The following is a 56,117-nucleotide window of genomic DNA, read 5'->3' as shown; positions in this document are numbered from 1 at the left end:
GAAGAAAGACCAACTGCACGCCGATTACGATCAGTTCTGGCTGTCGATGGGCGCCAAACCGCTCGACAGCGGCTATTTCCTGCTGCCCGAGCGCATCGCTCGCAAGCCGATCGAAGAGATTGCCAGCAAGAAACGCGCCGAGTATCGCCGCCGCTATCAGTTGCTGGACGAACTGGAACAGGGATTGGCGGCGCATTTCTGCGCCCGATAACGCCCGGCGGGCCGTCAGTCCGCCCGGCCGCGCGCCAGCCAGATCACCCGTGAGAACATTTTCTTCAGCAGCGGCGGCACCGAGTCCGTGCCCCATTCGCCGGCCTGCATCGCGACCTCGATCGCCAGATCCGGCTTGGACGAGTGGTGGACCGCTTTCAGGATCACCTTGCGCACCGGCATCTGCGCGTTGAGCGGCACCGACGCCATCCGGTGATAGACCGGGCCAAACCCTTCGCGGAACATGAAGTGCTCCATGTCCGGCGCCGGCAGCGCGGTCAGCCGATCGCGCTCGTTGTCTTCATGATTGTCCAGCAGGCTGCGCACGGTATTGGCGTACTTTTTGCCCGCCTCGTCGCCGTCCACCAGCGCATGCCACTCGATGCCCATGCGGCGGGCGAAGCGCAGCAGCGGCTTCAGGCCGCACTGGGCGAATTCGATGACCCGCACCCCTTCCGCCTCGAAATGGTAGCCGCACTGGCGCGCCAGCTCGTTCAGCAGCCACACTTCGGTCTCGCCTTCCACCAGCAGCCAGCAGCGGGCGAACAGCGACGACGGCCGGTTAAAACGGATGTGAAACGCAATGCGCCGCCCATCTTCGGCGCTCAGCCCGCGCGGCCCGAGACGGTAGGTCGCGACCCGCCCCGACTCGCGCACCAGCCGGCAGACGTGCTCCACCGGCACCAGCGACACCAGTTCGCTGGAGTTAGTGGTGGTGATGCGCTGCAGCGGCAGCTGATTGAGCAGCCCCCAGGCCACCGACAGCATGATCGGGTGCAGGCGAGTTTCCGGGTCCTCCACCAGCAGCAGCGGCCGGGCATGCGGATCCAGCTTGACGTCGCCCTTGGCCTGCAGCAGGGTGGAAAACATCCCCAGCAGGATCAGGCGCATGCTGCGGCTGTTCGGTTCAGCCACTATGCGGTTGATGCCGTCCAGCGCGCGCCAGGCATCCTGCTCCGGTTCCCCGCCGCGGCGGCGCGGCCGCGCCACCTGCGAACTCTGCTCGGCGAAGTAGTGCTCCAGCAACTGCTGCATGGCCGCCAGGCCCTGACGCAGTTCGCCGTTGGTCAGCTTCTGCGGATTGCGCACCAGCTCGCGCGTCAGCTGATCCAGCTGCTGCGCCAGCGCCTGGGTATCGGGTTTGCGTTCATCGCCGAGGCTGCTGGGGCGCAGGCGGCGAATAAAGCGCGCGTCGCGAAGGCGCAATACCGGGTGGATGCGGATGATGGCGTGGGCCAGCTGTTCGATATGGTGCAGTTGAAAGGCGTTGCCGTCAGCATCGAGAAAACCGCGCCAGGTGCACACCGTGCCGTCGTCGGCCAACTCGCCTTCACAGCGGTAATGAATGCGGCTCAGGCCATCCTCGCCCTTGACCCACAGCGGCGTCAGGTGGCGATAGCGCGGCAGATGCGCATGGCCGATGTCTTTTTCGCAGAAGGTGAACACCACCTGCAGGTGGCGCTCTTTGGCCGACTCTTCACCGGGGGGGAAATGAAAGTCGTGCGCTTCAAACCGATACAGCTTCTGCTCCGGCGCCAACAGCAGCGTCAGCGCATCCAGCAGGCTGGATTTACCCCAGGCGTTTTCGCCGAGCAACAGCGTGTTGTCGTCCAGCATCAGGGACAGCCGGTTAATGCCGCGAAAACCTACAATTTCGATACGCTCCAAGAACATCCGCCGCCTCCCGTGCGCGCCGTCGCCTCTTCAATGAGGAGACCTTCACAGAGCATGGTCAAAAAACCCCTTGCAGGTCAAGCGGCCAACGTCAAATCTGCCGCTTTACTCCGGCCGGGCTTTTGGTTAGCGTGTGCTCCTCGCCGCCGTTCGGCACGCTTCAAAACTCAAGGACACAAGCTGCACCATGTACTCAGGACTGTTGATTATTCTGTTACCGCTGATTGTCGGTTACCTCATTCCCTTACGCCATCGCCCGCTGCTGGTGCTGATCAACCGGCTGCTGAGCTGGATGGTGTACGTGATCCTGTTTTTCATGGGTATCAGCCTGGCGTTCATGGAAGATCTCAGCAGCAACCTGGTGTTGATCTTCCAGTACAGCGCGGTGTTCTTCTTCTGCATTCTCTGCGCCAATCTGCTGTTGCTGGCGCTGCTGGAGCGGCGCATGCCGTGGCGCAGCAGCCATAAACAGGAAAAGCTGCCTTCGCGCGTGCACATGGCGCTGGAGTCGCTCAAGCTGTGCGGCGTGGTGCTCGGCGGCTTCCTGCTCGGCCTGACGCAGTGGCAATGGCTGCAGTTCGCCCATAAAGGCAGCGAATATGCGCTGATCTTCCTGCTGTTGCTGGTCGGTATTCAGCTGCGCAACAGCGGCATGACGCTGCGCCAGATTGTGCTCAACCGCCGCGGCACGCTGGTGGCGTTGGTGGTGACCGTCGCGTCGCTGGCCGGCGGCGCGCTGGCGGCGCAATTGCTGGGGCTGCCGGTCAAGGCCGGGCTGGCGATGGCCTCCGGCTTCGGCTGGTATTCGCTGTCGGGCATTCTGATCACCGACGCCTACGGCCCGGTAATGGGCAGCGCCGCGTTCTTCAACGATCTGGCGCGCGAGCTGGTGGCGATTATGCTGATCCCGACGCTGGTGCGCCGCAGCCGCTCCACCGCCCTCGGCCTGTGCGGCGCCACCTCGATGGATTTCACCCTGCCGGTGCTGCAGCGCAGCGGCGGGCTGGACATGGTGCCCCCCGCCATCGTGCATGGCTTCCTGCTGAGCCTGCTGGCACCGGTGCTGATCGCCCTGTTCTCCTGAGCCTTTCCCCCTGGGGGCCAGTCGGCCCCCAAAGCGTAATAATTCCCATCCGCATGGCAAAATTGCGCTAAATCAAACTTGCCCGCAGTAGTCGCACAAAAGCCTTTTGCAACCCCGATCGCCGATCTATGCTTTTAAACAAGCATTACAAATGCAACTTTAAAAATAAAAGGAAGCGACTATGTTCTGTGTGCAATGTGAACAAACCATCCGTACCCCGGCAGGCAACGGCTGCTCGTATGCTCAGGGCATGTGCGGCAAGACGGCGGAAACCTCCGATCTGCAGGATCTGCTGGTGGCGGCGCTGCAGGGCCTCTCCGCCTGGGCGCTGCAGGCGCGTTCGCTGGGCATCGTCGACCACGAGATCGACAGCTTCGCCCCGCGCGCCTTCTTCTCCACCTTGACCAACGTCAACTTCGACTCCCAGCGCATCATCGGTTACGCGCGCGAAACCCTGCTGCTGCGCGATTCGTTGGCTGCCCGTTGCCGGCTGCTGGACGCCGGCGTGCGCGTCGATCACCCGATGGCGGCGCTGCAGCTGGCCGGTGACGATATGCCTGCGTTGCTGCAACAGGCGGCGCAGTTTGCCCTCAACAGCGACAAGGCCGAGGTAGGCGACGACGTACACGGGTTGCGCATGCTGTGCCTGTACGGCCTGAAAGGCGCGGCGGCCTATATGGAACACGCGCACGTGCTCGGCCAGTTCGACGAGCAGCTCTATGCCGACTACCACGCCTTCATGGCCTGGCTCGGCACCCGGCCGCGCGACGTCGACACCCTGCTGAACAACGCCATGGGCATCGGCAAGATGAACTTCAACGTGATGGCGATCCTCGATCGCGGCGAAACCCAGGCCTACGGCGATCCGCAGCCCAGCGCGGTCAACGTGCGCCCGGTGGCCGGGAAAGCCATTCTGATCTCCGGCCACGATCTGAAAGATCTGCGCATGCTGCTCGAACAAACCGAAGGGCAAAACGTCAACGTCTACACCCACGGCGAAATGCTGCCGGCGCACGGCTATCCGGAACTGAAAAAATTCAAGCATCTGGTGGGCAACTACGGCAGCGGCTGGCAGAACCAGCAGACGGAATTCGCCAAATTCCCCGGCCCGATCGTGATGACCTCCAACTGCATCATCGATCCTAACGTCGGCCACTACGGCGATCGCATCTGGACCCGCAGCATCGTCGGCTGGCCGGGCGTCAACCATCTGGAAGGCGACGACTTCGGCGCCGTGATCCGCCAGGCGCAGGGCATGAACGGCTTCCCTTATACCGAGATCGAGCATCTGATCACCGTCGGCTTCGGCCGCCAGACGCTGCTGAACGCCGCCGACACGGTGATCGATCTGGTGTCGCAGAAAAAACTGCGCCACGTCTTCCTGGTCGGCGGCTGCGACGGCAGCCGCGACGAGCGCAGCTACTTCACCGACTTCGCCCGCAGCGTGCCGCAAGACTGCCTGATCATGACGCTGGCCTGCGGCAAGTACCGTTTCAACAAGCTGGACTTCGGCACCCTGGAAGGGCTGCCGCGCCTGCTGGACGTCGGCCAGTGCAACGACGCCTACTCCGCCATCATGCTGGCGGTCAAGCTGGCCGACACGCTCGGCTGCAGCGTCAACGAGCTGCCGCTCAGCCTGGTGCTGTCGTGGTTTGAACAGAAGGCGATCGTCATTCTACTGACGCTGCTGTCGCTGGGGGTGAAAAACATCGTCACCGGCCCGACCGCGCCGGGCTTCCTGACCGACAACCTGATGGCGATCCTCAACGAGAAATTCGGCCTGCGTCCGATCACCACCGTCGAGCAGGATATCAACGCGCTGCTCGCCTGATGCCGTTACGTTATGGGGCCGCCTGCGCCGGCCCCTTTGCTTTTTGAGGTGCCCCGATGACTCAACCCACTCCGCTTTGCCCGAACCGCATGCAGGTGCATTCCATCCGACGTGAAACCGCCGACGTCTGGACGCTGAACCTGATCTGCGACGTTTTCTACCCTTATCAGGCGGGCCAGTTTGCGCTGGTCAGCATCCGCAACAGCGACGAGACGCTTCGCGCCTATACGCTCTCCTCCTCGCCCGGCCAGAGCCGCTTTCTCAGCATCAGCGTGCGCTGCCTGCCAGACGGCGTCGGATCGCGCTGGCTGACGCAAGAGATCAAGCCCGGCAACACGCTGTGGTTGTCCGACGCGCAGGGCGAGTTCAGCTGCGAGCGCCACCCGGCCGATCGTTATCTGATGCTGGCCGCCGGCTGCGGCGTGACGCCGATCGTCTCGATGTGCCGCTGGCTGACCGCCAATCGTCCGACCTGCGATATCGCCGTAATCTTTAACGTACGCACCCCCGCCGACACGATTTTCGCCGATCAATGGCGCACGCTGTGCACCGCCCATCCGCAGCTGCGCCTGACGCTGATGGCCGAGCAGGATCTGCAACCCGGCTACCTCAGCGGCCGCATCGATGAACAGACGCTGCAGCAGGCGGCGCCGGATATCGTCGAACGCACGGTGATGACCTGCGGCCCTGCGCCCTACATGGACCACGTGGAGCAGCTGTGCCGCCGGCTCGGCGTGCCGGCCGAGCGTTTCCATAAAGAGCAGTTCCACACGCCGGCGGCGCAGGCCGAGGCCACTGAAGGGCTGACGCTGCGCGCCGCCCGCCCGCTGCGCGAATTCCGCGTGCCGGTCGGCAGCACGCTGCTGGCGGCGATGGAGGCCAATGCCCTGCCGGTCAACGCTGCCTGCCGCGCCGGGGTGTGCGGTTCATGCAAAACCCGTATCCTCGAGGGCGACTACACCACCACCAGCACCATGACGCTGAGCGCGGAAGAGGTGGCGCAAGGCTACGTGCTGGCCTGCAGTTGCCAGCTGCAGGGCGACGTCACGCTGGCGTGATCCCCTGGCCCCATCGCCGCGATGGGGCATTTATCGGCAAGTTCCCTCATCCCCGCCCGGTTACACTTTCCTCCGTCCTACGCTCTTTACCCTTCCTGACCGCATCTCGTCCACAGCCGGTAAGCTATGCTTGCAGTTGTTCTGCTGCCACTCACCGGATCGAGTACACATCGTTTTTCAAACCATGTTTGGGGGAACCATGAAGCAAACCGTAGCCACACTGATCGCCAAAACGCTGGATCAAGCCGGCGTAAAACGCATTTGGGGCGTGACCGGCGATTCGCTCAACGGCCTGAGCGACAGCCTGCACCGCATGGGCACCATCGAATGGCTGGGTACCCGCCATGAAGAGGTGGCCGCCTTCGCCGCCGGCGCCGAAGCCCAGCTCACCGGCCAGTTGGCGGTGTGCGCCGGTTCCTGCGGCCCCGGCAACCTGCACCTGATCAATGGCCTGTTCGACTGCCACCGCAACCATGTGCCGGTGCTGGCGATCGCCGCGCACATCCCTTCCAGCGAAATCGGCAGCGGCTACTTCCAGGAAACGCATCCGCAGGAGCTGTTTCGCGAATGCAGCCACTATTGCGAGCTGGTTTCCAACCCGGAACAGCTGCCGCGCGTGCTGGAGATCGCCATGCGCAAGGCGATCCTCAATCGCGGCGTCTCGGTGGTGGTCTTGCCAGGCGACGTGGCGCTGCGCATGGCGCCGGAAGACGCGACCCTGACCTGGCATACCCCAGCGCTGCCGCTGGTGCAGCCGCCGATGAGCGAGCTGAACAAGCTGGCGGAAACGCTGAATCAGGCGAAAAACATCACCCTGATGTGCGGCAGCGGCTGCGCCGGCGCGCACGATGAGGTGGTCAAGCTGGCCGAGCTGCTGCAGGCGCCGGTGGTGCACGCGCTGCGCGGCAAGGAGCATATCGAATGGGATAACCCTTACAGCGTCGGCATGACCGGGCTGATCGGCTTCTCCTCCGGCTACCATGCGATGATGAACGCCGACACGCTGGTGCTGCTCGGCACCCAGTTCCCCTACCGCGCGTTCTACCCCACCAACGCCAACATCATTCAGATCGACATCAACCCCGGCAGCATCGGCGCGCACTGCCCGGTCAACATGGCGCTGGTGGGCGATATCCACACCACCCTCGCCGCCTTGCTGCCGCAGCTGGAGCCAAAGCGCGATCGGGCGTTCCTCGACAAGGCGCTGGAGCATTACCGCAACGCGCGCAAGGATCTCGACGGGCTGGCGACCGCCAACGACGACCAGCCGATCCACCCGCAGTATCTGGCGCAACAGCTCAGCCAGTACGCCAGCGACGACGCCATCTTCACCTGCGACGTCGGCACACCGACGGTGTGGGCCGCCCGCTACGTGAAAATGAACGGCAAGCGTCGCCTGCTCGGTTCGTTCAACCACGGTTCGATGGCCAACGCCATGCCGCAGGCGATCGGCGCCCAGGCCACCGCGCCGGATAAACAGGTGATCGCCATGTGCGGCGACGGCGGCTTCACCATGCTGATGGGGGATTTTCTGTCGCTGGCACAGCTCAAGCTGCCGGTGAAAATCGTGGTGTTCAACAACAGCGTGCTGGGGTTCGTGGCGATGGAGATGAAGGCCGGCGGCTACCTGACCGACGGCACCGATCTGCATAACCCGGACTTCGCGGCGATCGCCAACGCCGCCGGCATCAAGGGCATCCGCGTAGAAAAAGCCTCGGATCTGGATGGCGCGCTGCAGGAAATGTTGGCGCACCCCGGCCCGGCGCTGCTGGACGTGGTCACCGCCAAGCAAGAGCTGGCGATGCCGCCACAGATCAAGTTCGAACAGGCCAAAGGCTTCAGTCTGTATATGCTGCGCGCCATCATCAACGGCCGCGGTGACGAAGTGGTCGAACTGGCGAAAACCAACTGGCTGCGCTAAGCAAGCTGCCCCCGGTGAACTAAGGGTATATGATGCCATGTACCCTTTTCCTCTCCCTTATATTCCAGGAACCCTATGCTTATCGATCTACGCAGCGACACCGTCACCCGCCCCAGCGCCGCCATGCGCCAGGCGATGGCTCAGGCAGAGGTCGGCGACGACGTCTACGGCGATGACCCGACGGTCAACGCGCTGGAGGCCGAGGCGGTGCGCCTGTCGGGCAAAGAAGCGGCGCTGTTTTTGCCCAGCGGCACCCAGGCCAACCTGGTGGCGCTGCTGAGCCACTGCCAGCGCGGCGACGAGTATCTGGTCGGCCAACAGGCGCACAACTACAAATACGAAGCCGGCGGCGCGGCGGTGCTGGGCAGCATCCAGCCGCAGCCGATCGAGGCCGACGCGGACGGCACACTGCCGCTGGACAAGCTCGCCGCCGCCATCAAACCCGACGATATCCACTTCGCCCGCACCCGGCTGCTGAGTCTGGAAAACACCATCAGCGGCCGAGTTCTGCCGCAGGCCTACCTGCAGCAGGCGTGGCAGTTTACCCGCGAGCGGCAGCTGGCGCTGCATATCGACGGCGCGCGCATCTTCAACGCCGCCGTGGCGTTGAACCTGCCGCTGAAAGAGATCGTGCAATACTGCGACACCTTCACCATTTGCCTGTCGAAAGGACTTGGCGCGCCGGTCGGATCGCTGCTGTGCGGCAGCGAGGCCTTCATTCAGCGCGCGCTGCGTTGGCGCAAGATGACCGGCGGCGGGCTGCGTCAGGCCGGCATCCTGGCGGCGGCCGGCCTCTACGCGTTGGAGCATAACGTCGCGCGGCTGCGCGAAGACCATGACAACGCAGTCTGGCTGGAGCAACAGCTGCGGCAGATCGGCGTAGAGATCGCAGAACCCGGCGCACAGACCAACGTGCTGTACCTGCGCCAATCACCGGCGCTGGCGGCCAAATTCGGCCCTTGGATGCGCGAACGCGGCGTGCTGATCAGCAGCGGTCCGCTGACGCGCATTCTGACCCACCTCGACGTCAGCCGTCAGGATCTGCAGCGGGTGGTCGAGCTGTGGCGGGAGTTCCTCCAGCAGCACGCCTGATCCCTCCTCCCCGGCGCGCCGGGGAGCCCGTCACCGCCCGCCGATGGCCTCGACAAAACGGCGGGTGATCTGCTGCGGGCGCGTAATGGCGCCGCCCACCACGACCGCATGCGCCCCCAACGTCAGGCAGCGTGCGGCCATCGCCGGCGTTTCGACATTGCCCTCGGCGATGACCGGCACCGGCACCGCCGCCAGCACCGCACGCAGAAAGCCGAAATCGTCTTCCGCCAGTCGGGCGCCCCGGCTTTCGGCGGTATAGCCGTGCAGCGTGGTGCCCACGCAGTCAAACCCCAATCTGGCAGCCTCTTGCGCTTCTTCCACGGTGGCAATGTCCGCCATCAGCAGCAGCCGGGGATACCTGGCGCGGATCGCGGCAACCAGCGCCGCCAGCTGCAGCTCCCCTGGCCGAGGGTGGACGGTCGCGTCCAGCGCAATCATCTGCGGCGCCGCGGCCATCAGCTCATCGATTTCACGCAGGGTCGGCGTGATATAGACATCGCTTCCGGCATAATCGCGCTTGATAATGCCGATCACCGGCAACGCCACCGTGCGCATGATGGCTTTAACGTCTTCGACGCCGTTGGCGCGGATCGCCGCCGCACCGCCTTGCTCGGCCGCCAGCGCCATGCGCGCCATGATAAAATCGCTGTGCAGCGGCTCGTCGTCCAGCGCCTGGCAAGACACCACCAGCCGTCCCTGAATCTGCTGCAAAATGGAAAGCGTCATAAATCCAACAACTCCTCGACTTCGTTTTTAATAATGGTCACGTGCGGGCCATAGATCACCTGAACGCCGTTGCCGCGAACGATCACCGCCCGCGCGCCGCTGGCCTTCAGCCCGCTTTCGTCCAGCAACCTGCTCTGTTTTACCGTCACGCGCAGCCGCGTGGCGCAACAATCCAGTTCGACGATATTCTCTTTGCCGCCCAGCGCCGCCAGCACCTGCTGCGAGCGTTCGGTGCCGGTCATCACCGCTTCCGACATGGTTTCCACCTCGCGCCCTGGCGTTTTGAAATTGAAGCGCAAGATCAGGAAACGGAACGTGAAGTAGTACAGGAAGAACCAGGGCACCCCGACCAGCGGCACGTACATCCAGTGGGTTTTCGCTTCGCCCTGCAGCACGCCGAACAGCATGAAATCGATAAAACCGCCGGAGAACGTCTGGCCGATGGTGATATGCAGGATGTGCGCGATCGTGAACGCCAGGCCGTCGAACAGCGCGTGCACCACGTACAGCGCCGGCGCGATGAACAGGAACGAGAATTCGATAGGCTCGGTGATGCCGGTCAGGAAAGAGGTCAGCGCCGCCGACAGCAGCAGCCCGCCGACGCGCTTGCGATTCTCCGGGCGCGCGCTTTGGTACATCGCCAGGCAGGCGCCGATCAGGCCGAACATCATGGTGATAAAGCGGCCGGACATGAAACGCGCCGTGCCGATGTAGAACTGCTGCGTATTCGGGTCGGCCAACTGAGCGAAGAAAATACGCTGTGTGCCTTCCACCAGCTGTCCGTTGATCACTTCGCTGCCGCCGAGTGCGGTAGTCCAGAACGGCAGGTAGAAGATGTGATGCAGGCCGAACGGTCCGAGCATGCGCAGCACGAAGCCGTAGATAAAGGTACCGAGATAGCCGCTGGCATCCACCAGGCCGCCCATGCCGAAGATCAACCGTTGGCAATGCGGCCACAGCACGGTCATCAGGGCGCCGACCGCCATCGCCGCCAGCGAGCTGACGATCGGTACAAAGCGCGAACCGCCGAAAAAACCCAGGAACGGCGGCAGCGCTATCTTGTTGTAGCGGCCGTGCAGATACCAGGTCACCAAACCGATGACCACCCCGCCGAACACCCCGGTCTCCAGCGTCTGGATCCCGAGAATCGTTCCCTGCCCCACCGCGCCGGCGTTCTGCGTGGCCAACGTGCCGTTGATTTTCAACAGCGCATTGATGGTGGCGTTCATGACCAGATAGGCGATCAGCGAGGCCAGCCCCGCCGTGCCCTTGTCGCTTTTGGCCAGCCCCACCGCCACGCCGACCGCGAATAAGACCGCCAGGTTGGCGAACACGACGGCGCCGGCACTGGCCATCACGGTAAATATGCCTTGCAGCCAGCCGACGTCGAGGAAGGGATACGCCTCGACGGTATTGGGATTGGACAGCGCACCACCGATCCCCAACAGCAGACCGGCCGCCGGCAGCACGGCGATCGGCAACATGAACGATTTGCCGAACAGCTGGGCTTTTTCGAACCAGCCGCCGGAGCGCGACAATTCTGGTGTTGACATAAATTTTCCCCCGCTATCATTTTTATAATGAAAATTTTTACCATATTAAAATTAATTTAATGAAAATTTTATTCATAACGATGATCGGCTTCACAATCCGTCGATTTCGCTGGCGAGCGGCGGCGTCTTTCCGCCACAATAGAAACGGGAATACTCAGAAAGGTAACGTGATGAATACAGGCAACTTGTTATTGCGGCTGCGGCAGGATTTGGCGGGGTACAGCCCCACGCTGCAAAAGCTCGGGCACTATCTTCTTGCGGAGCCCTCCCGCGCCGTTTACCTGACCATCACCGAACTGGCACGTGAAAGCGCCACCAGCGAAGCCAGCGTCACGCGGCTGTGCCGCCATCTGGGCTGTAAAGGCTATACCGAATTTAAAATGGCGCTGGCCCTCAGCCTGCAACAAAACCAGCCGGAGGCGACGACGCGGCAAAGCGCGGCGGAAAATTTGGTGGAGGAGAGCGTGCAGGCGCTGCGGGATACCGGCGCGCTGTTGGATCCGCAGGCGCTGCAACAGGCGGCGGACAATCTGCAGCGCTGCGCTTCGGTGCAGATTTACGGCGTCGCCGCCAGCGCCATCATCGGTGATTTCCTGCACTACAAACTGTTGCGCCTCGGCAAACCGGCGCAACTGTTCAGCGACATGCACCGGGCGGCGATGAACGCCGCCTCGCTGAGTGAGCAGGATCTGCTGATCGTCATCTCCAGCTCCGGCTCCACCAAAGACGTGCTGCATGCGGTGGCGTTGGCCAAAGGGCGCGGTGCACGCGTGATCGCAATCAGCAACACCCAACGCAGCCCGCTGGCTAAAATGGCGGATACGCTGCTGGTGGCGGCCAAACCGGAAGGGCCGCTGACCGCCGGCGCCCTGCCGGCCAAGGTCGGCGCCATGCTACTGGTGGAGTTGATGATCGCCGAACTGGCTCAGCGCGATCCCGCCTACGCTCAGGCGATGCAGGCCACCGCCAGCGCTACCCTGCCGCTGTTGTTGTAATCAGAAGATCCAGCGGCCATAAACCCAGTACCACAACCCCAGCACCGCCACCAGGTTGAGCGCCACGCTGAGGATGAACCAGGTTTTAAACGGCTGCTTCTGGGTTTTGTGGCGAAACAGCTGCTGTGCCGCCAGTGCGCCCAACCACCCGCCCAGCGCGCCGAACAGCAACAGCGTCGCCTCCGGCACCCGCCGCCACCCCTTGCGCGCCGCCAGCTTATCGCCGCCGTAGATCAGAAACGTCAGCAGGTTGGCCAACAGCAACCACATCCACACCGGATGCAGCGAGAACAGGCTGGCGATCAGCACCAGGCCCAGCAGGGCGTAACAAATCACATTGAGCTTCATGACATCCGGTTTTTCGTTCGGTAAGGGGGCGCGTAGTGTGAACTCGCGCCGCGACGTATGCAACCGGCTTATACCCATACAAAAAGTGCATTTAAACCCGGGATTTGGCATCCTGTCGTTCAGCCAATCCTCTACCGCACAAGGCGGCCCGATGACACCCCAACGCGTACTGGTTCTTGGAGCCAGCGGCTATATAGGCCAGAACCTGATCCCGCACCTGATCGAACAGGGGCACCAGATTACCGCCGCCGCGCGGCGCATCGAGTGGCTGCAGGAGCGGAACTGGCCGCAGGTCAACTGCCTGTATGCCGATCTGTATCGCCCGGAAACCCTGAGCGCGGCGCTGTGGGAGATAGATACGCTTTACTATCTGGTGCATGCGATGGGCGACGGCGACGACTTTATCGAGAAGGAGCGCCAGGCGGCGGAAAACCTGCGCGACGCGCTGCGCAATGCCAGCGTCAAACAGGTGATCTTCCTCGGCGCGCTGCAGCCGAACGACGACAGCTCACCGCACCTGGCGGCCCGCCGCCTGACCGGCGAGATCTTGCGCCAGAGCGGCGTGCCGGTGACCGAGTTGCGCGCCGGCATCATCGTCGGCCCCGGCTCGGCGGCGTTCGAAGTGATGCGCGACATGGTCTATAACCTGCCGGTGCTGACGCCGCCGCGCTGGGTGCGCTCGAAGTCGTCGCCGGTGGCGCTGGAGAACCTGCTGGTTTATCTGGCCGATCTGCTGGCGCACCCGGCACAGGAACACCGCATCTTCGACGTTGCCGGGCCGGAATACCTCAGCTATCAGGATATGTTCAAACGCTTTATCGCCCTCAGCGGCAAGCGGCGCTGGCTGATCCCGATCCCTTTGCCGACGCGGCTGATTTCGGTGTGGTTCATCAGCCTGATCACCTCGGTGCCGACGCCGATCGCCCGCGCGCTGATCCAGGGGCTGAAGCACGATCTGCCCGCCGACGGCCAGCCGTTGCAGGCCCTGATCCCGCAGCGGCTGCACACCTTTGATCAAGCGGTCGCCACCACGCTGCAGCGCGAACAGGAGGTGGTCGATTCCGCCGACTGGGGCTACGATCCGGCGGCGCGGGCTCGCTGGCGCCCCGGCTACGGTTACTATCCGAAACAGGCCGGTTGTTCGCTGGACACCGCCGCCACCCGCGAGGCCCTGTGGCAAACGGTGCAGCAGCTGGGGGGCGAAGAAGGCTATTTCTACGCCAATATTCTGTGGCGGATCCGCGCCCGCATGGACGACATGATCGGCAACGGCGTGGTCTATGGCCGCCCGGCACGCGCGACCCTGGCGCTGGGCGACGAGATCGACGGCTGGAAAGTCATCACGCTGAAGCCGCTGCGGCAACTGGCGCTGCTGTTCGGCATGAAGGCGCCGGGACTGGGGCGGCTGAGCTTCACCATTACCGATCACGGCGATCGCCGCACGCTGGACGTGCGCGCCTGGTGGCATCCGGCCGGCTTCAGCGGGCTGCTGTATTGGTTCGCCATGATGCCCGCACACCTGTTCATTTTTCGCGGCATGGCGAAGCGCATCGCCGAGCTTGCCGAGAGCCTGGACCGCCAACAGCGCTGAACGGCGTTCATTTGTCGATCAACCGCACAGTTTGCCGCTGTGCTTCGGGGCTTTCCGATTGCATAGCGCACGAAATCACGGAAGAATGGCATCTTATTTGCTGGAGGCGCCGCAAGCGCCCGCCGGTATTCCGATTTTGGGTGAGAATAGAGTCCGTTATGAAGGTATTGGTCACCGGTGCCACCAGTGGGTTAGGCCGTAACGCCGTTGAATATCTGCGCCGCCAGGGCATCAAAGTGCGCGCCACCGGCCGCAACCAGGCGATGGGCGGCCTGCTGGAAAAAATGGGCGCTGAGTTCATTCATGCCGATCTCACCAATCTGATCTCTTCGCAGGCCAAGGCGATGCTGGCCGACGTCGACGTGCTGTGGCACTGCTCCAGCTTTACCTCGCCCTGGGGCACCGAAGAGGCCTTCGAGCTGGCCAACGTCCGCGCCACCCGCCGCCTCGGCGAATGGGCGGCGGCCTACGGCGTGGCGCAGTTCATCCACATCTCTTCTCCGGCGATCTATTTCGATTACCACCATCACCGCAACGTGACCGAAGATTTCCGCCCGCAGCGCTACGCCAACGAATTCGCGCGCAGCAAGGCCGCCGGCGAGCAGGTGATCCAGCAGTTGGCGCTGTCCAATCCGCAGACCCATTTCACCATTCTGCGCCCGCAGGGATTGTTCGGGCCACACGACAAGGTGATGCTGCCAAGGCTGCTACAGATGATCAAACGCTACGGCAACCTGCTGCTGCCGCGCGGCGGCGCGGCGATGGTGGACATGACCTACCTGGAGAATGCGGTGCACGCCATGTGGCTGGCGACGCTAAAAGAAGATACGCCGTCCGGCCGCGCCTACAACATCACCAACCAGCAGCCGCGCCCGCTTCGCACCGTGGTGCAGCAGCTGATCGACGATTTGGGCATGAAATGCCGCATCCGCTCCGTCCCCTATCCGATGCTCGACATGATGGCGCGCGGCATGGAACGCCTCGGCAGCAAAAGCGAGAAGGAGCCGGTGCTGACCCACTACGGCGTCGCCAAACTCAACTTCGACCTCACGCTCGATACCACCCGCGCGCAGCAAGAGCTGGGCTATCAGCCGATCGTCTCGCTGGAAGAAGGCATCGCGCGCACCGCCCGCTGGCTGAAAGATCACGGTAAGCTGCACGGCCTGTAATCAACGCGCCGCGCCGTACTTCACCAGCAGCGCATCGACAATCGCCTCACTCTCTGCATCCGGCTCGCCGCGCACATCGTCGGGCCGGAAGTGCATCTGAAACGCCGCCAGCACATTGCGCTGCTGCCGCGCATCCCATGACGGATCGATCGCATAGCCGTAACGCGCCAGCTTTTCGAGCAGTGCCGCCATCGGCACCGGCGCATGACGATCGCGCCCCGCCAGCAAGCGCTGCACGTCTCGTTCGTCCGGCCAGGCGCCAATGCCGGCCTGCGCCAGCTGCCGCCAAGGGAACAGCGGGCCGGGATCCTGTTTGCGCTGCGGCGCGATGTCGCTGTGTCCCACCACGTCCTGCGGCTGGATGCCGTAGCGTTGGATGATGTCGCGGCTCAGCGGGATCAGCACAGCGATCTGCTCCGCCGTATAGGGCTGCCAGTGGGTGAACAGCATGCTGCGGGTGAAACCCTTGTTGACGATTTCGATGCCGATCGAGGTGTCGTTGAGGTTGCTGCGCCCGCGCCAGCCGCTGGCACCGGCATGCCAGGCACGCATCGCCTCCGGCACCAGCCGGTACACCGTCGGTTTACCGTGCTCGCGCTGCGGGTGCGCCGGCAACAGGTAGTGTGCGCTGACGTGTTCATCGGTCAGCGTTTTCAGCGATGAATGGAAGTCTTCCGCCGTGTAGTGCATCACCAAAAACCGGATGCGCTGATCGGCACCCTGCGCCTGATGCAGGGTTTCGAGCTGGTAAGCGCCGCGATCGACGAGCGTGTCCTGCTGCGGATTTTGGCATCCCGCCAACAGCGCGGCGGCGATGATCCCTGGCCAAATTTTCACTTATCCTCCTGATTGACGTCCGTGAAAGCGGTAACGCCGCGCGATTAATCTGTGTCCAATCATCACGCTCATCGAGAAATGATGACAGACAACGCCGATGTGCAAGCGGGTGTTTCTCCCGACTGGCGGCCTCTCACGCCCATGATAGTCTCAAAGTATCATCTGCGCTGAAAGAGCGGAGTCGAACATGTTCACCCCACGCTATCTGTCCTGGTTGCTCTGCGCCGCCATACTGCCGCTCAGCGGCTGCGATCGGCAAAAAGTCGCCGACGCGATGGGCGCAAGCGCCCCGCCCCCGACCGCTCCCGCCGCCAATGTGAGTGCGCCGGCCTATACGCCGCTGACCGCCGATCAGCTGTACCAGCTGGTCAGCCCGGTGGCGCTGTTCCCCGACAAGCTGCTGGCGCAGGTGTTGGCCGGCGCAGGTTATCCCGACCAAATCAGCGCCGCAGATGCCTGGCTGGTGCAAAACCGCGGCCTGCAGCCGGCGGCACTCAGCTCGGCAGCCGACGCTCAACCCTGGGATCCCAGCGTGCGCGGCCTGGTGCAATTCCCCGACGTACTCGATCAGATGGCGAAAAACATCCCCTGGACCACGGCTCTGGGCAGCGCCTACCTCAATGATCCCACCGACGTGATGAACGCCATTCAGGTGATGCGCCAGCGGGCGGCCAGACAGGGCACGCTGAAAAACAGCCCGCAGCAGCGCATCGTCGTAGCGCCGACGACGCGTTATGTCGAACAGCAGCCCTATCGTCAGAGCGTGGTGGCGGCGCCGGGCGAAACCATCGTCATCGAACCCAGCCAGCCGGATACGGTTTACGTCCCGCATTACGACCCTTGGGTGGCCTACGGCACGCCGATCCCCGCCTATCCGAGCTATCGGTATCAACCTTCAGGCTACAGCGGCGGCGACATGTTGGCAGCCGGCGCGATCAGCTTCGGCGTCGGCATCGCGGTCGCCTCATTGTTCAATCAGCACAACAGCGGCTGGCATAGCTGGGATATGCGCTGGGACGATCGACGCCAACCGGTGGTCTACCGCAATGCGCCCTACGTGTCGCATTCCACCACCGTGGTAAATCGCGTCACCAACATCAATCAATATAACAACGTCAACAATGTGAATCGCAGCACCCACACGGTGAATAACTACAGCAATACGACCGCCGCGCCGACGCCGCATTTCAGCCAGCCGACGCCTGGCGCGCAGCCGCGCGTCGCGCCTGCAGCCCATGCGCCGATGACCCTGCCGAACTTTGCGCATACTCAGCCGGTAGCGGCCGCACCGCACGTGCAACAGCCGATAAACGCGCCCCATGTGCGGCAACCGATGAGCATGCCGACGTTCACGCATACCGCGCCTGCGGCGCCCCACGCGCAGCAGCCGATGGCCGTGCATTCAGCACCGGTACAGACACATCCGATGCCGGCCGTCGCGCCGGTGCATCCATCTGCCGTGCGCCCTCTGGTTCAGGAAGCGCCGCACGTCGTTCAGCCGATGGTGCGTGAACCGGCCGCAACGCAGCATCCGGCGTTAGTCCGCCCGGCACCAGTGCCGCAAGCACGCGTCATGCCGCATCCTGCCCCGGCGCCGCAGATCCACCAGCCGTCCGCTCAGCCGATATCGCATCGCCAGACGCCGGCGCCGGTGAAACCGCAGGAACACCGCCCGATCGTCGAGCAGCACAAGGTGGGATGAACCAACAGGATGTCGCCCCGGCAGAACGGCCGGGGCGCGGAGAATGGCGTTAGCGGCTGACTTTCACCGCGGTGCCACTGACGGTCACCATCAGCATGCTGCCGTCTTTGCCAACGGTTTCATAATCGATATCGATGCCGACCACCGCGTTGGCGCCCAGCTCTTTCGCCTGATCTTCCAGTTCTTCGAACGCAATCAAGCGCGCCTTGCGCAACTCTTTCTCATAAGCGCCCGAGCGGCCGCCGACGATATCGCGCACGCCGGCGAAGAAATCACGAAAAATGTTGGCACCGAGGATCGCTTCGCCGGTGACGACGCCACAGTATTCGGTGATGGTGAACCCTTCCAGGGTCGGGGTAGTTGAAAGCTGCATCAGAATTCCTTGTTTGATTAATTCAACGTATCTATGACCAGAAGATTGGCGTTATGTTCGCTTAATCAATGGCACGCAGTACGAATGCAAGGCCAAAAAACGCATTTATACTGTAAGCTATCGGTCTTCATGGTAGAGACTTTCACATAAGGTAATAAGATGAAAACAAAAACGATTGCGGCTGTTTTACCCTTAGCGCTGTTGCTGAGTGCCTGTACCACGGTGGAACCGGCATACAAGGATATCGGCACCCGCAGCGGCAGCTGTGTGGAAGGCGGCCCGGATACGGTCGCGCAAAAATTCTATGACCTGCGCATCCAGCAGGGTGCCGGCTTGCCGGACAGCAACCGCCTGGCGCAGCTGCAGCCCTATCTGAGCAAAGTGCTGTATCAGGATCTGGTCAGCGCCGGTCAGAACCCGGGCAAGCACCGGATAACCGGCGATCTGTTCTCCGGCAATGCGCAGGGGCCAAGCAGCGCCTCCGTCGCCAGCGCCTCGACCATTCCTAACACCGATGCGAAAAACATCCCGCTGCGCGTTGACTTGAGCTACCAAAAAGACGCCAACAGCACCGTGAACTGGCAGGACGAAGTGCTGATGGTGCGCGAAGGGACCTGCTGGGTGGTTGATGATATTCGCTACCTGAATGTTCCAGCGCACGCCACCAACGGCAGCGTGCGCCAGGTGCTGGAAAACCAGTAACCCGCAATACCCCGGCCGACGCGGGCTTGCCGCGTCGGTCATCCCCGCCGTCCGTCCACCGCTCGAATTTCGTCCAATAGAAAAAATTTCGCTACCGATCTCACAGCCTGCGCCACAAATCCCCTCCCTCGGCTTGAGTCGCGGTATCTTGTGCTAATCTTTTACTGTCCCGCCGCACACTCATAAATTTTAACGCACAAAGATTGCATAAGTATTCTGTGGAAGTTAACATTTGCGGCATCAATGTCTATTCAATTCTGGCGCATGAGTATTCAACTTAACGGTATCAATTGCTATTACGGCGCTCACCAGGCGCTGTTTGACATCACGCTGGATTGTCCAGCCGGGGAAACCCTGGTGCTGCTTGGCCCAAGCGGCGCCGGGAAAAGTTCATTGCTGCGGGTGCTGAACCTGCTGGAAATGCCGCGTTCGGGCCAACTGCAGATCGCCGGCAACCAATTCGACTTCAAGCAGGCGCCGGGCGAGAAAGCCATTCGCGAACTGCGCCAAAATGTCGGCATGGTCTTCCAGCAATACAACCTGTGGCCTCACCTCACCGTGGTTCAGAATCTGATCGAAGCGCCTTGCCGCGTGCTGGGTCTGACCAAGGCTCAGGCGATGGAGCGTGCCGACAAGCTGCTCAAGCGTCTGCGCCTGACCGACTTCGCCGATCGCTTCCCGCTTCACCTTTCCGGCGGCCAGCAGCAGCGCGTGGCGATCGCCCGTGCCCTGATGATGGAACCGCAGGTGCTGCTGTTCGATGAACCGACCGCGGCGCTGGATCCGGAAATCACCGCGCAGATCGTCAGCATCATTCGCGAACTGGCCGGCACCGGCATCACGCAGGTGATCGTCACTCACGAAGTGGAAGTGGCGCGCAAGACCGCCAGCCGCGTGGTGTACATGGAAAACGGCCACGTGGTAGAGCAAGGCGACAGCAGCCACTTCACGCAGCCGCGGACCACCGAGTTTGCCAACTACTTATCACACTAACAATTAACTTGCTGTAATTTGGGGAGTTTGCGATGAAAAAACTAATAATCGCCGCCGTTCTGGCCGGCATCAGCGTTTCCGCCTCCGCAGCCGAAACGATCCGTTTCGCTACCGAAGCCTCCTATCCTCCATTTGAATTTATTGACGCCAGCAACAAGATTCAGGGTTTTGATGTCGATCTGGCGAACGCCCTGTGCAAAGAGATGCAGGCCGAGTGCACCTTCACCAACCAGGCGTTCGACAGCCTGATCCCGAGCCTGAAGTTCAAGCGTTTCGATGCGGTGATGGCCGGTATGGACATCACGCCGGAGCGTGAAAAGCAGGTGCTGTTCACCAAGCCGTACTACGATAACTCGGCGCTGTTCATCGCGCAGAAAGGCAAAATCGCCGACGTGGCGGCGCTGAAAGGCAAGAAAGTGGGCGTGCAAAACGGCACCACCCACCAGAAATACCTGACCGACAAGCACCCGGAAATCACCACCGTGCCTTACGACAGCTACCAGAACGCCATTTTGGATCTGAAGAACGGCCGCGTTGATGCGGTGTTCGGCGATACCGCGGTGGTCAACGAATGGCTGAAGCAGAATGACGCGCTGGCGGCAGTGGGCGCCAAAGTGACGGATAAAGACTACTTCGGCACCGGCCTCGGCATCGCGGTACGCCAGAAGAACACCGATCTGCAGAGCAAGTTCAACGCCGCTCTGGACAAGATCAAGCAGGATGGGACCTATGAAACCATCTACAAAAAATGGTTCCAGCAGTAATACGCCCCGATGAATGAATTACAACCTTTAGCAAGCGCCGCCGGCATGACCGTCGGCCTTGCCGTTTGCGCCCTGATCCTCGGGCTGATTCTGGCGATGCTGTTCGCCGTATGGGAATCGTCCCGCTGGAAAGCGGTCAGTTGGCTCGGCACCGCCTGGGTGACCGTGCTGCGCGGCCTGCCGGAAATCCTGGTGGTGCTGTTTATCTATTTCGGCTCGTCGCAGCTGCTGCTGATGCTCTCCGACGGCTTTACCCTCAACCTCGGTCTGTTCCAGCTGCCGATTCAGCTGGCGATCGACAATTTCGAAGTCAGCCCGTTCCTGTGCGGGGTGATCGCTTTGGCCCTGCTCTATTCCGCCTACGCTTCGCAGACGCTGCGCGGCGCGCTCAAAGCGGTACCGCAGGGGCAGTGGGAATCCGGCCAGGCGCTGGGGCTCGGCAAGGCCGCGATCTTCTTTCGCCTGATCATGCCGCAGATGTGGCGCCACGCCCTGCCCGGCCTCGGCAACCAGTGGCTGGTGTTGCTGAAAGACACCGCGCTGGTGTCGCTGATCAGCGTGAACGATCTGATGCTGCAAACCAAGAGTATCGCCACCCGCACCCAGGAGCCTTTTACCTGGTATGTGATCGCGGCAGCCATCTACCTGCTGGTGACGCTGTTCAGCCAATACGTCATCAAACGCATTGAGCTGCGCGCCACGCGCTTTGAGCGAGGGCCGGTCTGATGATTGAGTATTTACCGGAGATCCTCAAAGGGTTGCACACCAGCCTGACGCTGACCGTTGCCGCGCTGATCGTCGCGCTGGTGCTGTCGCTGCTGCTGACGGTGATCCTGACGCTGAAAACGCCGATCCTGACGCCGCTGGTCAAGATCTACGTGACGCTGTTCACCGGCACGCCGTTGCTGGTGCAGATCTTCCTGATCTACTACGGCCCCGGTCAGTTCCCGGCAATCCGCGACTACCCGTGGCTGTGGAACCTGCTGTCGCAGCCCTGGCTGTGCGCGATGATAGCGCTGGCGCTGAACAGCGCGGCCTACACCACGCAGTTGTTCTACGGCGCGGTGCGCGCCATTCCCGCCGGGCAATGGCAGTCATGCGAAGCGCTGGGCATGTCGCGCCGGCAGACGCTGCGCATCCTGCTGCCGTTCGCCTTCAAGCGCGCGCTGTCGTCTTACTCCAACGAAGTGGTGCTGGTGTTCAAAAGCACCTCGCTGGCTTACACCATCACGCTGATGGAGGTGATGGGTTACAGCCAGCTGATGTACGGCCGCACCTACGACGTCATGGTATTCGGCGCCGCGGGCCTGGTGTACCTGTGCGTCAACGGCCTGCTGACGCTGCTGATGCGGCTGGTGGAGCGCCGCGCGCTGGCGTTTGAGCGCCGCAACTGAGGCCGCCTCTCCCCATGAGCCCCGCCATTGTGCGGGGCTTTTTTTATCCCTACAGCAATATTTAATCATTTACATTGCATTTTAATTCACTCAATGGCAGGGTTATCAGCAGACGCACGCGCAAAAATCTCTGGCGATTACCAGTAAAAACAAACGATAGCGAAATAATCACTTTCAGGATCCAGACAGGAGCTCTACGCATGAAAAAACTGCTGCTTGCCGCGACGATGTTGGCCGGGATGACCTTTAACGCCACCGCGGCCGAGACTATCCGCTTCGCCGCTTCCGCCACCTACCCGCCGTTCGAATCGCTGGACGCCAACAACCAGATCGTCGGCTTCGATATCGATCTGGCCAACGCGCTGTGCAAGCAGATGCAGGCGCAGTGCACCTTCACCAACCAGGCGTTCGACAGCCTGATCGCCGCGCTGAAATTCAAGAAATACGATGCGGTGATTTCCGGGATGGACATCACGCCGGAGCGCAGCAAACAGGTCGCCTTCACCCAGCCTTACTACGCCAACTCGGCGATCGTGATCGCGCAAAAAGGCAAGTTCAGTTCGCTGGCGGATCTGAAAGGCAAAAAGCTCGGCATGGAAAACGGCACCACCCACCAGAAATACATGCAGGACAAGCATCCGGAGATTAACACCGTCTCTTACGACAGCTACCAGAACGCCATTCTGGAGCTGAAAAACGGCCGTATCGACGGCGTGTTCGGCGACACCGCCGTGGTGAACGAGTGGCTGAAAACCAACCCGCAGCTGGCGCCGGTGGGCGAGCACATCACCGATGCGCAATACTTCGGCACCGGTCTCGGCATCGCGGTGCGCCCGGATAACCAGGCGCTGCTGGCCAAGCTGAACGCCGCGCTGGACGCCATCAAGGCCGACGGCACCTACCAGGCCATCAACGACAAGTGGTTCCCGCAGTAAGCAATAAGGCCCGGATAACCGGGCCTTATGTTTTATAAAATCCGCACCAACAGCGTCAGCACTTCGTAGTGTGCGGTATGCGGGAACATGTCGAACAGCTGCACCCGTTCGATGCGGTACCCCGGCAACATCTCGATATCTTTCGCCATGCTCTCGGCGTTGCAACTGGAATAGAGAATAGAGTCCGGCGCCATCCGGCCCAAATAATCGCACAGTGCCTGGCCGATGCCGCGCCGCGGCGGGTTGACCAGCACCAGCTGCGGCACCTGGCCTTCGGCGGTGGCGAAGCGGGTGGAATCGAGCGCCTGAAAATCGACGTGCAACAGCCCTAACCGCTGCGCCGACTGGCGCGCGCAGGCGATCGCTTCCGCGCTGATTTCGATGCCAGTCAGCCGCGTTTGCGGTTGCGCGCAGTGCAGGCCAAAGCCGCCGACGCCGCAGAACAGATCCCACATGCTGTCGATAGCGAGCGCGCGCACCCAGTCGCGGGCGGTAGCATACAGATCGGCGGCCACCTGCGGGTTGGTCTGGAAGAAGCTTTGCGGGCGGATGAAGAGCGGCACCTGATTGAACTGTTCCTCGAGCGCCTGCTGTTCGGTCAGCGCGATCTCGCGTTCCCCTTCCATGATCGCCATGTGCACCGGCTGAATATTGGCGGAGATCACCTTGAGCTGCGGCAACTGCTGCTGCAGCCACGGCAGCGCGGCGCGCAGCTGCGCCAGCTTGGTTTCCGAGCGCAGCACGAAACGCAGCATCACACCGCCGTCGAGCGTGCTTTCGGTCAGCAGCAGGTATTTCAGCTCGCCGCGTTTGCGCGCCACGTTATACGGCGTCAGGCCCGCACGGGCGATGAAGCTTTTCAGCACCGCAAACATCGGCGCAAAACCGGCGGGATACAGCGGGCAGTCGCTCAGATCGACCGGCGTGCCGTCACGGTGCAGCATGCCGAGCAGCGGGCGCTCCACGCTGCCGCTGACCACCATCTTGGCTTTATTGCGAAATGCGCTCAGTTCCCCCGTCGCCGGCTGCAGCCACTGCGCGACGTCGCGCCCGGCCAGCAGCGATTGCAGGTGATGCTGTTTGTCGGCCAATTGCTGCGGATAGGGCTTTTCCAGCCACTGACAGGAACGGCAAGTGCCCGCCGTATACAAAGCGCAATGCATGAAGATTACCGTGAAGTTCAGGATGACGAATTAAGGGCGCAGAGTTTACCACTCCGCGCGCCTAAAATCTCACTTGCGCGCGGTGAAGAAGCGGCGGCTGGCGGTGGGAACAAACAGCAACGCCAGGATCACCGCGTCGGGGATCTTTTGCAGGATCAGAACGTGCAGGATTTGGCCGCTGGTTTCGCCTTCCACGGTGAACACCTCGGGAAAGACGCTGCCGATGGTGGCCAACAGCAGGTAAACCACCACAATGCACTGGCAGGCCACATAGCCCCAGCGCCCCCAGTTGCGCCCGCGCATCACCGCAAAACCGCAGCTGATTTGCAGGCACAGCAGCAACAGGCCGGCCAGAAAAATAAAGGTAGAATCCCATGCCTGCGCGCTGGTGTTGACGAACTCCTGCGCACCGTCGACGCCCAGTTCGCCCAACAGCAACACCACGCTGATACACTTGCTCGCCACCATGGCGGTGCCCGCCACCATCACCGGCACCGGCGCATCCGAAGTCGATCTCATTCCCTGCCCGCTTTTCAGCATGTCTGACATATCCGTGTTCCGCTACGACGCGCCACCAATACAGATGGCGCATGTAAAGTCAGGTAGTTAGTTGCAATACTTATTGATTGCAAAAATAGCAGGTTTGTTACGATTCAGCTACGGGCCGCCCGCTGCAATTCGCGCGATCGTTGCTTTTCCGAGCGCGCCATAAACCACCAGGCGATCAGGCCGAGAATGCCCACCACCAGCAGGATCAAACTGGCCAGCGCGTTAATTTCCGGATTTACCCCCATGCGCACGCTGGAGAATACCAGCATCGGCAGCGTGGTGGCGCCCGGGCCGGAGACGAAGCTGGCGATCACCAGGTCGTCCAGCGACAGGGTAAACGCCAGCATCCAGCCGGAGATCAGCGCCGGCGCGATCATCGGCAAGGTGATGACGAAGAACACCTTCAGCGGCGGCGCCCCCAAATCCATCGCCGCTTCCTCGATCGAGCGATCCACCTCGCGCAGGCGCGAGCTGATCACCACCGCCACGTAAGCGGTACAGAACGTGACATGCGCCAGCCAGATGGTGAACATGCCGCGTTCCGACGGCCAGCCGAAAGCGTGCCCCATCGCCACGAACAGCAGCAGCAGCGACAGGCCGGTGATCACGTCCGGCATCACCAGCGGTGCGGTCAGCATAAACGCAAAACCGGTCGAACCGCGAAAGCGGCCGAAGCGCACCATCACCACCGCGGCGATGGCGCCCAGTACCACCGCGGCGGTGGCGGAGGCAGCGGCGATGGTCAGGCTGAGCCCCACCGCGCTGATCATCGCCGAGTCGTGGAAAAGTTCGGTATACCAGCGCGTGGACCAGCCGGCCCACACCGTCACCAGCTTGGAGCTGTTGAAAGAGTAGATCACCAACATCAGCATCGGCGCATACAGGAAGGTAAAGCCGACCGTCAGGATGGCGATGCGCCACGGTGAACGCACTACCGGCAAGTTGTTCATTCCTGCCCCCCCATTTCCTTGTTCTGGTGTTTGTGGAACCACAAAATTGGCACGATCAGCAACAGCAGCATGATGGTGGCGACCGCCGAGGCCACCGGCCAGTCGCGGTTATTGAAGAACTCCTGCCACAGCACGCGGCCGATCATGATGCTGTCCGGCCCACCGAGCAGTTCCGGGATCACGAACTCGCCCACCGCCGGAATGAACACCAGCATCGAACCGGCGATGATGCCGCCGCGCGTCAGCGGCACGATCACGCTGAAGAAGGTTTTCAGCGGCCGGGCCCCCAGATCCAGTGACGCCTCCACCAGCGAGTAATCCAGCCGGATCAGCGCCGTGTAGATCGGCAGCACCATAAACGGCAGATAGGAATAAACGATGCCGATATACACCGCCAGGTTAGTGTGCAGGATCACCAGCGGCTGATCGATCACCCCTAGCCACATCAGAAAGTTATTCAGAATGCCGTTGTTTTTCAGAATGCCCATCCAGGCATAGACGCGGATCAGGAACGAGGTCCAGGAAGGCAGGATCACCAGCAGCAGCAGAATGTTGCGGGTTGACGCCTTGCTGTGGGCCACCGCCCAGGCCAGCGGATAGCCGATGATCAGGCAGCACAGCGTCGAGACCGCCGCCACGCGCAGCGACTGCAGATAGGCGTCGATATACAGCGGATCGTCGGTCAGCTGCAGGTAGTTGGCGAAGTTGAGCGCGATGTTCAGCTTGCCGTCCACCCAGCTCATCAGCTCGGTGTAGGGCGGCACCGCCAGCGCCAGCTCCGCCAGGCTGATCTTGAACACGATCAGGAACGGCAACATGAACAGCAGCGTCAGCCATAAATACGGCAGCGCGATCACCAGCTTGCGGCCATGGGCCATCAGCAGGCGGTGGAACAGCGCCTTGAAGGTGCCGGGCGTTTTGGCCGGCGGCTCCGGCGTGCGTTCAGAAAGCAGGGTCATACGGGTTACTCCTCACCGGCTCCACTACACCGTCAACACGACGCAGCTGTCGGTTTCCCAACACAGACGCACTTCATCGCCCCAGGTGGGCATCCCCTTGCGGAAACGGTGGCCGTTTTGCAGCTGGGCGCTGATAATCTGCCCGCTGTGCAGCTTCACGTGATAGATGGACAAATCGCCCAGGTAGGCAATGTGCGCCACTTCCCCCACCGCGAAGTTGCAGCCGTCTTCCGGCACCTGTTCGCACAGCAGGATCTTTTCCGGCCGCAGCGCCACCTGGATCGGCACGCCGTCCACCACCGAGGCGTCCGGATCGACCTTGATCGCATGGCGCAATCCGGGGCTTTGCAGGATCAGCGCGTCGTCGTGCCGCTCCTGCAATACGCAGTCGAAGACGTTGACCGAGCCGATAAATTCGGCGCTGAAGCGGCTGTTCGGGTGCTCGTAGATCTCTTCCGGCTCGCCGATCTGCACGAATTTGCCGCGGTTCATGATGGCGATGCGCCCCGCCATGGTCATCGCCTCTTCCTGATCGTGCGTCACCATCACACAGGTCACGCCGACGCGCTCGAGAATGTCGGTCACTTCCAACTGCATGCGATCGCGCAGCTTCTTGTCCAGCGCGCCCATCGGCTCATCCAGCAGCAGCAGTTTGGGCCGCTTGGCCAGGCTGCGCGCCAGCGCCACCCGCTGCCGCTGGCCGCCGGAAAGCTGGTGCGGCTTGCGCTTGGCATACTCTTGCATGTGCACCAGCGCCAGCATTTCCGCCACCCGTTCGGCGATTTCCGCCCGCGGCATTTTGTCCTGCTTCAGGCCGAAGGCGATATTCTGCTCTACCGTCATGTGCGGGAACAGCGCGTAAGACTGAAACATCATGTTGATCGGCCGCTGGTACGGCGGCACGTGCGACATATCCTGCCCATCGAGCACGATCTGCCCTTCCGAAGGCTGCTCGAAGCCGGCCAGCATGCGCAGCAAGGTGGACTTGCCGCAGCCGGACGGGCCAAGCAGCGCAAAGATCTCGCCCTTGTAGATGGTAAGGCTGACGTCTTCAACCGCATTCTGCCCGTCGAAGGTTTTAGTGAGGTTACGAATTTCCAGCAGAGGGGTGAAAACCTTCTGCGACTTGGCTTGAGGACGAGGGATGGCGTCGTTCAATCGGGGTGCTCTCCGGCGTAAAGCGGCACAAAACCACGGCGAGCGCCGTGGCCCAAAACGGCAATGCAGGCGGGGAGCGCCCGCCTGCCGGTTTACCGACGATGGGGGGCTATCCCCCCATCATCACTTCCCGCTTTTAACTTTAGTCCATGCGCGGGTAATGACACGGTCCAGCTTCGGCGACTGCACGTTGAGCGTGAACAGCTTGGCGCGCAGATCGGCCGGCGGATAGACGTTCGGGTTATCGCGCACCTCGGCGTTCACCAGCGGCGTGGAATCCTTCACCGCATTGGCGTAATAGACATAGTTGCTGATGCCCGCCATCACGTCAGGTTTCATCAGGAAGTTCAGGAACTGGTACGCGGCGTCTTTGTTCTTGGCGTCCGCCGGCATGGCGAACATGTCGAAGTAAGTCAGTGCCCCTTCTTTCGGAATCGCATAGGCCACGTTCACGCCGTTCTTCGCCTCTTTGGCGCGGTTGGCCGCCTGCATCACGTCGCCGGACCAACCGATCGCCACGCAGATATCGCCGTTAGCCAGATCGTTGATGTACTGGGAAGAGTGGAAGTAACGAATGTTTGGCCGCAGCTTCAGCAGCAAATCGTTGGCCGCGCCGGTATAGTCCGCCGCATTGGTGCTGTTGGGATCCTTGCCCAGGTAGTGCAGCACGGTGGCGTAGACTTCGCTCGGCGCATCGAGGAAGGAGACGCCACAGCTTTTCAGCTTCTCGAGGTTTTCCGGCTTGAGGATCAGATCCCAGCTGTCGACCGGCGCGTCTTTGCCCAATGCCGCCTTCACCTTGTCGACATTGTAGCCGATGCCGGTGGTCACCATCAGGTAAGGGATGCCGTATTTGTTGTCTTTGTCATTATGCGCCACCAGCTTCAGCATCTCAGGATCGAGATTCTTGTAGTTGGGCATTTTGCTTTTGTCGAGCGGCTCGAAGATGCCGGCCTGCGACTGACGCTCGAGGAAGTTGGATGAAGGAACCACCAAATCGTAACCGGTGCTGCCCGCCATCAGTTTGCCTTCCAGCACTTCGTTGGAGTCAAAGACGTCGTACACCACTTTGATGCCGGTTTCTTTCTGGAATTTGGCCAGGGTATCCGGCGCGATATAGTCGGACCAGTTATACACGTGCAGCGTTTTCTCTTCGGCTGACGCCGTGACGGACGCGGCCATCAACAGACCGGCAACCACACCCGATAACCACTTTTTACGTAGGGTGACCATCCGTAACTTCCTCCAAAACAGGGTAAATCATAGAATTGAACTTGTATCTGCAGCGATACAAAACCTTTCCTGATTGAGCGCAATCGTTGCAACCGCGAAATGAATGGCTATGCATATGATTGCATGCGCCTTTTTGCACTGCCCTGCTCGCGTGGTTACAAGGGAAATCGCAAGCCCTTTGCAGAATCAGCAGCATAGCCGCTGCCATCGCAACCCGCCAGCCCCCAGGGTAAAAAACGCCTTTTATCGATTTTTTATGCAGTTTTTCTCTATGTGATACGCCATTAACGGCACAAAAGGCGAGAAAGATCGGGCGGCAAAGGCCAAAGTGCAGAATATTTTATTGCGGAGGGGAATAACGTCAGCATGCCCCCGGAGCGACGGCATGCTTAAGGTATGGCAAGGATCAGTGCAGCATCGGCTGACGCACGGCGCCAGCGGGGATCTCTTCTTCGTCACCCATAAACAGCAGATCGTTCGCCCGCGCCTCGAGGATCACCATCGAGATCTGTTCTTCGCCCTGCTGCATGAAGTGGGTGAACTGCTCGTAGGTGATGCCGACCGCCACGCTCAGCGACTGGCAGACGATCAGCTTCGGCAGGTTGTCGTCCTGAATATCGACAAACGCCTTGATGGTCAGCGAACTGGCGTTGATTTGGCTCAGGTCCGCCACCAGCGGGATCAGCGCGGTCGGCTTCACCTCGGCCAGCGCGGAGAACAGGATGACGTTGTCCACCAGATCTATCTTGGCGTCGAACACGCCATCGAAGTTCTGCATATGCGGCAGGTGCAGCGCCTGGCAGGAATCGCACTCAAAGAAAGAAATGCCCGACTGATCCAGCCAGCGCCGCAACAGCGCCAAATCGGGGACAATGAGTGAATCCATAATAACCAGCCTCACAATATTCAATACGCGAAAAGGCGCATAGCTTACGGAATATTCACCCGATACGCCACGATCAATGCGGCTTAATTCACTAATTAAGATATTGCTCGGCGGGAAAAGCGCACCGCCCGCCCCGTCAACCGCCGGATTTCAGGCGAAAGCCAGGCCGGCCGCGCTGCTCGATGTATTCGATCATCATGCCGGCGATGTCCAGCCCGGTGGTGGTTTCCACGCCTTCGAGCCCCGGCGACGCGTTGACCTCCATCACCAGTGGGCCGCGATCGGCGCGCAGGATATCCACCCCGGCGACGTCCAGCCCCAGCGTGCTCGCCGCTTTCACCGCGATCGCCCGCTCCCTGGCGCTGATGGTCACCTTGCGGGCGGTGCCGCCGCGGTGCAGGTTGGAGCGAAACTCACCCGGCTTGGCCTGACGTTCGATGGCGGCCACCACTCGGCCGCCGACCACCAGGCAGCGCACATCGCTGCCCTGCGCCTCGCGCACGTATTCCTGCACTAGGATGTGGGCGTTCAGGCCGCGAAAGGCGTCGATCACGCTTTCCGCCGCCTGGCGGGTTTCCGCCAGCACCACGCCGATGCCCTGCGTGCCCTCCACCAGCTTGACCACCAGCGGCGCGCCGCCGACCAGCTCGATCAGGTCGCCAGTATCGTCCGGCGAATGGGCAAAGCCGGTGATCGGCAGATCGATGCCCTGCCGCGCCAGCAGCTGCAGCGAACGCAGCTTGTCGCGGGCGCGGGTAATGGCCACAGATTCGTTTAGCGGGTAGCTGCCGAGCAGCTCGAACTGGCGCAGCACCGCCGTGCCGTAAAAGGTGATGGCGGAGCCGATGCGCGGGATCACCGCATCGTAACGCTCCAGTTGGCGGCCGCGATAATGAATGGTCGGCGCCGCCGGATTGATGTTCATGTAGCAGGAGAGCGGATCGATGATATCGATGCTGTGCCCGCGATCTTCCGCCGCTTCACGCAGCCGCTTGCATGAGTAGAGCGTTCCGTCGCGAGAAAGAATGGCAATTTTCACTCGTCACCCCAAAAGCCAACGCCTGCCCGGCAGGCGGGTTAGCGGCCGCGGCGCTCAGGCGCGCGGATCGCTGTCCTGATTATCTTTCGATTGCGGTTTGCGGCGATCGTTTTCCGGCGGCAACCCGCCGCGCATCAGCGGCCCGAAGCCCTGCACCACGCGCCACACCAGAAATGCCGCCGCCGGCACCATCAGCGCCACGCCGAGGAAAATCATACCGACCGCCGCCTGCTGCGACGCCAGCCAGCCCGGCAGCTGCAGGTGGCCGTGAATGCTGAGGTAGGCCAACACCAGCATCACGATGCCCAGCCCTTCCAACACCAGCACCGGGCGCGGTAAGTCACCGAATGAACGCATATTTTTCTTCTCCAGAAGGTCTGCCCCCAGTGTAGTGAATTCCCATCGGCGGCGACAGCCCCGGCAGACTAATTGGTTACATGAATCAGATTAACAGGTAATTCCTGCTTTTTTTTCACCGCCTCAACGGGCATAGTAGGCGCCATCTGACGCAGGTAATGACTTTTTCGGTGACGGGATGTCGTTGCGGTAGCGAACAATTTATTGAAAATCCAATTAAGGAGCGTTGCATGTTTGCAGTAATCTTCGGGCGTCCTGGCTGTCCTTATTGTGTCCGCGCTAAAGAACTGGCGGAAAAACTGACTGAAGAACGCGACGATTTCAACTTCCGTTACGTTGACATCCACGCGGAAGGCATCACCAAGGCCGATCTGGAAAAAACCGTCGGCAAACCGGTTGAAACCGTGCCGCAGATCTTCCTGGATGAGAAGCACATCGGCGGTTGCACCGATTTCGAAGCTTACGCCAAAGAACACCTGAACCTGTTCCAGTAATCTTTTGAAAAAAAAAGATAAAAAGGCGCTTAACGCGCCTTTTTTTATTGCCGCTGCCGCCGGTGCAGCTGCTGCAGCGTCTGCAACAGGCCGAGGGCGAACAACATCAGCATCGCGCCGAACACGCACCAGAACACCGCGCTGGTGGCGTACGCCAGCTCCTGCCAGAACGAAGAGGACGGCGTCAGCCAGAAGTGGCGGATCAGCAAGCACAGCGGCAGTGCATACAGCGCGCCGAGCAGCGGGCAAAGCAGCCGCTTGCGGCTCGACAGATAGCTGGCGATCGCACCGGGGATCACAAACAGCAGCAGGCCGGTTTCGCCATGGTGCTCATGATCCGTGCTGCCGAACAGGCCGGTTTGCTGGCCGAGAAACACCAGGCTGAACAACAGAAAACAGCTGAGAATGCCCAGCCAATATCTATAACTCGTCATGCGAATTCTCCCCCGCCCAATTACTGCATCAATAGAAATCGGCCCGGCCACCGCGCGGAGACGCTGAACCGAATTTTTTCCTTGGTCAAAAGAGAGTTAAATGCGCACGGCGGCGCAGGAAATCAGCTTTCTGTGCTGGCTGTCATCGGTCATAGCGTCTAGAATGAACGCCGCCGAACGATGGTTCGCTTCGCCTTACGCTGGTGGTGATTTATGACGTCGTTTTAAGGCTGAATTTATCTCTTATAGTTATCTATATCAAGCACTTACTGGTAAACAATAAGTTATCCTCCGTGAACATAAACGTCGCTAGTTTGTTAAACGGTAACTACATTCTGTTACTGTTCGTGGTACTCGCACTGGGGCTGTGCCTCGGTAAACTCCGTCTGGGCTCCGTCCAACTCGGTAATTCCATTGGCGTTTTGGTGGTTTCGCTGCTGCTCGGCCAGCAACACTTCGCCATTAACACCGAGGCGCTGAATCTCGGCTTTATGCTGTTTATTTTCTGCGTCGGCGTGGAGGCCGGGCCCAACTTTTTCTCGATTTTCTTCCGCGACGGCAAAAACTACCTGATGCTGGCGCTGGTGATGGTCGGCTCGGCGATGGTGCTCGCCATCGGTCTCGGCAAACTGTTCCACTGGGACATCGGCCTGACCGCCGGCATGCTGGCCGGCTCGATGACTTCGACGCCGGTGCTGGTGGGTGCCGGTGACACGCTGCGCAACACCATCGTCAACGGCCCGGCGCTGCTGGCGGCGCAGGATCATCTGAGCCTCGGCTACGCCCTCACCTACCTGATCGGTCTGGTCAGCCTGATCTTCGGCGCGCGCTATCTGCCGAAGCTGCAACACCAGGACCTGTCCACCTCAGCCCAGCAAATCGCCCGCGAACGCGGCCTGGACACCGACAGCCAGCGCAAGGTCTACCTGCCGGTGATCCGCGCCTACCGCGTCGGCCCCGAGCTGGTGGCCTGGGCCGACGGCAAGAACCTGCGCGAACTGGGCATCTACCGCCAGACCGGCTGTTACATCGAACGCATCCGCCGCAACGGCATTCTGGCCAACCCGGACGGTGACGCGGTGCTGCAGGTGGGCGACGAGATCTCGCTGGTCGGCTACCCGGACGCCCACGCGCGTCTGGACCCGAGCTTCCGCAACGGCAAGGAAGTATTCGATCGCGATCTGCTCGACATGCGCATCGTGACCGAAGAGATCGTGGTGAAGAACAGCAACGCGGTGAACAAGCGCCTGAGCCAGCTGAAGCTGACCGACCACGGCTGCTTCCTCAACCGCGTGATCCGCAGCCAGATCGAAATGCCGATCGACGACAGCATCGTGCTCAACAAAGGCGACGTGCTGCAGGTGAGCGGCGACGCGCGCCGGGTGAAGAGCGTAGCGGAGAAGATTGGCTTTATCTCCATCCACAGCCAGGTGACCGACCTGCTGGCGTTCTGCGCCTTCTTCATCATCGGCCTGCTGATCGGCCAGATCACCATTCAGTTCAGTAACTTCTCGTTCGGCATCGGCAACGCCGCCGGCCTGCTGATGTCCGGCATCATGCTCGGCTTCCTGCGTGCCAACCACCCGACCTTCGGCTACATTCCGCAGGGCGCGCTGAACATGGTGAAAGAATTCGGCCTGATGGTGTTTATGGCGGGCGTGGGCCTGAGCGCCGGCGCCGGCATCGGCCACAGCCTGGGCGCGGTCGGCGGCCAGATGCTGATTGCCGGGCTGATCGTCAGCCTGGTGCCAGTGGTTATCTGCTTCCTGTTCGGTGCCTACGTGCTACGCATGAACCGCGCCCTGCTGTTCGGTGCGATTATGGGCGCCCGCACCTGCGCGCCGGCGATGGAGATCATCAGCGACACCGCACGCAGCAACATCCCGGCACTGGGCTACGCCGGCACCTACGCCATCGCTAACGTGCTGTTAACGCTAGCGGGTTCACTCATCGTGGTGCTATGGCCAGGGATACTCGGCTGATCGATTAGCGGGAGAGATGGATCGGCGATAAAAATATTTTGATTTTTTTGTCGCCGGCCAGAACTTTCGTTGGGGGCCGCAGTCTGAATTAGTGCCACTGCTTTTCTTTGATGTCCCCATTTTGTGGAGCCCGATAATCCCGCCTTTTAGGTTCAAGATTATCGGGTTTTTTGTTGCCTGAAAAACGTATTACATCAACGGCCCACGGCCCCAAAATGCACATTTTTGCAGTGGTTCGGTCACACATCCCTCTTCTCATTCGTCATCTATATGTGTCAACCCGATAAATGAGGAGTTCTTATGACTACGTTAGTGAATACCGACCCTGTCAATCATGCGCAAACCATTGCCAACGTTTTTTCCGCGCTGCTGAAAGTGCATGGCGCTATCGATGCGCACAATCTGGAGCGCAAGATCTACCATCTCGTCCTCCTGCGTGCTTCGCAAATCAATGGCTGCGGTTACTGTGTCGAGATGCATACCAAAGAAGCGCGCGAGGACGGTGAAACCAACGCACGTCTGGACAGGCTGGTGGTATGGGAACACGTTGATGATTTCACGCCTCGCGAGCGCGCCGCATTTGCCTGGACAGAAGCGTTAACGCGGCTTGAACGCCATACCGAGTATGGCCCACTGCGCGCGGCATTGCGCGCGTACTATTCCGAGGAAGAAATCAGCGCGCTAACCGCAAATATCACTATGATAAATCTGTGGAATAGAATTCATATTTCCGGCCACTAATATGAAAAACGACAAGTATGCAGCACTGTTCGAATCGAGAAGACCGTTTCTGATCGGCCTCGCCTATCGTATTTTAGGTTCTCTGGCCGATGCGGAAGATGCCGTGCAAGATACCTATATCAAATGGTTACATGCGGATCGCCACAGCATTCTGAATCCTGCGGCCTGGCTGACCACCGTCTGCACTCGTCGTTGTCTTGACCTGCTGCGCACCGCGCAGCAGGCTCGCGTCGATTATGTCGGTATTTGGCTACCAGAACCCATTCAAACCGCCGTAGCCAAAACGCCCGAGCAGACGTTGGAACTCGCATCGTCGCTGTCGACGGCCTTTATGCTGTTGCTCGAAAGACTCACTCCCCGCGAGCGCGCCGCCTATTTGCTGCATGACATCTTTGACTTGCCCTACGCGGATCTCGCCATGACATTAGGTGGGGAAGAAACGGCGTGTCGTAAACTGGTGTCACGCGCGCGCGAAAAAGTTGGCCGCCCAGAGGAGCGTAAAACCCAGCCCACAGAGCGGCAGGAGGCGTTGCTTATCGCTTTCAAAACGGCGGTGGAAACGGCAGATATCGAACCCCTTTCGACCCTGTTGTCCGAAGACGTTAAGCTCAGTGCGGACGGCGGCGGTAAAGTGCCCGCCAACCTGGCTGAACTCATCGGCAAACGTGACGTGCTCGAGTTTATCGGCGGTAAATTGCCAATGTTTTGGCAAACCTATGTCTGGCAACACGCGCTCATCAATGGCGTGCCGGGCGCCTTGCTATCCGAACAAGGCCGTATTACGGCGTCTGTCAGTCTCAGCTTGAATGCCGAAGGCCGACTGGCTCAGGTATTTATCGTGCGCAACCCAAGCAAACTTTCGCAACTCGACCGTCTGTGGACAATGCCTCTGCGGTAAGAACACCTTTACAACATGTGCCCATTTTCTGGTAATACAGCGAGACGGCTTATTGACTGACAGGAGCAGGTGGCCATTTCCCGCCACGCTTAATTAGCTCGTCTCTGATGCGCTCAAGAGACGCTTTCGCCTCACTGCCGTCCTGACTCCTATTAATCAGCCGTTGCAGTTGATTGCCCATCGTCCAACCCGAGTTGCCTCTTATATCGCTATCGGCACCTTTTTCTAAAAGAAGAATGACGTGGTCATAGGAGTGATAGTCTAAAGCATCGATGAGCAACGTATCACCCAGTGAATTTCTTATATTTATATCAGCACCATGCTCCAACATGACCTCTAATGTTTCTGTGTTTTTCGCAAAGATGCTATTAAATATAATGGGTTGATTATGAACCTTATCCCTAGCATTTGGAGAAAGTCCGCCCTCTAACATAGCCTGTATCCAGATGCCTTTATCCGCCTTCATAACAAACTCAGCGGGGCTACCTGGCGTGTTGGGTTGAGGTTGTAATGGATCCGCCCCTGCCTTAACCAAATCCGTAATGATCTTGAGCCGCTCTGGCGTGTTCTTGTCAAAGATAGCGTTATTTATCGCCCAGAATAATAACGTCATCTCCGCCTTGGCCGGTCGATTTAACGTTTCTTTGCTTACCGTCGGTAAAACCTTATCCAGCTTTTGCCTGTCACCCTCGTAGATGATGTTGGCGATGTCCAGCTGCTTTCCTTCAAAGTAATCTTGTGGTTGTAGATCCCTACCTTGCTTGCATCCCTGCATCACAAACATCGACAGCACCACGGTAATAATCAGAGTAATGTGCTTCATGCCGTACCCGTCCACGTCAAACGCCCGTTATTTCACCCATCTGAAAGCTAACTAATTCACAATGTTTATCTTCTCTTTAATTTTAATTAATTTTTTTATATAAGAATTATTTTTGTCTCCTTTGGCTATTTCCGCAGAAATCAGAGAAAGGAAGCTGTCATTAAAATCATCTTTGGCTAAGGGGTTAGCGCCATGAGCCAAAAGAACCTCAATGTGCTCAGGGCAACTGTTATATAGCGCATTAATTAATGGAGTTCTGTTCATAGCCCCTTTGATATTAACATCAGCTTTGTAATCTATTAGGGCACTCAATGTCTCTGTATTAACCGCTTGAAAGCTCTTGAAAATTATTGGCTGATTGTTTATTTCATCCCTTGCATTAGGCGATAATCCGCCTTCAAGCATAGCCTGTATCCAGACGCCTTTATCCGCTTTCATAACATATTCAGCCGGGCTACTTCGCCCTTCCGGTCTCGGCTGCAGTGGATCTGCCCCTGCCTTGACCAAATCCGTAATGATCTTGAGCCGCTCTGGCGTGTTCTTGTCAAAGATAGCGTTATTTATCGCCCAGAATAGCAACGTCATCTCCGCCTTGGCCGGCCGATTTAACGTTTCTTTGCTTACCGTCGGTAAAACCTTATCCAGCTTTTGCCTGTCACCCTCGTAGATGATGTTGGCGATGTCCAGCTGCTTTCCTTCAAAGTAATCCTGTGGTTGTAGATCCATACCTTGTTTGCACCCCTGCATGATGAGCGTAGACACTACCATAGTGATAATGAGTATGATTTTTTTCATATTCTTCCCTTGATTGTGGCAATGTCATCGTCTTTTTCATTTTCAATGCATTGTATCGCCTGGTCTATACCGTGCTTGTCCAGCAGTGAGCCTGTTCCACCGGAAAGCGTGTGTTTTACTCCCACTGCATCAGGCGCCAACATGGACAAGCGTTCTTTCGCCATCACCGCCGGGGGATAAAATTGGAGGTCTTTGGCATCCTCCCACAAATCAACCTCCTGCAGCTTGGTCAATAGCTCCCCCTTCACGCGATACGCCTGAATATTATCGGCGCTGCCTATAATCGAACCGCCATATTTTTCTACAGTTCCTGCATTCAGGCCTGCTGCATTAAACGTCCAAGCCGGTTTGCCGCTGGCCATGGAGGCCGCAGACGCCATGCCCCCGCCCAGCGAATGGCCAGATATCCCGGCACCGCCTTTAATTGCTTTACCTATATTGACCGCTTTCTTGTAATATTCGGAGTTAAACCCCAACCCCTGAGCGCCGTTATTTGACCAGTCACTCAGGTTTTTAATGCCTGACAAATCGCCATTCAGTAACGCTTTCTGGGCAGCCTTGCTTATTCCCTCCGGGAACTCGGGCGCACGCGATCCACGGAACACCAACGTCGGATTCATCGCTTTACCAAAGACCCTCTCATCTGGCTGATAAACCCGAGCCAGAAAGCCCGGCGTATCCTCATCGTCATAGAGCATATCTTTGCTTAAACCGAGTTTACCCAGCGCCCCATCATTGTTACTGATGTCCTTCCAGCCCTCAGGGATGTCTATCGTGTCCTTGAGTGGGTTAGTGGTCTTGTAAACATTCTCAGCCAACTTCGCCTTTTCGACCGCGACGTTGTTCTCCGCCAATCGCTGTGCCGCCATGCGCGCATCCGGGTAAATGCTGCGGTTGCCTCGCCCTATCAGGTACTGGCGTTCTTGCCAGCGTTCTGCCTTGGTCATCGGACGGATGGCCTGTACCGTGGCGGCAACGGTTGCCACTGCGGTAGCGATGGCTTGCTGCAGAGGGGGATTCCGGGTCGTATTCTGCCTCGCCGGCAGCACCGTCGGTTTTGCCCGCTGGCCATAGCGGCTGACCATTTCTTCATAGCGGGCGATCACGCGCCCAGTAGGATAAAAGGCAGGAAGAGAGCTGCCGGGATAGCGCTGTAATCGGCCTTCCGCGTCGACGTAAAACGCGTATTTGGTCGGCGTCCAGGCGCCAATTTCCTCATCAATCGCCAGCAAACCGCCCCGATTGAGATCATCGAACACGCTGCGCTTCACAGCCGCGTCCTCACGATAACCGGTGACGCCAATACCGGATTGAGTATTGCGGGTTATGGAGTACCGGCTGCTTATCGATATGCCGGCTGCGCCGCCGAACAGATAATGCCGTTCCAGCTCATGGCACGCTTGTGTCGGGGTGAGTATCCGGGAGAAACTTTCCGGCGCCGTGTGTTCAGAAAAGAGAGAGAGCAGCTTCATACGGTACCAGCCCGTACGTCGGTTCCTTGAGGCGGCGTTCCGGCCCCTTTCCTTGTCACCTCGCCGAGATTTAGCGAACGATAACGCATTGGATATCCTTATCTTGCAGGTCACTGCATGTCCGTGAATGTTCGAAAAACTAGCACAATTCAGCAAAGATTGCTTTGTTGTCTTGCTGTTCACACCGTAACACTCGGTGGAGGAAATTCATGCAGTGGCGTTTTTCGGCAGCGGCGTCTGGCAAACGCCATAGGAAAATAAATCTCAGATAAAAGTCTGGCGGAGAATCAGAAGGGATACAGAGAAAAAGAAAAATGGCACACCCGACGTTGCTGGGCTGCTTTTGCTGCGCCGGCCCAGGCCGGCGCAGCAACGCCCGTTTAGAACCGCTGTTTGATAGGTTCATCACTGTTCAGATTGCCGTTGGCCTGCGCTTCTTCGCAGGTGGTGGGGCCAAAGGCCACCACTTTGCCGTCGCTGTTTCTGAAGCCGACGTAGAACGGCGTCACGGTGCCGTTCGGCAAGCGGTGGTTATAGTCGTGGCACACGCCCTGGCCGTTCAGCGTCGGCCGGGTGGCGATCGGCGCGCCGAAATCCCGGCTGACCGAGCGCTTGTCGGCGCCGACGTAAAAGGCGTCGGCGATCTTTTGATCGCGCAGCAGGCTGAAGGTATCGCAGCCGGTTAACAACAGGCTCACCGCCACAACGGCACTCCCTAACCCTTTACTCATTTTTCACTCCCTCTATATATTGAACCTGGCGGCAATTACGCTGTTTTGCCGGGTAAACGTCGGCGAGCGCCCAAGGGCGTGCCAGCTCGCAAGAGCATTAAAAAAGAGAAGCCATACAAATTAATGATTCAACGAATGAGATAACCGCCCCATCGCCGTGGAAAGAACCGGATGGAGACGCGTTACAGTTTGCGGATCACATTGCCAATCAGGCATTTCACGGCGTTGACTTGCGCCGTCAGCCCCGGCTTGTCGGCGGGAAACACGCCGTCCAGCGCTGCGGTACCGACGGTGAAGCCAACCGCATTGCCCGTCACCACGGCGGCGATGCGCTCTTCCCGGTCGATAGACCCGGCGATATAAACCGGTTTGTCGACCGCATCGCACACCCGCCGAATCAACGTCGGCACGTCGCCGGCAAAGCGGTAGGCCAGCAGATCCAGCCCTGTCACGCCCGGTAAAGCGGCACGCTGGCGGGCGCTGGCGACAATATCGTCAATGTCACCTTCCAGCACGCTGGGATGGCCGCTGATGCGGCCGGCAAACGGATAGTAGCGCAGGCCAGACTGACGAATGATCGGCAGCACGCTTTCCGGCCGCGTCCCCCCCATCAATACATCAACGCCCAACGCCAGCGCCGCGCGCGCCGAATTCATCTCGCTTTCCTCATCCAGGCTAACCACTTCCAGATAAGCGGTGGCGCCACCGGCGTGGATCGCCTGCGCCAACTGTTTGAGCTGATCCAGCGGCAGGCCGATATCCTTAAAGCCGATATGCTTCACGCCGGCAGCCAGCACCTCTGGTAGCCGCGCTTGCGCATCGGGCACCGTGCTGTCGTTGCGCGTCAGCATGAAAATAAACTCGGGTGTGTGCATGGTGTTTCCTTATTGTCTTCAGGTGATGTGAGTTATTGGGCGCGCAGCATTTTTTCCGCCTGCCGGAAGGCGTACAGCAGGCTGGCATGTTCCGCCCGTCCGCTGCCCGCGATATCGAACGCCGTACCGTGGTCGACCGAGGTGCGGATAAACGGCAGGCCGACGGTGACGTTAACGCCGTGATCCACCCCGAGATATTTCACCGGGATCAGGCCCTGGTCGTGATATTGGGCGACCACAATGTCGAACTCCCCGCGCCGGGCGCGCATGAAAACGGTATCGCCGGGCCAGGGGCCGCTGACGTCCAACCCCTGTTCCCGCGCCAGGGCGATGGCGGGCACGATGACGTCAAGATCTTCGCGGCCGAACAGGCCATTCTCCCCGGCGTGCGGATTCAGGCCGGCCACCGCAATGCGCGGTTTCGCTATGCCTAACGCCCGACAGGCCGTTTGCGCCAGATGAAACGCGCGCAGCTCGTTTTCCACGGTCGCCGCGTCGATGGCGTCCCGCAGCGAAACGTGAATGGAAACCAGGATCACCCGCAACTCGTCGTTGGCCAGCATCATGGCGAAGTCCTGGGTGCCCGAGCGCGCCGCCAGGATCTCGGTGTGCCCCGGATAATCGATCCCCGCCAGGCGCATCGCCTCCTTGTTCAGCGGCGCGGTGACGATACCGGCGATGCGCCCCGCCAGCGCCAGATCGATGGCGGCAACCACCCAGGCATAAGACGCCGCGCCCGCGCGCTTATCGAGCCTGCCGAGGGGCAAGTCCGCCGGCAACGCAACGCCGGCGGAATAGACGGCGGTTTCTCCTCGCGTCCAGGCCTCGTCCCATCCCGCCAGCGAGGCAGGCAGTTCGCGGATGTGCAGCTTTAGCCCCAGACGGGTCGCCGCGTGCGCCAGGGCACCGGCATCGCCAATCACTACATAAGGCGTGCTCAACGGCTCTGTGGCCGCCAGTTTGGCGATGATCTCCGGCCCGATGCCGGCGGGATCGCCCATCGTTATCGCCAGTGGCAAGGTGGAAAGGGTCATCGTTCTTCTCCTTCTCGGTCAGCGCGCAACCGGGTTACGCAGTTCAACAACGTATCGGCCCGGCCAAAACCGCCCGCCTTGGTGGCGAACGGCAGCCTGCGGCCCGGCAGATTTAACAACCCGAAAGGCACGCCGGGCTCCACCTCACCGAACAGCGTCAATGAGCCGGCCGCCATGGCGTCGACGATACGCCGCGCGGTATCCCCGCCGGTCGCCACCAGCCCGTCGAAGGCTGGCGTGCAACGGCTGACGACCGCGCCCAGCGCAGCGGCATGATCCGCCGTGGCCGCTCGCGACCGGGGTGATACCAGGCAAACCACATCGGCACGCGCAAACGCCGCTCGCACCTCTTGCGCTGCCACCTCGGGATCGGCCGATTCAGGCAGCGTGACCAGCACCACGCCCGCCTGCCGCAGGCTTGCCAGCTGGGCGTCATTCGCCGGATGCAGGCTGCCAATCGCCACCAGCACCTTGCGGGCTCTCAGCGGCGGTTGAGCGGGCAGCGCGTTCTCTTTAGGGGACAAAGCACGCGACAGCGCCGCCGCCAGGCCCGGCGATCCCACCCACACCACCGGTTCGGCCATGCCGATCCGCCTCACGACTTCATCCAACTCGCCGTTGTCTGCGGCGTCGAACACCTGAAAGCGCGTCGGCTCCAGCCCCGCCATTCGCTCCATGACGTAGCCGGTGACGATCGGGTTCTTCGGATCGCGCGCAAAGGCGGTCTGCTCCAGCGCGACGCCGTCGACGTATTGCCGGCCGCCCAGCGTGGTGCGGCCGGCATCCGGGAAGGCCGGCGCGACGATGGCAAGACGGCGCCCGCTGCCCGTCAGCGCCCCGCGCGTTTCCGGCCCCAGATTGCCGCGCAGCGTGGAATCCACCGTTTTGTAGATGAGGCGCGCTGGTTTCACGCAGGCGGCGGCATGGCGAAAACGCCGCTCCGCCTGCTCCGGCGAAACGAAGCGGGAATCTAAATCGAAGGCGACGATCTCAGCGCCCTGCAACGCGGCATCGGGCAGGCGCAGCATGACGCAGGCATTCAGTCCGCGTGCGGCGAACGGGGCCGCGCCGTCGAGCGCGCTGGTAAGATCATCGGCGAGAATGGCAATCATCGCAGTTACCCGTAAGTGGAAAGTGATGCACACTTTGGCGGATTTGGCTGGCAATAAAAAACGATTTGCGTAGTATCGATGGTTGACAAAAACTCAATCAAAAGGGGGGGCACAGTGCGTCAACGAAGATTGCCTAACCTGGCGGTATTGCGGGCTTTCGAAGCTACGGTGCGGTACGGCAGCGTGTCGAAAGCCGCCAAATCTCTCAACGTCACCGACGGCGCCGTCAGCCGCGCGGTGCGCGAATTCGAGCAGACCCTGGGATTCGCGCTGTTTCAACGCACCAGCCGCATGGTGCATCCGACGCCGCAGGCGCAAGAGCTGGCAAGCGAGATCGGCCGGGGGCTGGACAACCTGCAGTCGGCGATCGACCGCGCCTGTCGGCATCATCAGAATCGCCCGTTGGTGATCTCCTGCGAGCCGACCTTTCTGATCCGCTGGCTGATCCCGCGACTGGCCGGTTTGCAGCAGGCGGTAGGGAAAGAGCGCGATCTGCAGCTGGTCTCCGCCGGCGGCGCCGTCGCCTTCTCGCGCGAGGGCATCGATCTGGCGATTCGCCGCAACGATTTCCCGATCGCCGATGACGTGGTCACCCGCCCGTTCCTCAAAGAACGAGTCGGCCCGGTTTGCCGCCGGGAGCATGCCGCGACGGGGCGTGAACTGCGCGGTACCCTGCTCCACACCGAGACGCGCCCGCACGCCTGGCGCGACTGGTGCACCCACAGCGGCATCGAGATCCGGCCGGGCAACGAGCTGCGTTTCGAACATTTCTATCTCAGCCTGCAAGCGGCGGTCGCCGGCGCCGGTATCGGCATCGGCCCGTTGGCGCTGGTGGCGGATGATATCGTCAACGGCGCGCTGGTGGCGCCCTATGGCTTTGCGCCTGACGGGACGGATTACGTGCTGATGACCCAGGCCGACGGCCAGGACGATGCAATATTCTCAACGGTGTTGGATTGGCTGATCGCCATGGGGGAAGAAACCGAACGGGCGGTGTTGGCGAGCGAAGGGAAAGCGTAACGGGGAAAAGTCTCCGCCTGCCGCGCACGGCAAGCGGAGCGACGTCAGGCGGCGATTACTTCTGTTCGGCCTGGCTTACGGTGTCTTCGGCTTTCCAGATGCGATATTTCACTTCCGCGTCTTTTGGCGCATACACGACGATCGGCAGGCGGCTGTTGTAGCGCTGCATCGCAGCATCACCCAGGTTGGCGGCGATAAATTGCTTGGTCTTGGTGTTGTCCGGGCAGCCCATCAGCGTGGAGGCCGGATCGGACAGCTTCTCCAGCACCAGGTAGTCATAGCCCCAGCCGGAGAGGGTTTTGGTCTCCAGCGTGCCGCCAATCATGTGGCGGTTGCAGTCCACTTCCAGCGTCTTGCAGATCAGCAGCTCCACCTTGTAGTTCTCTTCGTGCTCTTGCTTCGGCAGGTAGATCACCTGGCGGTTCATGCCCTTCTCGGCTTTCGGGTAAGGCGCGACCTTTTCCAGTGGCTGTTTGCTGATATCCGCATCATCGCCAGAGGTAGCCGCCATGGCGCCGGCGGAAACGGCCATCAGCAGGCCAGAAAATACAACGGATGCCTTGTTCATGTTTTATCCCTACACGTTGTCAAATAATCCGCCTATAAACTAATACACTACAGCCAAGCCCGCCACAGGTTTAATCTTCTTTACAATAGGCGTTCAATAGTGACAATCGCCTGATATCGTCGATTAACCGGAGCAATGACTCAGCGTTTCTTCAGGTTGGCAACATAGGCCTTCACCACCTGATAGACATAATCCTGGCATGCCAGCCCGGTTTGCGGATCGTATTTGCCCTGATTGGTGATGTTGTTGGACAACACGCGAATGCCGACGAACGGCACCTTGAATTCGCCGGCGATCTGCGCGGCGGAGGCGGTCTCCATCTCTTCGACCGACGTCTGATAGCGGTCGTGAAAATAGCGAATGCGGTCCAGCTCGCTGTTCCACACGTCGGCCGAGCCGATCACCCCTTCCACGACCTTGCCCTGTCGGTAATCGCCCTTAACGCTTTGCGCAATCGCCAGCAGGTTGGGGTCGGCGGGAAACTGACGCAGGCTGTGCGCCTTTTTGTCCTCGCCGGCGCTGCCTTTGGAAGCCAACAGATCCATCGGCTGCCACTGCCGCGAGTCGCTGCCTTCCCCCAACGCCTTGGCCGGCGTTTTGAACGCCCCGAGATTGACCGAATATTTGCCCAGCACGATGTCATATACTTTCAGCGCCGGATCATGGCCGCCGGCGGTACCCTGGTTGATGATCGCCACCGGGTGAAACTGCGTGGCGGCGATCGCCGTGGCCGCCGCGGCGTTGGACATGCCCTTCAGCGTCTCCGACACCACCACCGGGTAGCCGTCTACGGTGCCGTGCCAAAAGCGCCAGCCGCCAATCTGCTCCTCGCGCGGGTTCTCCAACCGCTGGGCGAAACGTTCCGCCTCTACCGGCATGGCGCCCTGCACCACGATCGGCCCGACGGCCGTAGGTTGGCCAAAGCTCAGCGGGGAAAAGGCCGCACCGGCGGCCGCCAACAGTAAGACACGCGCTTTATTCTTCATCACCACCCTCTCATCCCGAAAAAAGCAAACGATTACCTTAGCCGAAGGCGGTGGCCTCGGATAGGGTTTTCTTACCGGCGGACTAAGGTTTTCTTAAGACAGAATTATTACAGTGGCGCTATTCAATCCTGTCACCGAGCCTGCGCGTGAATCCAGAATCATCATTAAATCAATCCTCAACGGCACCGCAAATTAAGACAACCGCCCTTTACTCCCTGCCGACATCCTTTTACCGTTGGCAAGTTTTTGGCCTGCTGATCAGCGGGTTGGTGTTCCTGTGGCTCTCCCGCAACGAACAGCTGGACTGGGCGATCAGCAATTATTGGTACGATGCCGCCAGCGGGCATTTCCCGTGGCAAAACAATTATTGGCTGGACCTGATCAACCACCGCCTGCTGAAACAAATAGTGATCGTCGGGGCGGTGCTGGCGCTGTTTTGGGGCATCTATCGCCGCAGCGCGCGCCTGATTGTCAGCATGTTGCTTCTCGGCATCGGCCCGCTGGTGGTGGGCATTCTCAAAGCCACCAGCGCGCACTCCTGTCCGTGGGATCTGATCGAGTACGGCGGCAAGGCGATGTCCTTCCCGCTGTTCGGCGCGGTGCCGGCACTGCCGGGCCCCGGTCGCTGTTTTCCCGGCGGGCACGCCTCGAGCGGTTTCGCGATCATGGCGTTGTTTTTCCTGTTTTATCCGCAGCGCCCGCGCCTGGCCTGGTGGTGCTGGTGCGGCGGTATTGTGCTCGGCATGTTGATGGGCTTTGGTCAGATCATGCGCGGCGCACATTTTCTTACCCATAACCTGTGGGCGGGTTGGTGGGTTTGGTTAAGCCAGTTGGCTATTTATTGGATGGTTAGCGGCTATTGGTGCCGCAAGATGAGGTAACGGTTATGGAGCAGTTAAACCATGTTCTTTTCGCCTGGATCAATGCGACCCCGGCGTCTCCCGAGTGGATGATCGATTTCGCCACCTTTTTGGCACGCGATCTTATCATTATCGTGCCGCTGCTGATCGTCGGCCTGTGGCTGTGGGGGCCGCGAAGCCAGCTGGTTTCACAGCGCGAAGTGGTGGCGAAAACCACGATCGCGCTGCTGTTCGCCATGCTTGCCGCCTCCACTATCGGCGCGCTGCTGCCGCATGAGCGCCCGTTCGTCGCCGGCGTGGGTTATACCTTCCTGGCGCACGCGCCGGACAGTTCGTTCCCCAGCGATCACGGCACCGCCATCTTTACCTTTGCGCTGGCGTTCCTGTTCTGGCACCGAGTCTGGTCCGGTGCGCTGCTGATGATTGTCGCCGTCGGCATCGCCTGGTCACGCGTTTACCTCGGCGTGCACTGGCCGCTGGATATGGTCGGCGGTTTCCTGCTCGGCCTGGTCGGCTGCCTGTTCGCTCAGCTGGTGTGGAATCTGTTCGGCGATATCCTCGCTGACAAGCTGTCGCGCCTGTATCGCTTCCTGTTCGCCTTCGCCATCCGTCGCGGCTGGGTGAAAGAGTAACCGCACAACATGACCGGGGCGTTACCGCCCCGTGATTTCACACCACGCCGGTGGTCACACAAAACGCCCGCGTTTTTCCCGCTCCCAGCATCACTCCCGCCTCCCCTTCCGGCGCGTTCGGCCGACAGTTCGCCGGCTGGATAAAAGCCAGCAGCCGCCGGTTGCCCTGAACGGCGATGCGCCGGAGACCATAGTTGAATTGCCCGGTGGCGAAGCGCGTCACATAGCGCCGGCCTTGCGGCGCCAGCATAAAAAACTCGGCCTGATCCACGTAACGCGTCAGATCGTCAGAGCACAGCAGCTCCTGCCCGATCGCATCCCCTATCAAAGCCGGTGTCGGCAGATTCTGGCGGAATACCGCGTCGGGAATGCAATCGTAGTTGAGACAGCAAACATAGCGCAGCGGCTGCGGCCGCTCGTCCAGGTTGGTGACCTTCATCTCTATGGCGAACTGCGCGCTCTGCGCCGCCAGACGCAGCGCCGGGCCGATGCGCCAATGGCCACCCAACCGCTCGCCCTCACCGTGCAACGCCAACTCATCGCCTACCAGCTGCAGCCACACGCGCTGCATCTGTGGCGGCGCCGGGTCCTGACCCGACCAGGCGGGATAGAACGCGGCATCGTCAGCGCGCTTTTTTCCTGCGCCCCGCACGCTGCGGCGGCCCGACTTCAGTGAGTAACCGTCAAACTCGGCATCCCAGATCGCGAGGCCCTGGTACGGTAAAACCGTCAGCGCGCCACGGCTGTTCGCCAGCGTCAGCATCGGCCCGCGTTTTGCGCAGCGATGCGCACTCACCGCGAAATCCGCGTTGCGGAACAGTTCCTGCCGCTGCGCCCCGAAAGCTTCAGGAGCCAGATCGATGTTGATCTTCATCTTTTTTCCCTCGACGTTTCGCTCGCGCAGGCCGCGAGCCCTAAAATGTTATTTAAATAACAAAACAACCATCCTTAATGTATATGCATAACGGCATCATATCGACGATCTGATCGACATTTTTTAAACACCACTAGGTTTATCGGTATCGAAATGTTATTATTTTCACATTACTCACCCCGTTTACTGTCTTAACCTCACTAAGGAACCGCGATGACCATCGAAAACATCGATTACGCCAGCTACGTTGACCACACCCTGCTGGCGATGGACGCCACCGAAATGCAGATCGCCAAACTGTGTGAAGAAGCGCAGCAGCACAACTTCTATGCCGTATGCGTCAACTCCGGCTACGTGCCGCTGGCGGCCCAACTGCTGCAGGAAAGCACCGTGAAAGTCTGCTCGGTGATCGGTTTCCCGCTGGGTGCCGGTCTTACCGTCGCCAAAGCCTTTGAAGCCAAAGCGGCGATCGCCGCCGGCGCGCAAGAGATCGATATGGTGATCAACGTCGGCTGGTTGAAAAGCGGCCTGCTGGACGAAGTGAAAGCCGACATCGCCGCCGTGCGCGAGGTTTGCGCGGCGATCCCGTTGAAGGTAATATTGGAAACCTGCCTGCTCAGCGATGCGCAGATCGTCCAGGTTTGTGAAATGTGTCGCGAACTCGATGTGGCCTTCGTGAAAACTTCCACCGGCTTCAGCACCGGCGGCGCTCGGGAAGAGCACGTCAAACTGATGCGCGAGACCGTGGGCAGCGAAATGGGCGTGAAAGCTTCCGGCGCCGTGCGCGATCGCGCCACCGCCGAGAAGATGATCAAAGCCGGCGCCACGCGTATCGGCACCAGCTCCGGCGTCGCCATCGTTTCCGGCGCCCAGCCGGCGGCGGGCAGCTACTGATCGTCGGCATGCCCTGACGGGCATAGCCAATACACAACGATGCGGGACAATACGGGCGGCCAAGGCGGCCCGATATTGCCCCGCATCGTTGTGTTTAGCCGGAAATGCCGGCACGCCCTTTACCTCTATCACCTGTGGGAAGACGGACCTATGGAAACGCGGCGCGAAGAACGTATCAACCGGCTAGTTCAGGCGTTAAAACGCGCTGACAAGATCCACCTGAAAGAAGCCGCCGCGCTGCTGGGGGTCTCGGAGATGACCATTCGCCGCGATCTGAGCGCCGAACCGGCGACGGTGGTGCTGCTCGGCGGTTACGTGGTGACCGATCCGCGCAGCAACGGCGTGACCAACTACTTTGTTTCCGATCAAAAAGCCAAGCAGGTGACGGAGAAACGGCGCATCGGCCTGCTGGCGGCGCCGTTGATCAACGAAAACGACACGGTGTTTTTCGACTGCGGCACCACTACCCCGGCGATCATTGACGCCATTGCCGACGAGCTGGCCTTCACCGCCGTCTGTCATTCGCTGAACACCTTCCTGGCACTGCAGGACAAACCGAACTGCAAAGTGGTCCTGTGCGGCGGTGAGTTCAAGCCGAACAACTACATCTTTTCCAGCGTCGGTGGCCGCAACGAGCTCGATCACATCTGCCCGAACATCGCCTTTATTTCCGCCGCCGGCCTCAGCCTGCAGCACGGCGCCACCTGCTTCAACTTCGACGAGCTGGAGATGAAGCATCGCGCCATGGCGATGGCGCAGCAAAAGATCCTGGTGGCGGATCACAGCAAGTTCGGCAAAACCAAACCGGCCTGCATCGGCCCCCTGACGCAGTTCGATCGGGTGATCAGCGACCGCCAACCGGACGCCGACTTCATGGCGTTCTTCAACGATAACGCCATCGCTACCCGCTATTAATCCGCCTTCTGCGCCGTCGAAACCGGCGGCGCACCGCTGCAATCCCCTTATTTCCCCGCCCGGAAATGAACAAATAATGCGCAATCGATTCGCGTTTTTCGCTTATCCGCACGCAACATCAGGTTAATAAAATGCAACAGGTCACCTGAGTGATTATTTTCTCACAGGCTAAACACGCTGTCGGCTGCGCGAATTAACGACTATTTATGGCTTTTATATGATAAATCTCGCCAAAGGCCGGGATGTTTAAATAAACGGCGGTTTACGCGATTGCAGCAAATCTCGCCAATACCTGTTAGCTATCTGTTATTTATATGATGAATGGTTACGCATTTTTATCCGCTAACCACGTAAGTAATTTCCCTTCGTTATTAGCGGTGATTTTTAATAAAAAACATTTAAAAACAAATAAATGAATGGAATTTTACTTAAAAACACAATGTGATCTACGTCACTAAAACTGCTTAATCCGGGTTTTTCGCTAGATCCAAAACCACGCATAAAATATATTGCTCGGCTTGCTGCTGAGCACAGCGCTTTATCCGGCTAATTATTGTACAAACCGCATAATCGCAGAAATTTTTATGAGAGCGTTCTCAGCACAAAATCTTACACAAATGTGCAACAAATGCGCGAAAAATCGATAAAAAAGCGGATAACTGCACATATTGCGCATTTGAGAGCAGGATCACGGTTGTTTCTACTGTAAATCGTTATCTTGCCGCCAACAAAAATCGACAGGCAAAGACCTGTCGGCAGCGGTAACGACTTTTATCGCCCGTGACGGTGAAAAGTCTTTAGTGAATTACCCGGCGCTGTGCCTTGGTAATGAACACAATAAACAACCAGGGGGACGCCAAAACATCCCCGCAAGCAACACCTGATTCTTACCGCAAGCGTTGCCTGAATAGAACGTTTGACGGTTTAACCTTAAGTTTTGCCTTTTAATTTTAAATTCGTGTTCACTTCGGAGATATTTATGGACACTACACAGACCGGCACAATTGCCTCTGCGGCCTCGGGCTCCAGCAGTACCTGGCGTAAAACGGATACCATGTGGATGTTGGGCCTGTACGGCACCGCCATCGGCGCTGGCGTCCTGTTCTTGCCAATCAACGCCGGCATCGGCGGTTTGATTCCTCTGATCATCATGGCCATCATCGCTTTCCCGATGACCTTCTTTGCCCACCGCGGCCTGTGCCGTTTCGTTCTGTCCGGCAAAAATCCCGGTGAAGACATCACCGCCGTGGTAGAAGAGCACTTCGGCATCACCGCCGGTAAACTGATTACCCTGCTGTACTTCTTCGCCATCTACCCGATTCTGCTGGTTTACAGCGTGGCGATCACCAACACCGTCGACAGCTTCATCACCCACCAGTTGGGCATGACGTCGCCGCCGCGCGCCATCCTGTCGCTGATCCTGATCGTCGGCCTGATGACCATCGTGCGCTTCGGTGAGCAGGCCATCGTGAAAACCATGAGCATCCTGGTCTTCCCGTTCGTCGCGGTGCTGATGCTGCTGGCGGTGTATCTGATCCCTAACTGGACCGGCGCCATCTTCGAAAACGTGTCGCTGTCCGGCAGCGGTACCGGCATGGGCCACGGCCTGATCATGACCCTGTGGCTGGCGATCCCGGTAATGGTGTTCTCCTTCAACCACTCACCGATCATCTCCGCCTTCGCCGTCGCCAAGCGCGAAGAGTACGGCGTAGACGCCGAGAAGAAATGCTCCCGCATTCTGGCTTATGCACACATCATGATGGTGCTGACCGTGATGTTCTTCGTGTTCAGCTGCGTGCTGAGCCTGACGCCGGAAAACCTGGCGGAAGCCAAGGCGCAGAACATCTCGATTCTGTCTTACCTGGCTAACCACTTTAACAACCCGATGATCGCGTACATCGCGCCGGTTATCGCCTTCGTCGCCATCACCAAATCGTTCCTGGGCCACTACCTGGGCGCCCGTGAAGGCTTCAACGGTCTGGTTGCCAAGTCGATGAAGAGCCGCGGCAAAACCGTCAGCACCGCCAAGCTGAACCGCATGACCGCTATCTTCATGCTGGTGACTACCTGGATCGTCGCTACCCTGAACCCAAGCATCCTGGGCATGATCGAAACCCTGGGTGGCCCAATCATCGCCATGCTGCTGTTCCTGATGCCGATGTATGCCATCCGTAAAGTGCCTGCCATGCGCAAGTACAGCGGCCACATCAGCAACGTGTTCGTGGTTGTGATGGGTCTGATTGCCATCTCTGCTATCGTGTTCAGCCTGCTCGGCTAATCACGTCCGGCCGGCGCCGCTGCGCGCCGGCCCTCCCGCACTCCCCCATTTCCCGTATTCACCGCCTGAAACCTGAAGAAGGAGGCGAGACCATGGTCAGCGTTTTCGATATTTTCAAGATTGGCATCGGCCCATCCAGTTCCCACACCGTTGGCCCGATGAAAGCCGGCAAACAGTTCGTCGACGATCTGATCGCCCACCAGCAGCTGCAGGACACCACCCGCGTGGTGGTTGACGTGTACGGTTCGCTGTCGTTGACCGGTAAAGGCCACCACACCGATATCGCCATTATCATGGGCCTGGCCGGCAACCTGCCGCACGACGTGGACATCGACAGCATTCCGGGCTTTATCCGCGACGTCGAACAGCGCGGCCGCCTGCCGCTGGCCAACGGCCATCACGAGGTGGATTTCCCGCTGCACGGCGGCATGAATTTCCACAGCGACAACCTGCCGCTGCACGAAAACGGCATGCGCATCCGCGCCTTCGCCGGTGAACGCCTGCTGCACAGCAAAACCTATTACTCGATCGGTGGCGGTTTCATCGTCGACGAAGAGCACTTCGGCCAGTCCGCCGAGGGCGCCACGCCGGTGCCCTACCCGTTCAAATCGGCGCACGATCTGCAGCAGCATTGCAAAGACACCGGGCTGTCGTTGTCCGGCCTGGTGATGCAGAACGAGCTGGCGCTGCGCAGCAAGGCGGATATCGACGCGCACTTCGCCGACGTCTGGCAGGTGATGAGCGCCGGTATCGAGCGCGGCATCAACACAGAAGGTCTGCTGCCCGGCCCGATGAAAGTGCCGCGCCGCGCCGCCGCGCTGCGTCGCATTCTGGTGACCGGCGACAAGAACAATATCGACCCGATGAACGTGGTCGATTGGATCAACATGTTCGCGCTGGCGGTCAACGAAGAGAACGCCGCCGGTGGCCGCGTGGTCACCGCGCCGACCAACGGCGCCTGCGGCATCATCCCTGCGGTGCTGGCTTACTATGACAAGTTCATCCGTCCGGTGAACGCCAATTCCTACACGCGCTACTTCCTGGCGTCCGGGGTGATTGGTGCGCTGTACAAGATGAACGCCTCGATCTCCGGTGCCGAAGTAGGTTGCCAGGGGGAGGTCGGCGTGGCCTGTTCGATGGCGGCGGCCGGGTTGACCGAGCTGCTGGGCGGCAGCCCGGCGCAGGTGTGCATCGCGGCGGAGATCGCCATGGAGCACCATTTGGGGCTGACCTGCGATCCGCTCGCCGGCCAGGTTCAGGTGCCCTGTATCGAACGCAACGCCATTTCCGCCGTCAAGGCGGTCAACGCCGCGCGCATGGCGATGCGCCGCACCAGCGAACCGCGGGTTTGTCTGGATAAGGTGATCGAAACCATGTACGAAACCGGCAAAGACATGAACGCCAAATACCGCGAAACCTCACAGGGCGGGCTGGCGATCAAAGTCGTGGCCTGCAACTGACCACCACGGCGAATCACTAAAGGCGCCGGCCGGTCCGATCTGGCCGGCGCCGTTTCAATGTCGCTCTTTCCCTGCCGCAACGCCCGGCTGAATGCCGGCTCGAGCCCCCACGGCGCCGGGGCGGGCGCTGTGCCGCAGCCAGCCGTAAAGTTCGGCATTACGCCGGAATCCCATCTTGCGCATAACGCTCATCTTGTGATTGCTGACGGTTTTCACGCTGATGTCCAGCATCCGTGCGATTTGCGTTACCCCCATCTCCCGCGTCATGCAGCGCATGATCTCCTGTTCGCGCAGCGTCAGGCCTCGGTGCTGGCATACGCAGTTCTTGCCACAACCCGGCCTGCTCGGCCATTTGCTGCGCCGCTCCAGCTCGGCACTCACCTGATACAATGCCGATACCAGCGGCGTATCGTGGTAGATGACGCCGGCCTCCAGCGCGCAGCGGGTGCCGACGGTGCGCTTATGCCGCCCCTCCGGCGTTCGCAACGAGAAATACAGCGTTTTACGCCCCGCGGCCTGCCTCTCAAAAAAGTGACAGAAACAACTTTGTACGCCGGGAGGAAAATAACAGAACACCAGATCGGCTTCGTGAACCTGCTGCGCATCCAGTAACAGCGTGCGCTTGCCGTAAGTGCTGAAGTGCAGCGCCAGGGCCTCCTGCCAACCGGCGCTGAAGTAGCGGTTTTCATCAAATAGCGCGATTTTTATCATGGTGTTCATCCCTGCCCTCCCGCCGTTCCGGCTTCCCGTTTAACCGCCTGGGCCCCCTTTGCCGGAGCCTGACTGTTGTCGATGCGTAATTCATAAATCATGGTGGCGTTGGGTGGCACTTTCGGCGGATAGCCGGTTTCGCCGTAGGCCAGCGCCGGCGGCACGACCATCGTCAGCGAACCGTGGTTGTGCAGATGGCCTATCGCTTCCCGGAACAGCGGCGGATACTCGGACAGCGGTTGCGACAGCACCTTGCCGCTCAGTTCCATATCCTGGATCACCGTGCCGTCGGTCAGCTTCTCTTTGACGACCACCTCGACCACCGCCGTTGGCGCCAGCGCGCCCTCCCCGGCGTAATCCACCCGATACCAAAAGCCCATCGCCGATTGTTTTACGCCCTTTTGTTGGCTGAACTGCGCCAGGTAATCTTCATCACGCCGCCGCTGCTCGTTAATGCGTTTCTCACGCGCGGCCACGGCGGCGGCATCCGCCTGGGCCATCAGCGCATTCAGTTCATCCGGCGGCAGCTGCAAACGCCCCGACACGCTATCGATGACACCCGCCAACAGGCTGTCGCGATCCACCGGTACGCCCCAACTTTGACGCTCCGTCACTACCCCCTGAATATCCCGCCCCAGCGCACTGCCCGCCGCATAGGACAAACGCTTGCGTTCATCCTTCAACTGTTCCGGCGTTATCTCCCATTGCAGCCGCTTATGCAGCGCCAACAGCGCTTCGCGCGCCTGCTGGGTCACTTTCTGCTCACCGGCCCGCTTCTGCTCGCTCGCCTCCAGTGCGGCGCGCAGAGCGTGCAGCGCCTCCTGGTGCTCGCGCTGGCGTTGTGCAAGCGTCTGCGCCGATGCCTGCGCGGCGGACTCCAGCTCGGTGACGCGCCGTTCAGCCTGCATCGCCGCCGCTTTGGTTTTGGCGGTTTCCTGGGTCGCCTGCCGCAGCAGCGCCTCGGCGCGCTGCGCATCGGCGCGCTGCGCATCGGGTGAGCCGCGCCAGGCGGCGCCCAACCCGGCGATCCACTGCTGCAGAGTTGATGAATCAGGCAACGTCGCGACAGATGGCGTCGCTTTCTCCGCCCGCAGCGCGGCGAGTTCCTGGCGCAACACCGTCAGTTCCATTCGCTGGCGCGCCAGCTGTTGGTCACGCGCCAATAATTCCTGGCTCAGCGTAAAAGCTTTGGCCGGTGAAGCCGGCGGGTGGGTATCCGACGGACGCTTTGCCGGCTCACGCTTTTTTTGCCCCGCCCCGCGATCGGCGGGCGCCACGTTTTCGCTCGCCGGCCCGGTGTTCTGCCGTTGATACTGCTCGGCAAACTGCAGCAGCGCCGGCACGCCGTCGTCCGCCTGCGCGGCGCCAGTGAACAGCAGAACCGCACAGCCCAGCAGGCGCAGCCTCATTTAACCTGCTCCCCGCGATCCGCCAAGCCGGTCAACACCGCCTGATTCACCCCGGCGCACAGATAGTTGACCTTGTAGCGATACAGCGCATCCACCGTCTCCTGCGTATCGCCGTTTACCCGGGCGCGCAGGTTGGCGTACTGCGAAGCACCGCTCATCAGGCTGTCGAAGGCCTGTTTATAGCGCTGATACTGTTTCTCGTCGATCGTGCGCAATGCGCCCAGCTGCTGCTGGCACTGCTGCAGCTGCTCGGCCTCACGCTGCTTGCGCAAAGCCTCTTCTGAGGGAGCTTGCACAGCCTGATTTTGGGGGTTCGCGGCGGGCTTGCCCGGTTTTTGGTTTTGACAGGCGGCGGCACTCAACGCCAACAGGCACAGCAGGCCCATGTGCAGGGCGCGAGTGAGGGGCTTTATCATCATTGCGTTTTTTGTCCTTGTAGACGCTTATTCGTATTCCAACGTAAAAGTGGCCACCGCGCTGAAGGTGCCGCGGCCGATGGACTTCGTTTGGATGGCCTCCGGCTCCCCCTGCACATAGGCTTGCAGCGTGAGCGTGGTGTTGCCGGCATTCAGGCGGAACTTATCGCTGGCGCGATTGAGCGGCAGCGCCTTGCCGCTGCTGTCCTCCAGCCCGATGCCGATCCCCGAGGCCAGGCTGCCGGCATCCAGCGCCAACAGGCCGGGCAGTTTGGCGTTCTCGGTGCCGGTAAATGTGATGGCCACCGTATTGCCCAGGCTGAGATCGCACTCGGTCAGGTGCAACGCGAAGGTTTGGCTATGGGTGCGGGTATTCAGATACAGGTATTTGTCGACGATGGTGCCGAAATCCAGTTGGATATCCTCATCTCCCGGCTGAATGACGCACGGCTCTGCC

Annotated in this window: 57 protein-coding genes (2 of these 57 cut by a window edge); 27 read left to right on the top strand and 30 right to left on the bottom strand. The window is 60.2% G+C overall.

The genetic code is table 11. The features are described 5' to 3' along the window. Positions 1–211, top strand: the end of a protein-coding gene (locus C9411_RS19290) for a VirK/YbjX family protein (RefSeq protein WP_063989405.1). 743 nt of this gene lie to the left of the window's left edge; only the last 211 of its 954 coding nucleotides appear in the window; its start codon lies beyond the left edge, outside the window; it ends in the stop codon at positions 209–211. A 14-nt stretch (positions 212–225) separates the two neighbouring features. On the opposite strand, the gene C9411_RS19285 is transcribed toward C9411_RS19290, so the two are convergent. Beyond that, on the bottom strand, positions 226–1,884 hold the full coding sequence (locus tag C9411_RS19285; protein WP_107227708.1) for an ATP-dependent endonuclease: 1,659 nt from the start codon (positions 1,882–1,884) through the stop codon (positions 226–228). A gap of 187 nt (positions 1,885–2,071) precedes the next feature. Between C9411_RS19285 and C9411_RS19280 the strand changes: the two genes are divergently transcribed. The 5 genes from C9411_RS19280 to ltaE all read left to right on the top strand — a co-directional run bounded on the left by C9411_RS19280 (position 2,072) and on the right by ltaE (position 8,870). Then, on the top strand, positions 2,072–2,968 hold the full coding sequence (locus C9411_RS19280) for a lysine exporter LysO family protein (RefSeq protein ID WP_004928363.1): 897 nt from the start codon (positions 2,072–2,074) through the stop codon (positions 2,966–2,968). A gap of 181 nt (positions 2,969–3,149) precedes the next feature. Then, on the top strand, positions 3,150–4,799 hold the full coding sequence (hcp, locus tag C9411_RS19275) for a hydroxylamine reductase (RefSeq protein WP_063989403.1): 1,650 nt from the start codon (positions 3,150–3,152) through the stop codon (positions 4,797–4,799). A gap of 56 nt (positions 4,800–4,855) precedes the next feature. Next, positions 4,856–5,857, top strand: a complete 1,002-nt coding sequence (hcr, locus tag C9411_RS19270; protein WP_107227707.1) for an NADH oxidoreductase — start codon at positions 4,856–4,858, stop codon at positions 5,855–5,857. A 199-nt stretch (positions 5,858–6,056) separates the two neighbouring features. Then, positions 6,057–7,778: a ubiquinone-dependent pyruvate dehydrogenase gene (gene poxB, locus C9411_RS19265; RefSeq protein ID WP_063989401.1), complete on the top strand. Its 1,722-nt coding sequence runs from the start codon at positions 6,057–6,059 to the stop codon at positions 7,776–7,778. 75 nt (positions 7,779–7,853) lie between these two features. Next, on the top strand, positions 7,854–8,870 hold the full coding sequence (gene ltaE, locus C9411_RS19260) for a low-specificity L-threonine aldolase (RefSeq protein WP_049202201.1): 1,017 nt from the start codon (positions 7,854–7,856) through the stop codon (positions 8,868–8,870). Between the two features lie 30 nt (positions 8,871–8,900). Here ltaE and C9411_RS19255 read toward each other — a convergent pair whose 3' ends face one another. Both C9411_RS19255 and C9411_RS19250 read right to left on the bottom strand, forming a co-directional pair. Beyond that, positions 8,901–9,596 carry an N-acetylmannosamine-6-phosphate 2-epimerase gene (locus C9411_RS19255; RefSeq protein WP_107227706.1) on the bottom strand — a complete coding sequence of 232 codons (696 nt, stop codon included), beginning with the start codon at positions 9,594–9,596 and terminating at the stop codon, positions 8,901–8,903. Then, positions 9,593–11,149: a PTS transporter subunit EIIC gene (locus C9411_RS19250; protein ID WP_107227705.1), complete on the bottom strand. Its 1,557-nt coding sequence runs from the start codon at positions 11,147–11,149 to the stop codon at positions 9,593–9,595. The genes C9411_RS19255 and C9411_RS19250 overlap by 4 nt, the downstream gene beginning before the upstream one ends. Before the next feature lie 167 nt (positions 11,150–11,316). Between C9411_RS19250 and C9411_RS19245 the strand changes: the two genes are divergently transcribed. Beyond that, the gene (locus tag C9411_RS19245) at positions 11,317–12,144 is read left to right on the top strand and encodes a MurR/RpiR family transcriptional regulator (protein WP_107227704.1); all 828 of its coding nucleotides are present in this window, start codon (positions 11,317–11,319) and stop codon (positions 12,142–12,144) included. On the opposite strand, the gene C9411_RS19240 is transcribed toward C9411_RS19245, so the two are convergent. Then, complete coding sequence (locus C9411_RS19240; RefSeq protein ID WP_107227703.1) at positions 12,145–12,492, bottom strand: DUF1294 domain-containing protein; 348 nt, start codon at positions 12,490–12,492, stop codon at positions 12,145–12,147. 151 nt (positions 12,493–12,643) lie between these two features. Between C9411_RS19240 and C9411_RS19235 the strand changes: the two genes are divergently transcribed. Together C9411_RS19235 and C9411_RS19230 are read left to right on the top strand one after the other, a co-directional pair. After that, positions 12,644–14,083: a DUF2867 domain-containing protein gene (locus C9411_RS19235; RefSeq protein WP_063989396.1), complete on the top strand. Its 1,440-nt coding sequence runs from the start codon at positions 12,644–12,646 to the stop codon at positions 14,081–14,083. Positions 14,084–14,241: 158 nt separating this feature from the next. Then, on the top strand, positions 14,242–15,252 hold the full coding sequence (locus tag C9411_RS19230; RefSeq protein WP_004928393.1) for an NAD(P)-dependent oxidoreductase: 1,011 nt from the start codon (positions 14,242–14,244) through the stop codon (positions 15,250–15,252). Here the strand turns inward: C9411_RS19230 and C9411_RS19225 are convergent, their stop codons facing one another. Continuing rightward, positions 15,253–16,089 carry an N-acetylmuramoyl-L-alanine amidase gene (locus C9411_RS19225; RefSeq protein WP_107227702.1) on the bottom strand — a complete coding sequence of 279 codons (837 nt, stop codon included), beginning with the start codon at positions 16,087–16,089 and terminating at the stop codon, positions 15,253–15,255. It abuts the gene before it with no gap. A 187-nt stretch (positions 16,090–16,276) separates the two neighbouring features. On the opposite strand from C9411_RS19225, the gene C9411_RS19220 reads away from it, so the two are divergent. Continuing rightward, positions 16,277–17,791 carry a DUF3300 domain-containing protein gene (locus C9411_RS19220; protein WP_107227701.1) on the top strand — a complete coding sequence of 505 codons (1,515 nt, stop codon included), beginning with the start codon at positions 16,277–16,279 and terminating at the stop codon, positions 17,789–17,791. Positions 17,792–17,840: 49 nt separating this feature from the next. Here C9411_RS19220 and C9411_RS19215 read toward each other — a convergent pair whose 3' ends face one another. Beyond that, positions 17,841–18,164 carry a heavy metal-binding domain-containing protein gene (locus C9411_RS19215; RefSeq protein ID WP_004928400.1) on the bottom strand — a complete coding sequence of 108 codons (324 nt, stop codon included), beginning with the start codon at positions 18,162–18,164 and terminating at the stop codon, positions 17,841–17,843. Between the two features lie 159 nt (positions 18,165–18,323). Between C9411_RS19215 and C9411_RS19210 the strand changes: the two genes are divergently transcribed. The 6 genes from C9411_RS19210 to artJ (C9411_RS19185) all read left to right on the top strand — a co-directional run bounded on the left by C9411_RS19210 (position 18,324) and on the right by artJ (C9411_RS19185) (position 22,952). Beyond that, positions 18,324–18,866 (top strand): lipoprotein, encoded by a 543-nt coding sequence (locus tag C9411_RS19210; protein WP_049202208.1) that lies wholly within the window; start codon positions 18,324–18,326, stop codon positions 18,864–18,866. Positions 18,867–19,130: 264 nt separating this feature from the next. Next, positions 19,131–19,859 carry an arginine ABC transporter ATP-binding protein ArtP gene (gene artP / locus C9411_RS19205; RefSeq protein WP_038884338.1) on the top strand — a complete coding sequence of 243 codons (729 nt, stop codon included), beginning with the start codon at positions 19,131–19,133 and terminating at the stop codon, positions 19,857–19,859. A gap of 32 nt (positions 19,860–19,891) precedes the next feature. Further along, positions 19,892–20,623, top strand: a complete 732-nt coding sequence (artJ, locus tag C9411_RS19200; protein ID WP_107227700.1) for an arginine ABC transporter substrate-binding protein — start codon at positions 19,892–19,894, stop codon at positions 20,621–20,623. A 9-nt stretch (positions 20,624–20,632) separates the two neighbouring features. Further along, complete coding sequence (gene artQ / locus C9411_RS19195) at positions 20,633–21,349, top strand: arginine ABC transporter permease ArtQ (protein WP_025159684.1); 717 nt, start codon at positions 20,633–20,635, stop codon at positions 21,347–21,349. Then, the gene (gene artM, locus C9411_RS19190) at positions 21,349–22,017 is read left to right on the top strand and encodes an arginine ABC transporter permease ArtM (RefSeq protein WP_033637817.1); all 669 of its coding nucleotides are present in this window, start codon (positions 21,349–21,351) and stop codon (positions 22,015–22,017) included. Before artQ ends, artM begins: the two co-directional genes overlap by 1 nt. A 200-nt stretch (positions 22,018–22,217) precedes the next feature. Beyond that, complete coding sequence (gene artJ / locus C9411_RS19185; RefSeq protein WP_063989393.1) at positions 22,218–22,952, top strand: arginine ABC transporter substrate-binding protein; 735 nt, start codon at positions 22,218–22,220, stop codon at positions 22,950–22,952. Positions 22,953–22,984: 32 nt separating this feature from the next. On the opposite strand, the gene rlmC is transcribed toward artJ (C9411_RS19185), so the two are convergent. The 9 genes from rlmC to C9411_RS19140 all read right to left on the bottom strand — a co-directional run bounded on the left by rlmC (position 22,985) and on the right by C9411_RS19140 (position 31,246). Beyond that, complete coding sequence (gene rlmC, locus C9411_RS19180) at positions 22,985–24,115, bottom strand: 23S rRNA (uracil(747)-C(5))-methyltransferase RlmC (RefSeq protein WP_063989392.1); 1,131 nt, start codon at positions 24,113–24,115, stop codon at positions 22,985–22,987. Positions 24,116–24,184: 69 nt separating this feature from the next. Further along, a complete protein-coding gene (locus C9411_RS19175) occupies positions 24,185–24,664 on the bottom strand; it encodes a YbjO family protein (RefSeq protein WP_107227699.1) in 480 nt (159 codons plus the stop codon). A 104-nt stretch (positions 24,665–24,768) separates the two neighbouring features. Continuing rightward, positions 24,769–25,614: a putrescine ABC transporter permease PotI gene (gene potI / locus C9411_RS19170; protein WP_025302238.1), complete on the bottom strand. Its 846-nt coding sequence runs from the start codon at positions 25,612–25,614 to the stop codon at positions 24,769–24,771. Then, positions 25,611–26,573: a putrescine ABC transporter permease PotH gene (gene potH / locus C9411_RS19165; RefSeq protein WP_107227698.1), complete on the bottom strand. Its 963-nt coding sequence runs from the start codon at positions 26,571–26,573 to the stop codon at positions 25,611–25,613. The genes potI and potH overlap by 4 nt, the downstream gene beginning before the upstream one ends. Before the next feature lie 24 nt (positions 26,574–26,597). After that, on the bottom strand, positions 26,598–27,731 hold the full coding sequence (potG, locus tag C9411_RS19160) for a putrescine ABC transporter ATP-binding subunit PotG (protein WP_060443364.1): 1,134 nt from the start codon (positions 27,729–27,731) through the stop codon (positions 26,598–26,600). Positions 27,732–27,854: 123 nt separating this feature from the next. Then, positions 27,855–28,964 carry a spermidine/putrescine ABC transporter substrate-binding protein PotF gene (gene potF, locus C9411_RS19155; RefSeq protein ID WP_063989389.1) on the bottom strand — a complete coding sequence of 370 codons (1,110 nt, stop codon included), beginning with the start codon at positions 28,962–28,964 and terminating at the stop codon, positions 27,855–27,857. 406 nt (positions 28,965–29,370) lie between these two features. After that, a complete protein-coding gene (locus C9411_RS19150; protein WP_107227697.1) occupies positions 29,371–29,850 on the bottom strand; it encodes a YbjN domain-containing protein in 480 nt (159 codons plus the stop codon). Positions 29,851–29,986: 136 nt separating this feature from the next. Further along, on the bottom strand, positions 29,987–30,889 hold the full coding sequence (gene rimK, locus C9411_RS19145) for a 30S ribosomal protein S6--L-glutamate ligase (RefSeq protein WP_107227696.1): 903 nt from the start codon (positions 30,887–30,889) through the stop codon (positions 29,987–29,989). Positions 30,890–30,943: 54 nt separating this feature from the next. Next, entirely contained in the window at positions 30,944–31,246 is a 303-nt protein-coding gene (locus C9411_RS19140; protein WP_033646672.1) for a YbjC family protein, read from the bottom strand. A 230-nt stretch (positions 31,247–31,476) separates the two neighbouring features. Between C9411_RS19140 and C9411_RS19135 the strand changes: the two genes are divergently transcribed. After that, on the top strand, positions 31,477–31,740 hold the full coding sequence (locus C9411_RS19135) for a GrxA family glutaredoxin (protein ID WP_004938676.1): 264 nt from the start codon (positions 31,477–31,479) through the stop codon (positions 31,738–31,740). Between the two features lie 44 nt (positions 31,741–31,784). Here C9411_RS19135 and C9411_RS19130 read toward each other — a convergent pair whose 3' ends face one another. Continuing rightward, complete coding sequence (locus C9411_RS19130; RefSeq protein WP_033637808.1) at positions 31,785–32,174, bottom strand: inner membrane protein YbjM; 390 nt, start codon at positions 32,172–32,174, stop codon at positions 31,785–31,787. A 293-nt stretch (positions 32,175–32,467) separates the two neighbouring features. On the opposite strand from C9411_RS19130, the gene C9411_RS19125 reads away from it, so the two are divergent. The 3 genes from C9411_RS19125 to sigJ all read left to right on the top strand — a co-directional run bounded on the left by C9411_RS19125 (position 32,468) and on the right by sigJ (position 35,795). Continuing rightward, entirely contained in the window at positions 32,468–34,156 is a 1,689-nt protein-coding gene (locus C9411_RS19125; RefSeq protein ID WP_047728000.1) for an aspartate:alanine antiporter, read from the top strand. A gap of 300 nt (positions 34,157–34,456) precedes the next feature. Beyond that, positions 34,457–34,897 (top strand): carboxymuconolactone decarboxylase family protein, encoded by a 441-nt coding sequence (locus C9411_RS19115; RefSeq protein ID WP_060432778.1) that lies wholly within the window; start codon positions 34,457–34,459, stop codon positions 34,895–34,897. Between the two features lies 1 nt (position 34,898). Next, on the top strand, positions 34,899–35,795 hold the full coding sequence (gene sigJ / locus C9411_RS19110) for an RNA polymerase sigma factor SigJ (RefSeq protein WP_107227695.1): 897 nt from the start codon (positions 34,899–34,901) through the stop codon (positions 35,793–35,795). Between the two features lie 49 nt (positions 35,796–35,844). Here the strand turns inward: sigJ and C9411_RS19105 are convergent, their stop codons facing one another. From C9411_RS19105 to C9411_RS19075, 7 genes are all read right to left on the bottom strand, one after another. Continuing rightward, positions 35,845–36,618, bottom strand: a complete 774-nt coding sequence (locus C9411_RS19105; protein WP_063990319.1) for an ankyrin repeat domain-containing protein — start codon at positions 36,616–36,618, stop codon at positions 35,845–35,847. A 51-nt stretch (positions 36,619–36,669) separates the two neighbouring features. Further along, positions 36,670–37,413, bottom strand: coding sequence for an ankyrin repeat domain-containing protein (locus C9411_RS19100; protein ID WP_060419791.1), 744 nt, complete (start codon positions 37,411–37,413; stop codon positions 36,670–36,672). Beyond that, positions 37,410–38,885, bottom strand: a complete 1,476-nt coding sequence (locus tag C9411_RS19095) for a phospholipase (protein WP_107227694.1) — start codon at positions 38,883–38,885, stop codon at positions 37,410–37,412. The genes C9411_RS19100 and C9411_RS19095 overlap by 4 nt, the downstream gene beginning before the upstream one ends. Positions 38,886–39,265: 380 nt before the next feature. After that, on the bottom strand, positions 39,266–39,616 hold the full coding sequence (locus C9411_RS19090; RefSeq protein WP_146158888.1) for a hypothetical protein: 351 nt from the start codon (positions 39,614–39,616) through the stop codon (positions 39,266–39,268). 182 nt (positions 39,617–39,798) lie between these two features. Continuing rightward, complete coding sequence (locus C9411_RS19085; RefSeq protein ID WP_107227692.1) at positions 39,799–40,491, bottom strand: 4-hydroxythreonine-4-phosphate dehydrogenase; 693 nt, start codon at positions 40,489–40,491, stop codon at positions 39,799–39,801. A 32-nt stretch (positions 40,492–40,523) separates the two neighbouring features. After that, entirely contained in the window at positions 40,524–41,525 is a 1,002-nt protein-coding gene (pdxA, locus tag C9411_RS19080; RefSeq protein ID WP_107227691.1) for a 4-hydroxythreonine-4-phosphate dehydrogenase PdxA, read from the bottom strand. Then, positions 41,522–42,691 (bottom strand): four-carbon acid sugar kinase family protein, encoded by a 1,170-nt coding sequence (locus tag C9411_RS19075; RefSeq protein WP_146158887.1) that lies wholly within the window; start codon positions 42,689–42,691, stop codon positions 41,522–41,524. Before C9411_RS19075 ends, pdxA begins: the two co-directional genes overlap by 4 nt. A 60-nt stretch (positions 42,692–42,751) precedes the next feature. Between C9411_RS19075 and C9411_RS19070 the strand changes: the two genes are divergently transcribed. Next, complete coding sequence (locus tag C9411_RS19070; protein WP_199200140.1) at positions 42,752–43,657, top strand: LysR family transcriptional regulator; 906 nt, start codon at positions 42,752–42,754, stop codon at positions 43,655–43,657. 55 nt (positions 43,658–43,712) lie between these two features. On the opposite strand, the gene eco is transcribed toward C9411_RS19070, so the two are convergent. Continuing rightward, entirely contained in the window at positions 43,713–44,225 is a 513-nt protein-coding gene (gene eco / locus C9411_RS19065) for a serine protease inhibitor ecotin (protein ID WP_107227688.1), read from the bottom strand. 140 nt (positions 44,226–44,365) lie between these two features. Further along, positions 44,366–45,211: a 5'-methylthioadenosine/S-adenosylhomocysteine nucleosidase gene (locus tag C9411_RS19060; RefSeq protein ID WP_107227687.1), complete on the bottom strand. Its 846-nt coding sequence runs from the start codon at positions 45,209–45,211 to the stop codon at positions 44,366–44,368. A gap of 146 nt (positions 45,212–45,357) precedes the next feature. Here C9411_RS19060 and C9411_RS19055 point away from each other — a divergent pair, with 146 nt between their 5' ends. Beyond that, the gene (locus C9411_RS19055) at positions 45,358–46,092 is read left to right on the top strand and encodes a phosphatase PAP2 family protein (protein WP_063989377.1); all 735 of its coding nucleotides are present in this window, start codon (positions 45,358–45,360) and stop codon (positions 46,090–46,092) included. Between the two features lie 5 nt (positions 46,093–46,097). Next, entirely contained in the window at positions 46,098–46,703 is a 606-nt protein-coding gene (ybjG, locus tag C9411_RS19050) for an undecaprenyl-diphosphate phosphatase (RefSeq protein WP_063989376.1), read from the top strand. Between the two features lie 37 nt (positions 46,704–46,740). Here the strand turns inward: ybjG and C9411_RS19045 are convergent, their stop codons facing one another. After that, positions 46,741–47,577, bottom strand: coding sequence for a hypothetical protein (locus tag C9411_RS19045; protein ID WP_063989375.1), 837 nt, complete (start codon positions 47,575–47,577; stop codon positions 46,741–46,743). Between the two features lie 213 nt (positions 47,578–47,790). Between C9411_RS19045 and deoC the strand changes: the two genes are divergently transcribed. From deoC to C9411_RS19025, 4 genes are all read left to right on the top strand, one after another. Beyond that, positions 47,791–48,471, top strand: coding sequence for a deoxyribose-phosphate aldolase (deoC, locus tag C9411_RS19040; RefSeq protein ID WP_063989374.1), 681 nt, complete (start codon positions 47,791–47,793; stop codon positions 48,469–48,471). 150 nt (positions 48,472–48,621) lie between these two features. Continuing rightward, entirely contained in the window at positions 48,622–49,386 is a 765-nt protein-coding gene (gene deoR / locus C9411_RS19035) for a DNA-binding transcriptional repressor DeoR (protein ID WP_063989373.1), read from the top strand. A 979-nt stretch (positions 49,387–50,365) separates the two neighbouring features. Then, positions 50,366–51,664 carry an HAAAP family serine/threonine permease gene (locus tag C9411_RS19030; RefSeq protein WP_063989372.1) on the top strand — a complete coding sequence of 433 codons (1,299 nt, stop codon included), beginning with the start codon at positions 50,366–50,368 and terminating at the stop codon, positions 51,662–51,664. Between the two features lie 92 nt (positions 51,665–51,756). After that, positions 51,757–53,124, top strand: a complete 1,368-nt coding sequence (locus C9411_RS19025) for an L-serine ammonia-lyase (protein ID WP_025302221.1) — start codon at positions 51,757–51,759, stop codon at positions 53,122–53,124. Between the two features lie 54 nt (positions 53,125–53,178). On the opposite strand, the gene C9411_RS19020 is transcribed toward C9411_RS19025, so the two are convergent. The 4 genes in view from C9411_RS19020 to C9411_RS19005 are tightly spaced (at most 24 nt apart) and all read right to left on the bottom strand, a layout consistent with a single transcriptional unit that may run on beyond the window. Then, a complete protein-coding gene (locus C9411_RS19020) occupies positions 53,179–53,844 on the bottom strand; it encodes a helix-turn-helix transcriptional regulator (protein WP_107227686.1) in 666 nt (221 codons plus the stop codon). Then, entirely contained in the window at positions 53,841–55,244 is a 1,404-nt protein-coding gene (locus C9411_RS19015) for an FKBP-type peptidyl-prolyl cis-trans isomerase N-terminal domain-containing protein (protein ID WP_107227685.1), read from the bottom strand. Before C9411_RS19015 ends, C9411_RS19020 begins: the two co-directional genes overlap by 4 nt. Beyond that, positions 55,241–55,663, bottom strand: a complete 423-nt coding sequence (locus C9411_RS19010) for a hypothetical protein (RefSeq protein WP_063989369.1) — start codon at positions 55,661–55,663, stop codon at positions 55,241–55,243. The genes C9411_RS19015 and C9411_RS19010 overlap by 4 nt, the downstream gene beginning before the upstream one ends. Positions 55,664–55,687: 24 nt before the next feature. Next, positions 55,688–56,117: the 3' portion of a fimbrial protein gene (locus C9411_RS19005; RefSeq protein ID WP_063989368.1), read on the bottom strand. Its footprint extends 125 nt past the window's final position; only the last 430 of its 555 coding nucleotides appear in the window; the start codon falls outside the window, past its right edge; it ends in the stop codon at positions 55,688–55,690.

Source organism: Serratia sp. Nf2, assembly GCF_003028435.1.
In the GTDB taxonomy this organism is placed as follows: domain Bacteria; phylum Pseudomonadota; class Gammaproteobacteria; order Enterobacterales; family Enterobacteriaceae; genus Serratia; species Serratia marcescens_L.
Note: the sequence above shows the minus strand (reverse complement) of the source record. Positions and strands in the feature narration are given on the sequence as shown.

What these genes read in the sequence shown, in the direction of transcription:
- potH (WP_107227698.1), bottom strand. Translation starts at nt 26,573, where the DNA reads ATGACCCTGCTTTCTGAACGCACGCCGGAGCCGCCGGCCAAAACGCCC.
- C9411_RS19085 (WP_107227692.1), bottom strand. Translation starts at nt 40,491, where the DNA reads ATGCACACACCCGAGTTTATTTTCATGCTGACGCGCAACGACAGCACG.
- pdxA (WP_107227691.1), bottom strand. Translation starts at nt 41,525, where the DNA reads ATGACCCTTTCCACCTTGCCACTGGCGATAACGATGGGCGATCCCGCC.
- artM (WP_033637817.1), top strand. Translation starts at nt 21,349, where the DNA reads ATGATTGAGTATTTACCGGAGATCCTCAAAGGGTTGCACACCAGCCTG.
- C9411_RS19230 (WP_004928393.1), top strand. Translation starts at nt 14,242, where the DNA reads ATGAAGGTATTGGTCACCGGTGCCACCAGTGGGTTAGGCCGTAACGCC.
- rlmC (WP_063989392.1), bottom strand. Translation starts at nt 24,115, where the DNA reads ATGCATTGCGCTTTGTATACGGCGGGCACTTGCCGTTCCTGTCAGTGG.
- C9411_RS19045 (WP_063989375.1), bottom strand. Translation starts at nt 47,577, where the DNA reads ATGAAGATCAACATCGATCTGGCTCCTGAAGCTTTCGGGGCGCAGCGG.
- C9411_RS19060 (WP_107227687.1), bottom strand. Translation starts at nt 45,211, where the DNA reads ATGAAGAATAAAGCGCGTGTCTTACTGTTGGCGGCCGCCGGTGCGGCC.
- C9411_RS19015 (WP_107227685.1), bottom strand. Translation starts at nt 55,244, where the DNA reads ATGAGGCTGCGCCTGCTGGGCTGTGCGGTTCTGCTGTTCACTGGCGCC.
- sigJ (WP_107227695.1), top strand. Translation starts at nt 34,899, where the DNA reads ATGAAAAACGACAAGTATGCAGCACTGTTCGAATCGAGAAGACCGTTT.
- C9411_RS19140 (WP_033646672.1), bottom strand. Translation starts at nt 31,246, where the DNA reads ATGCGTTCATTCGGTGACTTACCGCGCCCGGTGCTGGTGTTGGAAGGG.
- hcr (WP_107227707.1), top strand. Translation starts at nt 4,856, where the DNA reads ATGACTCAACCCACTCCGCTTTGCCCGAACCGCATGCAGGTGCATTCC.
- deoC (WP_063989374.1), top strand. Translation starts at nt 47,791, where the DNA reads ATGACCATCGAAAACATCGATTACGCCAGCTACGTTGACCACACCCTG.
- artJ (WP_063989393.1), top strand. Translation starts at nt 22,218, where the DNA reads ATGAAAAAACTGCTGCTTGCCGCGACGATGTTGGCCGGGATGACCTTT.
- ybjG (WP_063989376.1), top strand. Translation starts at nt 46,098, where the DNA reads ATGGAGCAGTTAAACCATGTTCTTTTCGCCTGGATCAATGCGACCCCG.
- C9411_RS19280 (WP_004928363.1), top strand. Translation starts at nt 2,072, where the DNA reads ATGTACTCAGGACTGTTGATTATTCTGTTACCGCTGATTGTCGGTTAC.
- C9411_RS19090 (WP_146158888.1), bottom strand. Translation starts at nt 39,616, where the DNA reads ATGAGTAAAGGGTTAGGGAGTGCCGTTGTGGCGGTGAGCCTGTTGTTA.
- artP (WP_038884338.1), top strand. Translation starts at nt 19,131, where the DNA reads ATGAGTATTCAACTTAACGGTATCAATTGCTATTACGGCGCTCACCAG.
- C9411_RS19210 (WP_049202208.1), top strand. Translation starts at nt 18,324, where the DNA reads ATGAAAACAAAAACGATTGCGGCTGTTTTACCCTTAGCGCTGTTGCTG.
- C9411_RS19100 (WP_060419791.1), bottom strand. Translation starts at nt 37,413, where the DNA reads ATGAAAAAAATCATACTCATTATCACTATGGTAGTGTCTACGCTCATC.
- C9411_RS19215 (WP_004928400.1), bottom strand. Translation starts at nt 18,164, where the DNA reads ATGCAGCTTTCAACTACCCCGACCCTGGAAGGGTTCACCATCACCGAA.
- C9411_RS19025 (WP_025302221.1), top strand. Translation starts at nt 51,757, where the DNA reads ATGGTCAGCGTTTTCGATATTTTCAAGATTGGCATCGGCCCATCCAGT.
- potI (WP_025302238.1), bottom strand. Translation starts at nt 25,614, where the DNA reads ATGAACAACTTGCCGGTAGTGCGTTCACCGTGGCGCATCGCCATCCTG.
- C9411_RS19130 (WP_033637808.1), bottom strand. Translation starts at nt 32,174, where the DNA reads ATGACGAGTTATAGATATTGGCTGGGCATTCTCAGCTGTTTTCTGTTG.
- C9411_RS19105 (WP_063990319.1), bottom strand. Translation starts at nt 36,618, where the DNA reads ATGAAGCACATTACTCTGATTATTACCGTGGTGCTGTCGATGTTTGTG.
- C9411_RS19115 (WP_060432778.1), top strand. Translation starts at nt 34,457, where the DNA reads ATGACTACGTTAGTGAATACCGACCCTGTCAATCATGCGCAAACCATT.
- C9411_RS19030 (WP_063989372.1), top strand. Translation starts at nt 50,366, where the DNA reads ATGGACACTACACAGACCGGCACAATTGCCTCTGCGGCCTCGGGCTCC.
- C9411_RS19220 (WP_107227701.1), top strand. Translation starts at nt 16,277, where the DNA reads ATGTTCACCCCACGCTATCTGTCCTGGTTGCTCTGCGCCGCCATACTG.
- ltaE (WP_049202201.1), top strand. Translation starts at nt 7,854, where the DNA reads ATGCTTATCGATCTACGCAGCGACACCGTCACCCGCCCCAGCGCCGCC.
- C9411_RS19255 (WP_107227706.1), bottom strand. Translation starts at nt 9,596, where the DNA reads ATGACGCTTTCCATTTTGCAGCAGATTCAGGGACGGCTGGTGGTGTCT.
- C9411_RS19095 (WP_107227694.1), bottom strand. Translation starts at nt 38,885, where the DNA reads ATGAAGCTGCTCTCTCTCTTTTCTGAACACACGGCGCCGGAAAGTTTC.
- C9411_RS19020 (WP_107227686.1), bottom strand. Translation starts at nt 53,844, where the DNA reads ATGAACACCATGATAAAAATCGCGCTATTTGATGAAAACCGCTACTTC.
- C9411_RS19150 (WP_107227697.1), bottom strand. Translation starts at nt 29,850, where the DNA reads ATGGATTCACTCATTGTCCCCGATTTGGCGCTGTTGCGGCGCTGGCTG.
- C9411_RS19250 (WP_107227705.1), bottom strand. Translation starts at nt 11,149, where the DNA reads ATGTCAACACCAGAATTGTCGCGCTCCGGCGGCTGGTTCGAAAAAGCC.
- C9411_RS19010 (WP_063989369.1), bottom strand. Translation starts at nt 55,663, where the DNA reads ATGATGATAAAGCCCCTCACTCGCGCCCTGCACATGGGCCTGCTGTGC.
- C9411_RS19235 (WP_063989396.1), top strand. Translation starts at nt 12,644, where the DNA reads ATGACACCCCAACGCGTACTGGTTCTTGGAGCCAGCGGCTATATAGGC.
- artQ (WP_025159684.1), top strand. Translation starts at nt 20,633, where the DNA reads ATGAATGAATTACAACCTTTAGCAAGCGCCGCCGGCATGACCGTCGGC.
- poxB (WP_063989401.1), top strand. Translation starts at nt 6,057, where the DNA reads ATGAAGCAAACCGTAGCCACACTGATCGCCAAAACGCTGGATCAAGCC.
- C9411_RS19285 (WP_107227708.1), bottom strand. Translation starts at nt 1,884, where the DNA reads ATGTTCTTGGAGCGTATCGAAATTGTAGGTTTTCGCGGCATTAACCGG.
- potF (WP_063989389.1), bottom strand. Translation starts at nt 28,964, where the DNA reads ATGGTCACCCTACGTAAAAAGTGGTTATCGGGTGTGGTTGCCGGTCTG.
- C9411_RS19135 (WP_004938676.1), top strand. Translation starts at nt 31,477, where the DNA reads ATGTTTGCAGTAATCTTCGGGCGTCCTGGCTGTCCTTATTGTGTCCGC.
- eco (WP_107227688.1), bottom strand. Translation starts at nt 44,225, where the DNA reads ATGAACAAGGCATCCGTTGTATTTTCTGGCCTGCTGATGGCCGTTTCC.
- artJ (WP_107227700.1), top strand. Translation starts at nt 19,892, where the DNA reads ATGAAAAAACTAATAATCGCCGCCGTTCTGGCCGGCATCAGCGTTTCC.
- deoR (WP_063989373.1), top strand. Translation starts at nt 48,622, where the DNA reads ATGGAAACGCGGCGCGAAGAACGTATCAACCGGCTAGTTCAGGCGTTA.
- hcp (WP_063989403.1), top strand. Translation starts at nt 3,150, where the DNA reads ATGTTCTGTGTGCAATGTGAACAAACCATCCGTACCCCGGCAGGCAAC.
- C9411_RS19175 (WP_107227699.1), bottom strand. Translation starts at nt 24,664, where the DNA reads ATGTCAGACATGCTGAAAAGCGGGCAGGGAATGAGATCGACTTCGGAT.
- C9411_RS19240 (WP_107227703.1), bottom strand. Translation starts at nt 12,492, where the DNA reads ATGAAGCTCAATGTGATTTGTTACGCCCTGCTGGGCCTGGTGCTGATC.